Here is a 57,671-nt window from a genome sequence, read left to right on the forward strand (position 1 = left end):
CCGATCACAGGTGAAGAACTCACCGCAGGCCAGCGAGTCGCCGCAGGCGGCATGGCAGCAGCAGGCTACATCCCGATCGTCGGATGGGCGGGCCGTATTTTCAAAGGCGGTAAAGCCGTTTATAAAACGACTCAAGCCACGTCCGCCGCAGTCAGAGCGGTCGACATTTACAAGACATCACAGAAGTCTTTTGACGCCCTGAAAACGTCTCAAAAAGGCTTATATGGCCTCACCGCAACAAACGGCTTCAGCGAAGCGATTACGGGTCGAGACATGTTTGGAAATAAAGTCTCGAAAGAACAGCAAGAAGCCAGTATGAATGCGGCTCTGGGGATGCTTTTGCCGTTTGGGGCGAAAGGGTTTCAAGGGAAGATGGGGATTAAGGGTGCTGAAAAATATAATACCCATACGATGAAACACATTTATCATGGTGAAATTAATAAAAGAGGAAAAGCAGTTGGTTATCATCATGAAAGTATGCAAGGTGGTAAGATTATTCCAGGAAGTGAAAGTTTACCTGATAAAAACGGTATTTATAGAGCTAAAGTTGAAATTGAAGGAGTTGAAAAAGTAGCTAAATCAAGTTTCTTTCCTAAGGAATGGAACCGCATTGATGTGTTAAAAGCTATCGATGAAGCTTACCAAAATAAACAACAGATAGGTCCTAATAAATTTAAAGGTATAACATCATCAGGAATTAAAATAGAAATGTATTTGAAAAAAGATGGATCAATAGCTACAGCATATCCATTATATAAAAAATAATATGAAGGTGATTAACTTATATGAGATATCCATATGAATTTAAGGAAGACCAATTTGGTGATTTAGCAATCATACTACCCGAAGAAATAAGTATTTTCTCAGATTTTATACAAGATATTTCATCGATAGAAGAAGTGGATGAATATATAGGATATATTCAAAATGTTATAGATGGAGTATATGAGAAATTTGAAATTACATTGAATGCTACCAGTGTAAATATTAAAAAAGATGAGACAGTAGTTGAACATCATTATAGGATTGAAGAACCTCTTGAAAATAAAATTGAAACGAAGGAATTCATAGAATTGTTGTTAATTTGGAGAGAGAAAATACCGGAAATATTCGAAGATTAAACATCATTGTCGAGACTGAAAAATAAAAAGCACTTTATTGTTATTCAAGGCAAAAAGTGCTTTTTGTTATGAAAAAGCACTCGATTTATGGGAAATAATTTTAGATGACTCCGTGGAGACAGCTTACTACCATTAATAAAGAATGCTGTGTATATGCCTTGAAAGGAGACATGATGATGTTAAGAGTAACAGAATATAAAGACATTCAGCATATAAATATTGAAAATGATCTTTATACACCGATTAATATAGAGTTCGGTAGTTGGAATATATCAAAAGAGCCAACGATATATTGGAAAACTGAAGATTTTAAGAAATTCCTAATTAAAATAGGCATAATGAAGGGTCTCTGTGCTTAAAGCAAACAGTATATTTTATCAGAACGCTCTAAAATAATAAATATGAAAGTTATAAAATGAAAGGAGTTTACATGATGGATGATATTCTGACAAAAAAAATAATTACAGAAAGTGGTACGGAGTTTGAAAAATCTCTAGAATATGGAGGACCCTACGAGCTAGCAATTGTAGAATTTACTAAAGAAGGAGAAGAAAAACTTTTTACAGGACTAGCCTATGATTTGTATGAAAATGGAAATATTGAAAGTTATTTCTATGCAGAGCAAGGTGTTAAGCAGGGAAAGTATGTTGAATTTTACTCAAATGGAAATGTGAAAAAAATAGGTAATATGAATAAAAGTGCTGCAGACGGATATCAAGTCGAGTTTTTTGAAAATGGAAATAAAAAGTATGAATCTGAATATATAGCTGGTCGGAAAATGACTTATATAAAGTACGATGAAAACGGAAGTATTGTAGAGCAAAAAACAGAGCCTGATGAATCTGATTTAAAATACGTCGAAAAATTCAATGGTTAATAAGGAAAAATAAATTCGAATAATGATTGAAATAATTGGAGTAATATTAATCTGTCTCAAAATAAAGAGAAGGCTTATATATAAAATGTGATAAAATTTATTAATCTTGACTACTGATCCCTGTAAGATATGCAGATATCGAGACACGCATTATTCGAAATGAGCTATTAACAAAAAAGGGGAATAAACCATGCTATGGATTTTCACACAAAACGAACAAAGTTTCGTTAATGTTCACGAAGTCACAGTAACCGGTAAAAAGATTGAAGGGTTTATCGCAGGCAGTGATTCTTGGGTCAAGACGCTCGGCAAGTATGACTCAAGCGATCGAGCGTCAGAGATCCTTCAAGACATTGTGAAAGAAATTGAAAAAAACCCAAATGGTACGATGACCTATCGAATGCCTCAGCACTAAAAAAGAAACCACCTTTCCATCGCGAAAAGGTGGTTTTGTTTATGAAGGTGTTTTAGTAAAGGCCAAGAATAAAGGAATGCCTGTGCCGACAAGTGTTGTGGCGAATAGGAACATACCGCAAATGAATAGAAAATGACTGGCTGAAAAGACGAGTGCCAGAATGAGAAATACGATGCTGAGTCCTGCCATGCTATATGATGGGACAAAGCGGCGTTTGTATGTGGCTTTCTTTGTTAGGAATGAGAAGAAAATGCCAAATAATAAAGGGACAATCCATAAGTAAAATAAAATAATAAGAGACATACATCATACCTCGATTTTTTCCTTCTATTTTATCAGATGCCAATCACAACGGATACTACAAAGCTTCACTTTGTAAAATAGTTCATGCAATCGACACAATTAAGTGGGCTGATTGATCGAATTTGTTTTTTGTTTCATATATTCAGGCTGTAAAAGTGCGTACACACAGTGATCGGCAAAGTGGTCGCCAAGCCATTCACATTGTCTTAATATGCCTTCAAGTGAAAAAGATAAACGCTCTGCGATGCGTCTGCTTTTTTGATTATCAACAGCGGCCCTTATTTCAATGCGGTGCAGACCGCACTCTTCAAATAAATAGTGAATGACCGCTTTGCATGCTTTTGTCATGATGCCTTTTCCTTGATAGCCTTCCCCGAGCCAATAGCCAATGGAAACCGTCCGATTAATCCAATGAATTTGGTGGGTGCCAATGATACCAACGAGTTCTCCATGTGACCAGATGCCAGCCTGAAAACCATTGTTTTGCAAAGCTTGCTGCATGGCACCTTGAATAAACGCCATGCTGTCTTCTTCTGTCTGTGTGGAATCGACCCATAGCATCCATTCACGTAAGTGCTCTCTTGAGCGTTGGATGAGCAGATACAGACTTCTCGCGTCTCTTGGTTCAAGCAGCCGCATGGATAGATCTTGATCCTGATAAAAAAACATGTGATCACATCCTCTCAAGGGAAATTCTACCACAACCCGATATAAAAGACAGCATGATCACTGTCTTTTACATAAACGTATCCACAATTAAAAACAGATTAAGTGCGACAACAAGAGCTGCTATCACCCAAGATATTCCGGTCACCCAGCGAGCATTCGTCAAATCGCCCATAATTCGTTTTTTACTTGTAAACAAAATGAGCGGAATTAAAGCAAACGCAATGCCAAAGGATAAGACCACTTGACTCATCACAAGTGCAGATGTCGGATTGACCCCAGATGCAATGATCGCAATAGGGGGAATGATGGTAATCAGCCGGCGGACATATAGCGGAATTCGGTACTGAATAAAACCCTGCATAATAATATCGCCTGACAGTGTACCGACAGAAGAACTGGAAAGTCCGGCTACAAGCAGACCTACACCAAATAAGATCGCTGATACAGGACCTGCGAGAGTGCCAAAATGCTGAAATGCTACATCTAAATCCTCAACAAAAAGACCATTTTTAAAAAATAAAGCAGCTGCTACAATCAACATGCTGGCATTGATGGCGCCAGCAACTACCATCGCAATGAGGATGTCTAAAAACTCAAAACGAAAAATCAGCTTTTTCTCTTTTTCCGTTCTGCCGACGACTCTTCTTTGCGTTAAGGCTGAATGGAGATAGATCGCATGCGGCATCACCGTAGCGCCTAAAATACCAGCGGCAAGCAGTACGCTGTCTGTCCCTTCAAACCTTGGAATGAACAGTCCACCGGCGACACTTGCAAGATCAGGTTTGGCGACAAAGGTTTGTACAGCGAAAGCAATCACGACAACAAACAGCATGCCGGTAATTCCTGCTTCTAACGCTCGATAACCTCGTCTTTGGAGCTCTAAAATGGCAAAAGAACCGATCGCTGCAATAATCGATGCTTCAAGCAGCGGGATACGAAAGAGTAAGTATAAACCAAGGGCAGCCCCGATAAATTCGGCTAAATCTGTGGCGATAATGACGAGCTCGCCCTGAATCCATAAACCAATCGAGACTGGTTTTGGAAACTCTTCTCGCGCAATTTCAGGTAAATTTTTCCCTGTTGCGATTCCAAGCTTTGCAGACAAAGACTGGATGAGTAAGGCCATGAGATTGGATATGAGAATGACCCATAACAGAAGGTAGCCATATTTCGAGCCAGCCGCAATGTTGGTCGCAAAGTTTCCTGGATCAATATAGGCAATGGCGGCGATAAAAGCAGGTCCGAGAAAAGGAAGGAGCCTTCTAAATCCCTTCACCTTTCCTTCAAGTGCACGCTCCGCTGCCACTGACATGTGGGCTTGTGCCTCGATGTATTTGTTTGTCATATGTCATCACCTAGATTCTACAAAGTTTTGCTTTGGCACAAAAAGTTTCCTCGATGCAATTTTTAATCATCATATGCCCATCTTCATGAAAAGTCAACTATCTGAACTAATAGGTTTGTTTATCATATGTAAGTGAAAAAAATAGATACCTTGTCAATCAAAACATAAAAAACACCGCCTCTGATCTTAGGCGGTGCCAGATTGTTGACAAAGGGCTAAAATGAACTTTATTTTAGCCCTTTGTCTTCTTTTCAGCGTGATAGAAAACCTTTGCAGTCTAGGAAGGACGAGCACTGGCGCGGAGCGAATTTGGCATTCGTGAGCACCAGCGCGCAGGACCGACAACGAATGCGAGGGTTTGTCTACACGCTGACACCGCCTCTGATCTTAGGCGGTGCATCCTCTGCTTCCTCTTCTTTTGTATTGTTTTTTAAGAAACCCTTGATCCAACGCTGCGGAAGATCAGGCTTAAAATAATGACAAAAATGGCTGCTCCTAAGATCGCTGGAATGATCGCAAATCCTGCCAGACTAGGACCCCACGTTCCAAGTAATCCATGACCAATCCAAGCACCTGCAAGCCCGGCAATCATTGAACCGATCCAGCCTCCTGGTACACTGCCTCCAGCGAGTGCACTCCCAATGAGACCAATGACAATCGCCACAACTAATGAAATCAGAAATCCTAACATGTTGATCACTCCTCTTTTGTTTGTTTATTGTTTACTAAGCAATAACCGTTTTAAAAGAGATTAAAACCTTTCGGAACCACTTCAATGTTCGATACGTATGATGGACAAGGATTGTGTATAATAACAGACATATACTTGAACGGCATCTAAGGAGGCAAATCGCATGGAGGAAAGAGAGTGGTTAAAAGCACAATTAAAAGAGATTGAAAAGTGGGAGAAAGACCAGCAAAAGGTATGGTTTTGGGAGAAACTTAGCCGGCTTCCATTTCAAATGCTGGACAAGCTGACCCCTGCCTTTATTCAAAAAAAAATCGGTGTGTTATTAGATGAGATGGGGCACTATATTCAATCAGGCGGTGTCTATTTGACGTCAGAGAAAGGCATTATTCATCAATTTCAAAAGAAATGTGCCGATGAATCGATTCAGCGTATTGAAGATATTGAGGCGGCTCCAATCGAGGTCATGGATGCCATTAGTGATCAGATGGGGAAAAACCGAACAAACCTCGCCACTGTGCAAGGTGCGACAACAGGTGTCGGAGGTATGTTTACATTAGCGGCAGATATTCCGGCTGTCCTCGGTCTCTCTTTAAAAACATTACAGGATATCGCCGTCACCTATGGCTATGATCCGAAAAATAAAGAAGAACGAGTCTTTATCATTAAATGTTTACAGCTGAATTCTGCTGACGTTGTTGGGAAAAAATCAATATTAAAAGAGCTGAAGAGCTATCATGCATCAGAAGGGAAGCACGAAAACATGATCTCTCAAATTCAAGGATGGCGTGAGGTCGTATATAACTACCGTGATTCGTTTGGCTGGAAGAAGCTGTTTCAACTTGTCCCAATTGCGGGGATTTTGTTTGGTGCAGCGTCCAACCGCTCACAGTTAAAAGGAATTGCCGAAACAGGCATCATGCAATATCGAAAGCGCAGAATATTATCAAGATTAGAGGAGCTCGCTCAGCAAGAACAGCGTGACTCCGGCGCATAAAAAAATCCCTCTCTCAAGGGATTTTTTATTTGGTCTCAGCATCTTCTTCAAACGCTTGAATCGGAGAATATTCATAGCGTGCCCGGAGCTCGCGGATTTGTTTGATCAAGGTGGAACCTATGATCCTTTCTGCTTCATCATATAAAGGATCGAGCGCCTTCATCCATTTTTGCCGCTCTGCTGGTGTTAATTCGTGTATCGCAATTGGAGATTCGCGTTTAATATCCTCCAGCTGATCCTTGTTCATCTGTTCGGCATGTTTTTCGTTCCATGCCGTTGTTTCTTCCATCGCTTCGAGTAAAATTCGTTTCGTCTCAGGTGTCTGACGATCAAAAAAGGATTGATCCGTTAAGACGACATACCCTAAATACCCGTGATTACTGATCGTCATATAGTCTTGTATATGATAGAATTTTTTTGAATAAATATTTGAAATTGTATTTTCTTCACCGTCTACTTTTTTTGTTTCTAGCAGCTGAAACGTTGAATTAAACGATTCCTGATAGGGTTTTGCGCCAAGAAGCTTGAATTGTTTTTCAATCATGTCACTTTGCATAATACGGAGAGATTGCTTTTTTAAATCACTAGGCTGCTTGATTGGGCCTTTATTCGAAGTGATTTGCTTAAAGCCATTTGTCCAGTAGGCCATTCCCTTTAGTCCGTCTTTTTGCAGTGTGCCGAACAGTCTCTGTCCAATCGCACCATGTAACCCTTCTTGGACAGCATCGTAGTTAGAAAAGGCAAAGGGCAGATCAAGTGCCAGCCATTCAGGGGACAGCATGCCGAGCTTTGACGTAGACGGAGCAATAAATTGAACTTGATTCTCTTTTAGTGCATTAATTTCTTCGATATCAGAATAAAGACTCCCGTTTGAAAAGATTTGAATGCTGATCCTGCCATCGGATTTTTCGTGAACAAGCTCAGCAAATTTCTTTGCAGCCAGCCCTTTTGGGGTATTATCTGCGACAACATGGCTGAATTTGAACACAAGCTGATCCTTCAGCCCTGTCTGTTCATCGTCGAAGGTCGTCGCTGATTTAGGCATCATATGATAAAAGCCAAAGTATAAAGCGGTTACAAAACCGATGATGAGCAATAGCGTATAGGCGAGTAAATTCTTCATGCGTCAGATCCCCCTTATGTCAAGGATACTTGACAGAGGAAGAATTCGTAAAGATACAGGTGAAAAAATGATGAGAAATCGACTAAAATTACAACAATTATCTATTAGATGGAAGCTCACCATCCTCACATATTTCGTTGTCATTTTTGCCCTTTTAATCGGAGGAATTGTTCTGGTCGGGGGAATTCAGCAAACAGAGGAACGAGAACTACGAAAAAGGCTCATGAACACGGCAAGAACAGTAGCTGAGATGAATGAGGTAAAGCAGGCATTGGATGATCAGACAAAGGAGCGTACGCGATTACAGCATGCCATTGAAGAGATTCGGATTATCCAAGATGCTGACTACATTGTTGTCATGGATATGGAACACGTGCGATTGACACATCCAGTGAAAACAAGGATTGGCCAGCGCTCTGAGGGGACAGATGAAGAACCGGCCTTTGCAGAGCATATCTATTTCTCAGAAGCACAGGGAGAGCTTGGCACAGCCATTAGAGCTTTTTATCCAGTAAAGGATGAAAAATTTAACCAAACAGGGGTTGTACTAGTCGGAAGAACACTGCCGAGTATGGCAGATATATTAGGAGAAATGAAGCGAGATATCCTCATGATCCTTTTGCTGACGCTCAGCTTCGGGCTTGTCGGTTCATTTTTGCTCGCCCGTCATATTAAACAGCAAATGTTTAAGCTGGAGCCGCATGAGATTGTCAGAATGCTAGAGGAGCGCACCGCTACCTTTCATTCCATTAATGAAGGGGTCATTGCCATTGATAACCAGCACATGATCACCATTTTTAATGAAAAAGCAAAGCAAATTTTCAGCGTGACTGGTGATGTAGTGGGCCGAAATATTTGGGATGTGCTGTCAGATACAAGGCTTCCAGAAATCATTGACCGCGCAGAACCTGTCTACAATGAAGAAATTCATATGAGCGGAAAGCGGATCATGAGCAGCCGAATTCCGATTGTGATGAAAAAGAAAATCATCGGAGCGGTTGCGATTTTTCAGGACCGGACAGAGGCGGCCAAATTGGCGGAGGAATTAACCGGGGTGAAGAACTTCGTTGATGGCCTGCGGGTGCAAAATCATGAACATATGAATAAGCTTCATACAATTGCGGGATTAATTCAGCTGGGGAAAGCCGATCAAGCACTCGATTTAGCGTTTCAAACGACCGAAGAACAGGAGCATGTGACGGACTTTCTCCACCGTGTGATACAGCATGACGCAGTTGCTGGTCTATTGATGAGCAAGATAAGAAGGGGCAAGGAGCTTGGCATAAAGGTTGAAGTAGATGAAAATAGCAGTCTGCGCGATTTCCCAGAGCGGCTAGATCAGCATGATATGACGAAGCTACTTGGCAACCTGATCGAGAACGCCTTTGCCGCGTATGATACTGTAGAAAGAGACACAAAACTCATTTCTATTAGTATTGATCAAACAGAGGATGTCCTCGCGATCTTAATTGAAGATTATGGATCTGGAATAGAAGAGGACATGATTCCTCATATTTTCGACAAAGGCTTTACTCACGGTAAGGAAGGCGGAACAGGCTACGGACTGTATATTGTAAAAACGATTATCGACAAAGGAATGGGAAATGTAGAAGTCACATCAAGCATCGGCATTGGTACCACCTTCTCAATCGAATTCCCAATGACAATAGAGGAGAGAGACAGATGACTCAGATTAAGGTGCTATTAATTGAAGATGACCCGATGGTGCAAGAAGTCAATAGAGAGTTCATTAAGAGTGTCCCTGGCTTTCAAGTTGCGGCTGTAGCAGGAAATGGCGAGCAGGGCATCCAGCTGATCAAAGACATTCGCCCAGATCTTGTGGTGCTCGATGTGTATATGCCTAAAAAAGATGGCGTCAAAACACTGCAAGACATCAGAAAGCAAAAGATGCAGGTGGATGTGATTGTGATTTCGGCAGCAAAGGACAAAGAGACGATCGGCACCATGCTTCAAAATGGTGCCCGAGATTATATCATTAAGCCATTTAAGTTTGAACGGATGAAAGAATCTCTTGAAAGCTATAAAGCGTTCAAATCAAAAATTCGTACCGCAACAGAATTTTCTCAAGAGATGCTCGATGATATCATACGAAAGCCTGCAGTTAGGCAGGAAGAGACATGGCTTCCTAAGGGGCTGAATGTGCATACGATGAATGAAATTAAAGCCTATATGCGTCTGCAAGAAGGAGCGCAGTCTGCAGAGGAAGTCGCCAATGCACTTGGGATTGCACGTGTCACAGCACGCCGTTATTTAGACTTCCTTGTAAAAGAAGGCGAGCTGAAATTAGATATGCAATATGGCGGGGTCGGACGCCCTGTGAATAAATATATCGTACATTCTGACTAAGAGACCAAAAAGACCAAAATGTACGATATGTCCATAAGCTTCACAGCCTTTGATGAAATCGCTATCATTTACCTACAGATAACAGTTAAGCGTTTACATCAAAGGGTGAGGGAGTTGATTTTTTATGAAGAGGCTATTGAAGAACCTGACATTTCAGGTCATTGCAGCTGTCATTATCGGGATTATTGTTGGGATGGTTTGGCCAAACGTCGGGAAAGAAATGAAGCCGCTTGGTGACACATTTATTAATGCAGTGAAAATGGTCATTGCACCCATTATTTTCTTAACCATTGTTCTTGGAATTGCCAAGATGGGGGACATGAAAAAAGTTGGAAAAGTTGGGGGAAAAGCTTTTATCTATTTTGAAGTTGTGACGACGCTTGCGCTTGTCATCGGACTGTTTGTGGTCAATATCATGAAGCCAGGAGCGGGTCTTGACTATAGTAAACTTGAAAAAGGGGATGTCTCGCAATATACCCAAAATGGGGGACAGGGTATCGACTGGATGGAGTTTGTCACACACATTGTGCCATCTAACATGGTAGATGCCTTTGCAAAGGGGGATATTTTACAGGTCTTATTCTTCTCTATTTTATTCGGTGTTGCGCTCGCTGCACTTGGCGAGAAGGGGAAAGGCATCATCGAATGGCTTGATAAGCTGTCGCTTGTCTTCTTTAAAATCATTGGTTACATCATGCGTGCCGCGCCATTAGGGGCATTTGGAGCAATGGCTTATACAATCGGACACTTCGGTTTAGCTTCAATTAAACCACTGGCTAGTCTGATGCTTTCCGTTTATATGACGATGTTCCTGTTTATTTTCGTCGTGCTGAACATCATTTGTAAAATGTATGGCTTCAGCCTGTTCGGTTACCTCCGTTTTATCAAAGATGAAATTTTAATTGTTCTTGGCACAAGTTCTTCGGAATCTGTCTTGCCAAGAATGATGGATAAAATGGAACGCTACGGGTGCTCTAAGTCGGTTGTTGGGCTTGTCATTCCGACAGGCTATTCCTTTAACTTAGATGGTACTTCAATCTACTTGTCCATGGCCGTGGTCTTCTTAGCGCAAGTGTTTGGGGTGGACCTATCCATCGGACAGCAAATCACGATTATCCTTGTTCTGATGCTCACATCAAAAGGAGCAGCTGGAGTCACAGGAAGCGGATTTATCGTGCTAGCTTCTACACTTGCTGCACTTCAGGTTATCCCGCTAGAAGGTCTTGCACTGCTATTAGGGGTCGACCGTTTCATGAGTGAAGGAAGAGCGATTACGAACCTGATTGGAAATGGAATTGCTACAATTGTTGTAGCGAAAAGTGAAGGGGAATTTGACGAAGCGAAGAGTAAAACAGCGCTACAGGAAATGCGAAATATCAAGCAGGCTGTTTAGTATAAAAACAACCAAAAACCGAAACCTTATGTTCTACATGGGGTTCGGTTTTTTCTTGTGTAAAAAAAGAAAAAACATAAAAGCTTGATAAATTTAGGATGAATCGTAAGACCTCATTGACCTTTTGTTATATAATTTACAGAAAGATCCGATATAATGAATATGAGATCCAACGAAAAATAGACTTTAGTCCTGGCAGGTGTGTAACGTATGGCGGCATTTTTTAAATTGTTCGAAAAACCTGGTGTCAAGAGGTTTTCAGTATTTGTAGTATTAGCCACAGCATTATATCTATTAAGAGGAATGATGAATTTAATTCTCCTGACCTTCATTTTCACCTTTTTAATGAACCGGTTAGAAGAGGTCATAAGAGGCTTTTTAAATCGCTTCCTGAAAATAGGACAGAAATCAGTCATCACCATTTTGTACATCCTTCTAGCTGGTGGATTGACGTTTGGCGGCTTTGTGTTTGTGCCCATCATCGCTAAACAGGTGGAACAGTTATTTCATTTAGGGAAAAAGATTGCAGATCATCCACAAGATTTACCCTTCTTTGACGTCGTCACCAATGTGTTCGGAGATTTCAAAATATCTTCTTTCTTCGAGAAAGGGTTTAATTTCCTCTATACATACTTAACAGATTTCAGCACGTTCAGTATCCAGGTCATTATGTCCTTAATATTAAGCATGTTCTTCCTGTTCGAAAAGGAACGCCTCATTCAATTCATGAATAAGTTCAAAACGAGTAAAATCTCCGTGTTCTATCATGAAATTGCCTTCTTTGGACGTAAGTTTTCCAGAACATTTGGTAAGGTACTTGAAGCACAGTTCATCATTGCAACAGTTAACTGTGTCTTAACGACAATTGCGCTTGGCATTATGGGCTTCCCGCAATTATTTGGATTAGCGGTCATGGTCTTCTTGTTAGGTTTAATTCCGGTAGCGGGTGTGGTCATCTCCCTCGTTCCACTCAGCATCATTGCGTATACACTTGGAGGCGGAATGTACGTCCTATATATTGTGCTGGTGATCGTGATCATCCATGCCATTGAAGCCTACTTCTTAAATCCGAAGCTCATGTCAGCTAAAACAGAGCTCCCTATTTTCTTCACGTTTATTGTCCTGATCTTCTCTGAACACTATATTGGCATTTGGGGACTGATTATCGGCATCCCAATCTTTGTGTTTATCTTAGATATCTTGGAGGTCACGAATAAGGAAGAAAGTAATTAAAAAGTTCATATGAACCTGTTTACAATTTTCTAAAAATAAGGTATAAATAGTATGAAAATATCATATTACCACACGCTTAATCCTTCTAAAGGAATGGGGGACCCAAGTTTTTGGGGTGAATTTTTCTTATTTTAAGAAAAAAGGACATCTCTTCGTCCTAACCCGTCAGCTAACCTCATCAGCGTGAAGAGAGTAGACAGTGGTACACGTATGGACACGCAGGCCCACGAGAAGACTCTCTCGTGGGCCTTTTTGACGAGGAAGGGGAGATTTTATTGAAGCTTGCGACGAAAATTATTATTGCTTTAATTGTAGGTGCAATCACAGGACTACTGCTCAACATTTTTGCTCCAAACGTATTCAAAGTGTTAGACCCTTATTTATTTACACCTCTAGGTCAAATCTTCTTAAACCTGATTAAAATGTTAGTTGTACCGATTGTCTTCTTTTCGATCACACTTGGTGTAGCAGGCCTTGGCGATCCGAAAAAACTTGGCAGAATCGGCGTAAAAACCATTACTTACTTTCTACTCACTACGACTTTTGCCATCATTATTGGCATTTCATTGGCCTTACTTATTAAGCCAGGCGCATTTGGCAATTTTGATACGAAAGCGGCAGAATACTCCGCTGAGGAAGCCCCATCAATGGCAGACACACTACTCAATATTATTCCAACCAATCCAGTCCAATCTCTAGTTGAAGGAAATATGCTTCAAATTATCGTCTTCTGTGTATTTTTAGGTCTTGGCATTGCCTTGCTCGGTAAAAAAACAGAAGGTTTGCTGAAGCTGTTTGAACAAGGAAATGAATTAATGATGTATCTTGTCGGTGTTGTGATGAAATTCGCACCGTACGGGACATTCGGTTTGATCGCAACGGCGATTGGCAGTCAGGGGCTCGATGCCATGAAAGCCATGGGACTTTACTTCTCAGTCGTCTTAATTGCGCTGATCTTGCATTTCTTCCTGACCTATGGGTCAACCGTTGCCCTATTAGCTAAACGAAATCCAATGGCATTCTTCAAAGGATTTTCTCCAGCGATGATTGTGGCATTTAGTACATCAAGCAGTAACGCAGTACTACCAGTATCAATGGAAACAGCTCAAAAGCGTTTGAAGGTGCCAGAACCTATTTCAAGCTTTGTGCAGCCGCTAGGTGCGACCATTAATATGGATGGTACAGCGATCATGCAAGGGGTTGCGACTATTTTTATCGCACAAGTGTATGGAGTTGAATTAACCCTTGTTCAAATGCTGACAGTTGTCTTAACAGCAGTACTAGCAAGTATTGGCACAGCAGGTGTCCCAGGGGTAGGGCTCATCATGCTAGCCATGGTTTTAAATTCCGTGAATCTTCCTGTTGAGGGCATTGCGCTGATCCTTGGCATAGACCGCTTATTAGACATGGCAAGAACCGTGGTCAATATTACAGGTGACGCAGCATGTGCGGTGATTGTTTCTGAAACCGAGAAGAAGCATGAGAAGGAAGCACCAACACCTAATTTATCACTGTAACAACAAGAAGGGCTGACTGGATCAGCCCTTTTTTTCGTGGAACGGCTTGTCTAGCGTGATATACTTTTTACAGGATGAGCGGCCGTAACTGCCGCCATAGGTTTTACATCAGAAGGAGGAACCACTTTGCAGTCTGCTGTTTTACACATAGAGAACGTCGATAAACAAATTGGTCGGCATCAAATTTTGCAACATATTTCGATAGACATTAGGCAAGGGGAAATTGTCGGTTTACTTGGACCAAATGGGTCTGGAAAAACGACCTTGATTCGATTGATCGTTGGCTTGATGAAAAAAAACAACGGCCGGATCATCATAAATGGATATTCTCAAGATGATGATCATCTAAAGGCGATGTCATCTGTTGGGGCGATCATAGAAAATCCGGAATTTTATTCATATTTAACAGGTTTTGAAAACCTTGAGCTGTATGCGTCTATGCATGATGGAGTTTCAGAAGAGCGCATTCTTGAAGTGGTAAAAAGAGTTCGTCTGGAGCACGCCATTCACCAGAAGGTCAAAACGTATTCACTAGGGATGAAACAAAGGCTCGGGATTGCACAAGCCATTTTGCATAAGCCCAATCTGCTCATTTTAGATGAACCAACAAATGGGCTTGATCCCGCAGGAATGAAGGAGTTTCGAGAGCACTTGCAACTGCTTGTACAAGAAGAAGGTGTCTCTGTGTTATTTGCTACACATCTTTTGCATGAAGTAGAAGAGCTTTGTGACCGCATGATCATCATCCAAAAAGGACAGATCAAAGCCAATACAAACCTTCGCGACATGGAAGGGAAAGAGCAGGTACTGATGAATATTCAGCCAGTAGAAAAGGCAGTTTCATGGCTAGATACGCAAGGATATACATATGAACAAAGGGATCAACATGTGCTGGTTCAACTGAATAAAGACCGTGTGCCGGAGCTGAATAAACAGCTTGTCTTAGCAGAATTTGATGTACTTGAAATGACGCCTCAAAAACAATCAATTGAAGAGGCCTTTATGAAATGGACGGAAGGCGGGACGGCAGATGCTTCAACTCATCAAGAATGAACATAAAAAAATCACGAGACAAAAGATCACATTCATTGCACTTGGACTGATTGTTGTCTTTCAATTGACGATGGCTCTAGCATTGAAACGAGTCATTTCCGGGCTTGGCGGGCAAGATACAGTCGCAAACTATTTTGCTTATTCCACGAATGTTGTGTTTATTTTACAAGTGTTCGCTGTCGTGATTGGCGCCACATTGATCTCAACAGAGTTTCAAAAAAGAACCATCAAGTTCTTGTTGATTCGGCCAAAGACAAGGCTTCATATTTTCTTGTCAAAATACATCACTCTTGTGCTGATGGTCCTTTACCTGTTTGTTTTTTATTATGTGTTCGCTTTTCTTTTTGGCCTTATTTTCTTTGGTACTGATTTTGATGAAAGCACTGGGCGATTATTTCTGCACACATTTGCTGTGATTGGATCACAGTGGGTGGAAGTAGTCATGATGGCAAGCTTTGCTTTTCTGTGCTCAAGTTTGTTTAGAAACAGTCTGATTGCACTTGTGACTTCATTTTTCGTCTTATACGCAGCGAAATCATTAGTGTCGATCATGTCTCTGTTAGAAAATCAGTGGGGGAAAATTCTACTTTTCGCTAATACGGACTTCACACAATACAGTTTTCAAGGTCCGCCGCTCTTTCAGGGCATGAACCCTCTGTTTTCGCTATTCATTGTAGGGGCGCATTTCGTTTTCTTTGTTGGTGCTGCTTGGCTCCTTTTTTGGAAGCGTGATGTAAATGTGTAAAAATTGTGTCAAATAACAAGAAAAATTCGTGACATCTTTGTGAAAACGAGTCTGTATTTCACGATAACCGGCTGATTTTGTCTTATAATAAGACAGAGTCATGGAGGTGGCACTATCGTGAAAAATTTTATTACGGCTTTACCTATTTTGTTGCTGTTGTCGTTTTCGTTTGTGTCTTTTGCCTTCCAGTTTGATCATCTTGTTTATTTCAGACTAGCGCTAGGGATCTTTTCATTAGCGGGTCTTTTCTTTCTGTATACATTTAAAAGAAACATGAAATGGTTCATGGTCTATTTATATGCGAGCTGGATCGTTCTTGCTGCCGTTACGACATTTGAAGAACCCGTGTTTTCACAATTCTTCTTCGGTGGTTTAACGATGACAATGGGTTATCTGACATATATGCTCATCTATTTAGGAATGAAGCAAGACCGTGTAGCGAAATCACATTAAAACAAAAGCCGATAAAATCGAAGAATAGATTTTATCGGCTTTTTTCTTTTCTTTAGGCAAATAAAAAAGCAGCCATCTGTTTGACTGCTCTTCTTGTGTTTATGATTCACGTCCAGCAGCGGCAAGCTGCTTTTGGTGCTTTTTATCGATGGTTTCGTATATACTTTCCATCATTTTAGGGTCTTGCATGATCGCTTCCTTGTTTTCTTCAATCAATTGCTGATACGTTTTGATTTTCTTCTTAGACATGTAACTCAACGCTCCTTTGGTAGAATGGACTCTATAAGATTTCACATAGATGAAATTGATAATCATTTTCAATTAGCAACTCCATTATACAAAGCAGAATGTCATAAGTAAAGATTCAATTCAGAAAATTCACGTAACCGACATATTCCCATCCATATCGACGATGAATTCTTTCCCAGGAAATAATCCGCTGTCAAACCTTGTCATGAAATCAGATCAAACATTCCTGCCTATGTTGAAACGTTTTAGCCGTACATCTCGTCTTATGAAGAGATTTGATTTAAAAGGATATAAAAAAAGACACCAGCATGAGTTGGCTGATGTCCCCATTCAAATGAGTTATGAAACGTGTTCTTGAAGAAACTCCGTTACTTCTTCAGGTGATTTAGCGTTGGCACTGTGTAAATGACCTGTTTTTTCGCCATTTTTGAAAATTAACAGGCTAGGAATTCCCATGACCTGATACGTTTCCGCTAACTCAGGAAAGTCGTCTTTGTTTATTTCAAACCATTCATTCTGAGCATAAGCCTCTAAAATGTCTGGAATGAACATGTCCATTCTAGTGCAATCAGGGCACCATGTCGCAAAGAATTTAACGATGACCTCTTTGTCTGATTGAATGATTTCGTTGAATTGTTCAGTGCTTGTAATTTTTTTCAATTTGTCACAACTCCTTTTCAATGTCATTTTAATATAAAATAAAGGCGAATGACATACAAATGCTCGGGGGGCGCTTACAACCTTTACAAATCATTTCAATTCCGTAACAACAAAAATTAATTAGAGCATTTTTGCTTGAAAGTGATAAGATAGTAAAGATGAATTTTAGTGGGGGGAGTATCCATTGAAAATAAGTTTAGGATTGGTTTACGGCGGAAAGTCAGCCGAACATAATGTATCACTGCAAACAGCCCTTGCAGTTACGAAAGCACTTAACACTGAGAAGTTCGATATACATCCGATTTATATTACAGAAGAGGGCGAATGGCTAAGAGGAGAAAAACTCACTGAACCAGTATCAAACGTCAAAATGCTTCAATTTGAACAAAATGCAAAGACGTTTTTACCAACTTCTTTAAATGAAAGCATGTTTCCACAGCCTGCAGCAGCTGATGAAAAGATTGATGTTGTCTTTCCATTGCTACATGGACCAAATGGTGAAGATGGGACCATGCAAGGGTTACTTGAACTATTGAACATCCCGTATGTCGGTAACGGCGTTCTTGCGTCTGCTGCGGGTATGGATAAAGTCATGATGAAAGATGTGTTTGCTCAAGCTGGGCTTGCGCAGGCAAAGCATCTTTCCTTCAATAAAAAGGATTATGAGAAAGCCATATCAGACAGCCTAGAACAGGTAGAAGCAGTTCTTGGGTATCCTTGTTTTGTGAAACCTGCCAACATGGGATCAAGTGTCGGAATTAGTAAATGCCGCAGCAAAGAAGAGCTTCAAACAGCATTTGAATTGGCTTTCCAATATGATCGTCGTGTTGTTGTGGAAGAAGGCGTTGTAGGACGAGAAATCGAAATTGGTGTATTAGGAAATGACGAGCCGAAATGCTCAGTCGTTGGTGAGATTGCACCTAAAACAGATTTTTATGACTATAAAGCAAAATATGAAGATGGCGATACAGATTTGATCATTCCTGCGAGTGTGTCAGAGGAAGAGTACAAGACGATTCACGATATGGCGATCAAGGCATTTAAAGCCATTGATGGATCTGGCCTCGTACGTGCAGATTTCTTCCTAACAGAAGAAGGCGAAGTGCTGATCAATGAAGTGAATACTATGCCAGGATTCACACCTTTTAGTATGTTCCCGCTTCTTTGGAAACATACTGGTGTAGAGTATCCTGAGTTGATTGAGAAGCTGGTGTCACTTGCAATTGAACGCCATCAAGAAAAACAAACCATTAAAACCACTTTTTAATGTAAGAAGCAAGCAGACACTATCCTACAGGTAGTGTCTCTTTTCCTTCAAACGTGAAATGAGAAAGAGAGGCGAAAAAACATGATCAAACGTACAGTGAAACAAGTCGCCCAAATGGCTGGTGGCACATTATCGAATGAAGCTTTTGGCGAAGAACAGATACACGGAGTGACAACAGATACACGAAAAGTATCAAAAGGCGCACTATTTATCCCGCTTATCGGGGAACATTTTAACGGTCACACTTTTGCTTCAAAAGCAGTGGAGCTTGGAGCGGCAGCTGTTCTTTGGAATGAAACAGAAGCGAACCCACCATCTGGTGTACCTGTCATTCTTGTAGAGGATACTCTGACAGCACTCCAACAGCTTGCGAAATCATACTTAAAAGAGGAAAACCCTCGAGTTGTCGGTATTACTGGAAGTAATGGCAAAACAACGACGAAAGACATGATCCATTCTGTCCTACAAACGACATACAGAGTCCATAAAACAGATGGAAACTTTAATAATCATATTGGACTTCCGCTGACCATCCTTGCAATGCCAGAAGGAACAGAGATTGCTGTATTAGAGATGGGCATGAGTGCAAAAGGAGAAATCGAATTTTTATCTAATCTCGCTGAACCTGATGCAGCTGTCATCACCAATATTGGAGAATCTCATATGCAGGATCTAGGATCAAGAGAAGCCATTGCAGATGCAAAATGTGAGATCACAAAAGGGTTAAAAGAGGATGGGACTTTTTATTATTTAGGAGACGAGCCTTTACTCCGCCAAAGAGCAAATGCCCTGGCACGTAGCGTAAAAACATTTGGGGAATCAGAGGACTGTGATATCAAGGTGATTCACATCCACCAACTCGCTGAAGGCACTGAATTTCAAGTGGAAGGATACGCTCAAGGGTTTCTCATTCCTGTATTAGGGAAACACAATGTAAAGAATGCTCTTGCAGCTATTGCAATCGGCCAGCATTTCAATCTGAATGAAAGGCAAATTGCCCAAGGGCTAATGCAAACGAAATTGACAGGCATGCGTTTAGAACTGTTTAAAACAGATAAGGGCATCACGGTTATCAACGATGCGTATAATGCGAGTCCTACGTCGATGAAAGCAGCGATTGATCTTGTAGGAGATATGGATGGCTTTGCTAACCGCATACTCGTTCTCGGAGATATGCTGGAGATGGGCAGTGAAGAAGAGACCTATCATTTTGAAGTAGGGGAATACATTAAGCCTGAGTTTATTGATCATGTTTTAACGTTTGGCCGTCTTGGCGCATTCATTGCTGAAGGAGCGAAGAAAGCATTTGGAGACGACCGCGTGTCTTCTTATATGGACAAAGAAGAACTGAAGAAAAAACTAGCGGATGTGGCAGGACCTGACGATGTCGTTCTTGTCAAAGCTTCCCGTGGCATGAGATTGGAAGACGTGATTACTGCACTATAAAACAGATCGGCAAAGAAGGTGACAGGGTGATTGGCTGTCTATGTATACACGGTTTTACTGGTGCCCCGTATGAAGTAGAGCCACTTGCAGAATATTTAAAGCAGACGACAGATTGGACGGTACAATCTGTCACGCTTCCGGGGCATGGGGAGGAACTTCAGCTCAAAGGCATTCTCTATCAGGAGTGGATTGCCACCGCTGAATTAGAACTCTTATCCCTTTACCGAACATGTGACACCATTTATTTGGTCGGCTTTTCTATGGGCGGGATGATTGCCTCATATTTAGCAGCGAAGTATCCAGTGTCCCGTCTTGTTCTGTTAAGTGCTGCTGCTAAATATGTTAACCCAAAACAAATGATTCAAGACACAAGGCAGATGGTGAAGGAATCCTTGTCTGGTTTGATTGATACGAACCCATTGTATGATCGATATCGTCATAAGCTGACGAGTACACCGCTATCAGCTGCTGTAGAATTTATGAAATTGGTGAAGCAAACGAAAGGCTCTCTTGAAAAGCTACATCTACCAGTCTTGATCGTTCAAGGTGAAAGTGATGGGATCGTACCCGCTTCTAGTGCAGAATTCATTTATCATAAAATCCCGTCCCGTCAGAAAGAAATGTTCTATTTACCTGATTGTAAACATCACGTTTGTCATGAGCCTTGTGCACAGCAATTGTTTGAGAAAGTCGAACAATTTCTAAAAAAAACAATTTAATCTATAGAAAAGCTAAAATGTGGCTAAACTAATATAAATTGAATCCCACTTGTTAAAATTTGCATCATTTCTGTCGAATGAGTGACAGGCCTATGTTACAATAGGTAAGAAAAGGTGGTCGATTCGGTTGTTTCAATATGACGGAAAAACCTTTGTCCCGCAGTCTAATTCGAGCAATGGGGAAGTATCGGAAGGAACCATTTTTCAATATCGTCAGGACGGGAATATTTTAACGGGCACATATCAAGGCGGCAGTATTCAATCTGGCGTACTTGTAGGAACTGTGTATAAAGACGGAGCACTTCATTTTAGATATCACCATGTAAGCAAGGATGGCAGCATGAGAAGCGGTTCATGTCATTCCACTCCTAAGCAGCTGGATAACGGAAAAATTCAACTGTTTGAAAAGTGGAAATGGATGGACGGAGATCAAAGTGAAGGTGAATCTGTCATTGTGGAGCAGTAGATATATCCATTTCTGTCTTGTTGAAAAACAAATAGTGTAATGGTAAGATATAAGGTAGGGTAATTCGGGCTTTGTATATAATGGACCTGTCCTTTCATACAAAGGGCAGTTTTTAATGATCATTCACGAGATTACTGAAACAGCAATTAGAAGGAGTTTGAATAATTTGACTATAACGTTTCAAGATTTTCAATTAAGCGAAAGTCTCATGAAAGCTATTAACCGCATGGGATTTGAAGAAGCAACACCGATTCAAGCGGAAACAATTCCTCTCGGTCTTCAGAATAAAGATGTCATTGGACAAGCACAAACAGGAACAGGAAAAACTGCAGCGTTTGGTATTCCTCTTGTAGAAAAAATCGACCCAGCGTCTCCAAATATCCAAGCGATTATCATTGCGCCAACAAGAGAATTAGCGATTCAAGTATCTGAAGAGCTATACAAAATTGGCCAAGACAAGCGTGCGCGCGTACTTCCGATTTACGGTGGACAAGATATCGGTCGCCAAATCCGTTCGCTCAAGAAAAATCCTCATATCATCGTAGGGACTCCAGGACGTTTACTCGATCACATTAACCGTCGTACAATGCGTCTTCAAAATGTTGAAACAGTCGTGCTTGATGAAGCAGACGAAATGCTCAACATGGGTTTCATCGAAGACATTGAATCGATCCTTTCAAATGTACCAAGTGAACACCAAACACTTTTATTCTCTGCGACAATGCCTGCACCAATTAAGCGTATTGCAGAACGTTTCATGACAAACCCAGAACACGTAAAAGTAAAAGCGAAAGAAATGACTGTATCTAACATCCAGCAGTTCTACTTGGATATCCATGAACGTAAAAAGTTTGATACATTGACTCGTCTTCTTGACATTCAATCACCTGAGCTTTCAATTGTCTTCGGCCGTACAAAGCGCCGCGTTGACGAATTGACTGAAGCACTGAACCTTAGAGGTTATACAGCTGAAGGAATTCATGGTGACTTGACTCAAGCGAAACGTATGGTTGCGCTTCGTAAATTTAAAGAAGGTTCAATCGATGTGCTTGTAGCAACAGACGTTGCAGCACGTGGACTTGATATCTCAGGTGTTACACATGTGTATAACTTCGACGTACCACAAGATCCAGAAAGCTATGTACACCGTATTGGACGTACTGGACGTGCTGGACGTACAGGTATGGCGATGACATTCATCACACCACGTGAAAAAGATATGCTTCGTGCGATCGAACAAACAACTAAACGTAAAATGGATCGTATGAAAGAACCAACACTAGATGAGGCAATCGAAGGACAACAACAAGTAACCATTGATCGTCTGCGCACAATCATCAGTGAAAACAACTTAAACTTCTACATGACAGCAGCTGCTGAATTATTAGAAGATCATGATTCTGTTACAGTGGTTGCGGCTGCCATCAAAATGATGACAAAAGAGCCGGATGCAACGCCTGTTCGTTTGACAGATGAAGCACCAATGATTTCAAAACGCAATCGTAACAACCGCAGCTCTTCTAAACGCAGAGACGGCGGCGGTGGTGGCGGCTATCGCGGAAAAAGCCGTTCATCTTACGGTGATAAAAAGCGTTCTTCAAATGACCGCAATCGTTCTTCTAACGATCGTCGTCAAAAGAAATCTTATAACAACTAATTCAAAAGCGAATCCTTTGCAGGGTTCGCTTTTTTTAACAGGCCTAATGAAACTTTTTAGGCTTTCTTTCGTAATATATTGATAGAAAAGTAAGAGAATGGGGGAAGAATGTGAGAAAACAGCCGCAACGTCAAATCAGCTTAAATGGATTAAAAGTATGGCGTCTTCAAAATGGAATTATCTCATTGATTTTCTTATTCATCATCATTGGGGTATTTGTAGCTAGTTATTATTTTCAATGGCCATATTGGATTGGAGCCATCCTCATCGGTTTGTGGATTTTACAGGTCATCTTCGGAATCTGGCTCATCCCGAAAATCCGCCATCACATCTGGCGCTATGAAGTATTTGAGAACGAAATTGAAATACAGCACGGATTGATTCGTGTCACACGTGTCATTGTGCCAATGGTACGTGTTCAGCATGTGGATACATCTCAAGGGCCGCTTTTAAGGCGCTACCGGTTGGCATCTGTTCAAATTTCTACGGCTGCGACAGTGCATGATATTCCGGCACTGGAATTAGAAGAGGCAGATGAGCTTCGCGATTACATATCTCGATTAGCAAGGGTGACGGAAGATGATGTCTGAACCAAAACGTGTACATCCAATCTCGATGTTCATTGATTTTATATCAGATGCCGTATCCATGATCAAAAACTTCATTATCCCTTTTTTCGTGCTTATTTTTGTGAACTCGAATTCAAGTATTCGTTTTTATGCGTTCATTATTCTTGGGGTGCTTCTTTTATGGAAAGCTGTTTCAACCGTTTTAGCATGGAGACGATTCACCTACCGAATGGAAGACGATGAATTTCGAGTGGAATCAGGTGTCATCACCAAAAAGAAAAAGTATATCTCGTTAGAAAGAATTCAAACGGTGAATACAAGTGAAGGTATCTTCCAGCGGATCTTTGGTTTGGTTCGGGTGCAAATCGAAACGGCAGGCGGGACGGATGGACCTGAAGTGAGCCTGACGGCCATTACAAAAGCAGAAGCTGAGCAACTAAAGCAATCGATTTTCAACCGGAAGAAAAGCTTGCAACAAGAAGAAATGATTGATGAAAATTTAGATTTCCCTGATTCTCTGACAGCGCAACAGCCTGTAGAAAAAGAAATCAGTGTTTCCTACCGAATGGGTATACCAGAGCTGCTTTTGGCTGCGACCACTTCAAGCGGAATCGGCGTCATTATTTCTGGGTGTCTCGCCATTTACACACAAATAGATGAAATTCTACCTTTGGACGGATTCCTTAAACGGTTTTCTTTTTTAAGTCATGCGAGTGTTGAGATTTATGCGATTCTCATATTTATTGCCGTATTGATTGCGTGGATTCTTAGTGTTGGGGTAACAGCCCTTCAATATGCGAATTTTACCGCAAAACGAAAAGGGAAAGACATCATCATCACAAGAGGACTCATCGAAAGGCATCAAATGACCCTTCCGCTTGCGAGAATTCAAGCAGTGAAAATCAAAGAAAATATTCTGCGTGAACCATTTGGTTTTGCGACGGTCATGCTTGTCAGCGCAGGAGGTTCCATTACAGAAAAAGAGACCTCTTCTGTCTTATTTCCACTCATACGGAAGAAAAAGATCAATGAATTGTTAACGCAATTTACAGATCAATATCAGCTGGCACCAGAAAGTGAATTGAAAAAAGTGCCGAAGCGTTCACTAAAACGTTATCTGATATCTTACGGATTTGTTCCATTACTTGTAGGTATAATCCTTTCTGTACGTTTTCCACCATGGGGGTATTTGGCGCTGATTCCATTACCATTTGCCTTGTTTTTTGGGTATTTAGCCTATAAACAATCAGGATATGTGATCAAAGATCAACTGATTCAATTAACGACAAGAGGTATCGGCAAGACCACCGGAATTGTTTTAAGAAAACGAATGCAAAACTATACGATGACCCAATCCTATTTTCAAAAGAAAGGGCGGGTGGCAAGTATTCACACCTTTGTGAAGTCCTCTGCCTTGCTTGATTCCTTTGGTGTGCATCACCTTGAAGAGGAAGATGCTGAACGTGTATGCGATTGGTATTCCTATGAAACGAATCAATCAACTTAAACAAAAAATGTCGATCAGCTCCCGTTAAACGGAGTGATCGACATTTTTTATGAGCTTAATAGCGTCGTTTTTTTGAATGGAAGAATAGAGTGATCGGTGCTAGGATCATGCCGCCTATCAATCCAAATAAGTGGGCCATGATGTTGATGTTCGAGTTGACGAACGTCATAATAACAGAGACGCCGAGAATCGTTAAGATCACCTGAGAATTACCACGGTCCATCATATGCGGTTTAAATAGGACAAGATAAAGATAGACGCCAAATAAACCAAATATCGCACCAGAAGCCCCGACATGTACGTACTCTAAAGGCTCCACCCAATAGGTTCCGAGATTGCCAATGAATCCAGCACCCAGATAAATCACAAGAAATCGAACCTTTCCAAGCAAATACTCAAGTGCTGGAGCGAATAGGAAGAGCGACATGGAATTGAACAGAATATGTGTCAGACTTCCGTGAAGAAAAATAGGCGTTAAAAGCCGCCACCATTCTCCTGCTGCAACACCATAATTAAAACCAACGAGATGGTCCTGCCCAAGCTGGATCATTGGAATAGGGATCGCAAATAAAAGCCATAGGCCGATTTGCAAAGCAAGGATCGCTGTTACGATTGGATACGATCTAATAAATTGTTGAAAGCTCTCCGTTCGAATAAACATAACAAACCCCTTTTGACTAGATAATGGTAAGTTTATAGTAACACGTTTATGAAGCGAACATCCAAATTAGTACGAGTATCATAGGAGGTACCTCATGATTAAAGGAATCGGTATGGATATTGTAGAGATCGGCCGGCTGTCACGAGTTCTTAGCAGGCAGCACCGTTTACCAGAAAGAATTTTGACTTTACGTGAACAGGAAGTCTTTCACACACTAAGTGAAAAGAGACAGCTGGAGTTTCTGGCAGGGCGTTTTGCGGCGAAAGAAGCATTCGCAAAAGCATACGGTACGGGAATTGGTCAGTATATAAGCTTTCACGACATCGAGATACAAAAAGATGCAAACGGAAAACCCCTCATCAAAAGTGAGAAAACAAAAGAAGACTACGTTCATGTATCCATTACACACACAAAAGAATATGCTGCAGCACAAGTTTTAATTGAAAGGTTGTCAAGCTAGTCTGCATATTGTTTGTCCCCCCTTCATATATTGGGTAGTGCGATAAGGAAGGGCGAGTTGCTAACAGGCTTTGATGGTTCGCGGTACGCAGTTAACTCTTGAGGCGTACTGTTAAAGTCAAACAAGCGGTTTCTTCCTTTTAACACAATTAACGAAGGGGTTGAAAAGGGTGAGAAAAAGCTTTGTTTTGCTTGTAACGGGGATCCTTTTTGTATTGATTCTCTCCGCATGCGGTCAAAAATCTCAACAAGATATCGTTGGAGATTTAAACAAAAAGGCAGAGGAAATGACATCATACAAAGCCAAAGCAAAAATGACCATTGAGACAGGAAATGATCCGCAGGAATACCATGTGGAAATTTGGTACAAGAAGCCGGAGCTTTACCGTGTCTATTTAGAAAATCCGAAGAAGGATCAGAGTCAAGTCATTTTAAGAAATGGCAATGGTGTATTTGTGCTGACACCTTCATTAAACAAAAGCTTCCGCTTCCATAGTGATTGGCCGAACAACAGCAGTCAGGTGTATTTATTTGAATCACTTGTGAAAGACATTAAAAATGACAGTGCAGCTCAGTTCAAAGCAAAAGAGTCGAAGTACGTTTTTGAAACAAAAACCAACTATCAGCACAACCAAATGCTGCCGACCCAAGAGATTACCTTTCATAAAAAAACAATGGCGCCTGCTAGTGTGAAAGTACTGGATAGCGATAAAAAGCCAATGGTGAAAGTAGAATTCTCTCACTTTGAATTCAACAAATCCTTTGACAAAGACGCCTTTGATGAGAAGAAAAATATGACACTTTCTCAAATGGATGTTGCCACAAGCGCAGATCCATCTGACAGCTTTGCTGTGAAAACGCCTGTGGATATGCCAGAGGGCGTGAAGAAAATGGAAGAGAAAGAAATGACAACAGATGCTGGAAAGCGGTATGTGATGACGTATGGCGGAAAGAAATCCTTCACGCTCATTCAGGAAAAAGCGCGGGTAGCAGAAGCGTCTACGCCTGTGACGATGAATGGCGAGCCAGTCGATCTTGGCATGACAGTGGGTGTTCTGACAGACAAATCTCTTTCTTGGACATCTGATGGAGTTGACTACTTAATTTCTTCAAGTGATTTATCGAAAGAAGAACTCTTAATGGTCGCCAAAAGTGTAGAAGGACAGTCAGCGAAATAGGCGAGATTCTTAACATAACAACAAATCAGCCCTGTGCAGGGGCTGATTTTCTTTGAGTTGTTTCACATTATTCTGGATTTTTAGTATCATAATGAAGTATTGAATCATTCAATAGGGAAGTGTGATGAATGGACACAAATGCCTTTTATAGAGACACATGGGCAGAAATTGATTTAACAGCAATCAAGCATAATGTTTCACATATGAAAGACCATATTGGTCAAAGCGTCCAACTAATGGCTGTTGTGAAAGCCAATGCATATGGACATGGAGATATAGAAGTGGCAAGAGCTGCCCTCGAAGCAGGAGCAGACCTGTTAGCCGTCGCTTTTTTAGATGAAGCCATTTCTTTAAGAAATAAAGGCATCAAAGCCCCGATTCTTGTGCTCGGCGCAGTACCGTCAGAGTATGTCAAAGTCGCCGTTAGATACAACGTTATCATGACCGCTTACTCGATCGATTGGCTGAGAGAAGTCGTCAAAGTGATGAAAGGGCAGATGGGACAACCCATTCGTTTCCACTTGAAAATCGACAGCGGCATGAATCGGTTAGGTGTGAAAACAATCGAGCAGGTGAGCGAAGTAAAAGAGCTTGTCCACGATCATTCTTTTTTACAGCTGGAAGGCGTATTTACTCACTTTGCCACAGCGGATGAAAAAGATGAAAACTACTTCGGTATGCAGGTTGATACGTTTAAAACATTGCTTCAACCGCTTCATACGGACAAACTGCTCATTCATTGCGCCAACAGTGCAGCAGGTCTAAGGTTTAAAGACACTTTATTCAATATGGTTCGTTTTGGCATCAGTATGTACGGGCTGTCGCCGTCGGAAGAAATCAAAGATGAATTGCCGTTTCAACTGGAAGAAGCATTATCTCTTCATACAAAACTTGCACATGTAAAGCCCATTCAAAAGGGTGAGAGCGTGAGCTATGGTGCAACTTATACAGCGAATCAAGATACATGGATTGGTACGATTCCAATCGGGTATGCAGACGGCTGGATCAGGAAGCTTGCCGGAACAGAAGTGCTCGTTGGCGGAAAACGCCGAAAGATTGCTGGACGGGTGTGTATGGATCAATTCATGGTTGATTTGAAAAAGGATATTCCGGCAGGGGAGCCAGTCGTGCTCATCGGCACACAAGGCGAAGACAGGATATCTGTCGATGAAATAGCCAAACGGCTTGAAACCATTAACTACGAAATCACTTGTTCTGTTGGCTACCGCGTCCCAAGAGTCTATATAGAGGACGGCGAAAGGGTTCATGTACGTAATCCGCTGCTTCAAGGCGGGCCAAGCTTTTTATAAACAGCATCCACGGGAACGATGTTCAAACTGACATCGTTCTCTTTTATTCTACAAAGGCATCATAAACATTCTCCCTTTTTTAGAGATTTTGGAAATACCGTATGATTTTCGGAAAAAAGCGTATAATGGGAAAGAGGAACTCCATTATCATCTTGATTTACGGGTGGCGAGCCGCTTCATGTTCTAATAAGAAATCATGAAAAAACAGCTTTGCTTGTGCATTGAATAATGGTATGATTAGTCTTGGAATGGATCGAAACGGTATCCGTAAGTTTTGTGGAGGTGTATGTTTTTTGTCTGAATCCAGCGCAACAAATGAAATGAAGATTCGACTGCCGGAGGCTTTAATGTCTGAGATCGAACGAGTAGCAGAGCAGGATAAGGTAACAAGAAATGAATTGATCTACCGAGCGACAAAAACGTATATTCGTGAACGTAATATTCGACAAAATCGTGAATCGATGAGACGCGGCTACATGGAGATGGCGAAAATTAATCTGAATATCTCTTCAGAGGCACAATACGCAGAATTTGAGGCTGAGAATACAGTTGAGCGATTAGTCAGCGGGGGTTAAACATTTGATTGTTAAACGCGGTGATGTTTACTTTGCTGATTTATCTCCTGTTGTTGGCTCCGAGCAGGGCGGGGTTCGCCCGGTATTGGTGATTCAAAATGACATTGGAAATCGCTTCAGCCCGACTGCTATCGTTGCAGCCATAACAGCCCAAATACAAAAAGCGAAATTACCGACTCACGTCGAAATTAATGCAAAGCGCTACGGCTTTGAACGAGATTCTGTCATTCTTTTGGAACAGATTCGTACGATCGATAAACAAAGATTGACAGATAAAATCACACATCTTGATGATGAGATGATGGAGAAGGTTGATGAAGCCTTACAAGTTAGTTTGGCTCTTATTGATTTTTAATATGGTGATACTTGGTTGCTCTACTGGGAGCAACTTTTTTTGTGTTCAATTTTTTTTAACGTTATAATGAAGAAAGACTAGAGAAGAGCTTTAAATGTAAGTAGGGGGTAAAACATGTCGAATCATATCGTGTTAGCTTTTGCAAGAAAGCACCAAAAGGAATTAGAAAAAGAGTGGACGGACATTTTAAAACGACTCGGAGAAAAAGAAACGGACATGATGCTGAACGACAAAATGTATGAAACCATCTGTTCGGAATATGTTCAACTCATCATTACATCTCTTTCAGAGGGGGATCATGAGGATTTTGAAGAAAAAGTGCAAAATTTTGCTTTAAAAATTGTTCAAATGGGTATATCACTTAAGTTACTGGCAAACGGTCTAACAGAAATCCGTACACATTTATATGAAAAAATGAACGATGACAAAGATACAACACAAGAAAGTCATGACCTCATCTGGCAAATCGATCGATTCATCACACCCATCCATAATGAGATCTTAAACCAGTATTCCATCTCATGGGAAAAAACCGTCAGCCTTCAAAAAATTGCGCTGCAGGAACTTTCTGCCCCGCTAATCCCTGTATTTGAGCACATCACCGTCATGCCACTTGTTGGAACAATTGATACAGATCGTGCGAAAAAAATTATGGAGAACCTGCTTAATGGTGTCGTCAAACATCGCTCACAGGTCGTCTTGATTGATATCACGGGTGTACCTGTCGTGGACACAATGGTGGCCCACCATATCATTCAAGCGTCAGAGGCTGTGAGATTAGTAGGAGCGAAGTGTTTACTTGTCGGTATTCGCCCAGAAATAGCCCAAACGATCGTTAACCTTGGAATTGATTTATCTCAGGTTACAACAAAGAATACCCTTCAAAAAGGAATTCAAACTGCTTTGGAAATGACAAATCGAAAAATTGTTTCATTGGAGGGATAACCAATTGAGAAATCACCCGAAGATTCCAATCTTAAAATTATATAATTGTCTTCTGATTTCAATACAGTGGGAGCTTGATGATCAAACAGCTCTTCACTTTCAAGAAGACTTGCTGAATAAAATTCATGAAACAGGAGCAAACGGTGTGGTCATTGACTTAACATCCGTCGATATGATTGATTCATTTATCGCCAAGGTATTAGGTGATGTGATCACCATGTCCAAGCTCATGGGGGCAAAAGTTGTATTAACAGGAATACAACCGGCAGTCGCTGTGACGCTTATTGAACTTGGCATTTCACTGGAAGAAATTCAGACAGCACTAGATCTTGAACAAGGGCTTGAGACACTGAAGCGGGAATTGGGGGAATAGATATGAAAGACCAATCCTGTGTAAAAATATTGACGGAATGGGACATAGTCGCAGCAAGACAATTGGGGCGCAATGTTGCAAAAGAACTTGGTTTTGGAACAGTTGACCAAGCAAGAATTACGACGGCCATTTCAGAATTAGCTCGTAACATCTATTTATACGCTGGTAAAGGTCAGATTTGTATAGAAGAAGTAATGGAGCGCGGAAAGCGTGGACTCAAAGTCATCGCAGCCGATGAGGGTCCTGGCATTATGGATATACGTAAAGTAATGGAAGACGGATTTTCTACATCAGGCGGACTCGGAGCAGGCTTGCCGGGCGTCAGAAGACTGATGGATGAATTTAAATTAGATTCCGCACCAGAACAAGGAACTGAGATACAAGCTGTCAAGTGGCTTCGCTAGGAGGGAAACCATGGATTTTAAGGAGGTAATGGAGCAGCGGTATCATCAGCTGCTCAGTCGTTATATCAGTGATTTAACTGAAACATCGCTTTATCAAGCTCAAAAATTTAGCCGTAAAACCATTGAGCATCAAATACCTCCTGAAGAAATAGTGAGTGTTCACCGAAAAGTGATTCAGGAGCTTTACCCTGATTTGCCGGAAGATGTCTTTCATTCACTAGACTTCTTAATTGAAGTCATGATTGGATACGGACTTGCCTACCAGGAGCATTTAACACTAAGAGGCATCCAGCAAGAAATTAAGTCGGAAATTGAAATTGCTGCAAATGTTCAGCAAACCCTTCTGGAAACGAAAATTCCAGAAGGAGACACATTTGATATCGGAGCCATCAGTGTGCCGGCAAAACAGATGAGTGGGGATTATTACCATTTCGTAACAGATCACGATACAATCAATATCGCGATTGCAGACGTCATTGGGAAAGGCATTCCAGCTGCGCTCTGTATGTCGATGATTAAGTATGCGATGGATTCCTTGCCAGAGTCAGGCAGCGGTCCAACGAAAGTGCTCAAAACCCTTAATCGTGTGGTCGAGCAAAACGTAGACCCAAGCATGTTTATCACCATGTTTTATGGCAGCTATAATAAAGAAACACATGAATTTAAGTACGCATCGGCTGGACATGAGCCGGGCTTTTTCTATTGCAAAAAAGAGAATCAATTTTACGATTTAGATGCAAAAGGTCTTGTCCTTGGAATCGCACCAGACTTTGATTACAGGGAGTATGAGCAGCATTTGGACGTAGGAGATATGGTGATCTTATTTTCAGATGGGGTCACCGAATCCAAGTCAGAGGACGGCTTCTTAGAGCGCGAAGATATCAAAGCGCTCATAGCAGAGCATCTTTCCTATTCAGCACAGGAAATGGTCGACGCTATCTATGCAAGCTTACTCAAATTACAAGATTTTCAGCTTCACGATGACTTTACTTTACTTGTCCTTAAAAGAAAGGTTTAGAAAGTGAATATGCGGGTATATAAAACTTTAGGAAACAAGAATTTCGAGGTGAATGCATAATGAATATGTCTGTAAAAGAGCATCAAATAGATCATAAGACGAAAATTAGTGTCAGCGGAGAAATCGATGTGTACTCTGCTCCTGAGCTGAGAGAAACCCTTATGCCCAAAGCAGAGAAAGGAGAGCATCTTGACATTTGTCTGAAAGATGTTACTTACATGGATAGTACAGGTTTAGGTGTGTTTGTTGGGCTGTTCAAAGCGGCTCAAAAAGCAGGAGGATCATTAAAGCTTGAGAACTTGTCGGATCGGCTTGTCAGATTGTTTGAAATCACTGGACTAAAGGACATCATTGACATTTCTGCAAAGTCAGAGGGTGGGGTACAATGAACGAATCAGTAGATCTAATCGAGATGAAAATACCGGCGAAACCAGAATACGTAGGCATCATTCGTCTGACTCTTTCAGGCGTTGCAAGCCGAATGGGCTATGCCTACGAAGAGATTGAGGACTTGAAAATTGCCGTCAGTGAGGCATGTACTAATGCAGTTCAGCATGCCTATAAAGGTGCAGATGGCGAAGATGGAGAGGTAGCTGTTCGCTTTCTTGTCTATGAAGATCGTCTAGAAATCATTGTCGCTGATAAAGGCGGTAGCTTTGACTTTAAGCAAAAGCAGGAAGACCTAGGGCCGTACACATCTGCTCATACGGTGGATCAATTGGCAGAAGGAGGTCTTGGTTTATACTTAATGCAAACATTGATGGATGAAGTCGAGGTGCAAGCAAACTCCGGAGTTACCGTGGCGATGACAAAGTTTTTAAACAGGGAGCGAGTTGACCATGACACAACCATCCAAAACTATGAAACTAACTAAAGATGAAGTGGATCGCCTCATTCAAAGCTATCAATCCAACCAAGACGAGCAGGCGCAGCTGACACTAGTTGAGTGTTATACAAATCTTGTGGATATGCTCGCGAAGAAATACTCCAAAGGAAAAAGCTTTCATGAGGATTTAAGACAAGTTGGAATGATTGGTCTACTCGGCGCAATTAAGCGTTATGATCCACTTGTCGGTAAGTCATTTGAGGCATTTGCCATTCCAACCATTATCGGGGAAATCAAACGCTTTTTACGTGATAAAACATGGAGTGTCCATGTACCAAGACGAATTAAAGAGCTTGGACCAAGAATCAAGATGGCAGTTGATCACCTGACAACGGAAACGCAAAAGTCACCTAAAGTACAAGAAATCGCAGAATATCTAGATGTAACAGAAGAAGAAGTTCTTGAAACAATGGAGATGGGCAAAAGCTATCAAGCGCTGTCTGTTGACCAAGGCGTAGAGGCAGATTCTGAAGGAAGCACTGTGACGATTTTAGACGTCGTCGGCTCACAAGAAGAAGGGTACGAACGTGTAAACCAAAAAATGATGCTTGAAAGTGTGCTTCACGTTCTGACAGATAGAGAAAAAGAAATTATCAATCTCACGTATTTGCAAAATAAAAGCCAGAAAGAAACAGGCGATTTACTCGGCATATCTCAAATGCATGTATCAAGGCTGCAGCGGAAGGCAGTTAAAAAGCTACGAGATGCATTGTCAGAAGATGCGTCTATGGAGCTAGGGTAATGAAGCAGATCGAACAGCATGAGCATGTAAACGCCATTATCTATCAATCGAACAAAGAAGGAAAATCATGCTGCGGGGACAGTTTTTTTATTAAAGCAGATGATGAAGAACTAATTTGTGCTGTAGCAGACGGATTAGGCAGCGGCCAGTTCGCCAATGAATCATCTTCTTTAGTCAGCGAAATTGTCGAAGAATATGGACATGAGGATGTAATAACCCTCATTGATAGATGCAATCAGGCCATGAAAAATAAACGCGGAGCCACTGTGGCCATATTGAAGGTGAATTTTTCCCAGCAGCAGTTTACCTATTGTTCGGTTGGTAACATTCGATTTATCTTGAATGCACCTTCTGGCGACTATATTTATCCACTTCCGACATCAGGATATCTATCAGGTAAACCTAGAAAATACAAAACATACACCTATTCCTACGAAAAAGGATCGACATTCATTATGTATTCAGACGGACTGAATGTGCCAAACATGCGAATGTGTTTAAAGCATAGCCATTCAGTTGCAGACATCGCCAAACAACTTGAAACATACACACAAGACAAGAAAGACGATCTCACCTATGTACTTGGTCAGCTTACATGAAATAGCTGACCTTTTTTCTGTTTTGCCAGTTTTTTTGATACACTAAAAGAGAAGACACAGTGAGAGGATGCAAAGTATGAAGACATCTGACTTTTTATTGAAACAAATTGCGACAGAATTAAAGCTTTCAACAAAACAAATTGGAAGTGTGATCCAGCTATTAGAGGATGGCAACACCGTCCCGTTTATTGCACGTTACCGGAAAGAGCAGACAGGCTCACTAGACGAGGTGCAAATTCAAACCATTTCTGAACGCTATACATATATCCAAAATGTGACGAATCGAAAAGAAGAAGTGATTCGCTTAATCGCTGAACAAGACAAATTAACAGATGAATTAAAACAGAAGATCGAACAGGCGCATAAGCTGCAAGAGGTCGAAGATTTATATCGACCATTTAAACAAAAGCGAAAAACAAAGGCAAATGTAGCCAAAGCAAAAGGACTTGAGCCGCTTGCGGAGTATTTACTGAAGCTGCCAAACGATGAGATCGAAAAGAAAGCATCGGCTTTTATCAATGAAGAAAAAGAAGTCACAACAGCAGAAGAAGCACTGGAGGGCGCCCAGCACATCATTGCTGAACAGCTTGCGGATGATCCTGATATGCGGAAATGGATTCGCAGCGAGACGTACCAAAAGGGAAGTCTTGTCACATCAGGAAAAGACGTTGAAAACGACGAGAAAAACGTCTATGAAATGTATTACGACTATCAAGAGCCGATTAAAAAAATTGTGCCTCATCGTGTACTTGCGGTCAACCGAGGCGAGAAAGAAGGGATTTTGAAAGCAGCCATCGAACCGCCTGCTGAAAATATTCGTTTCTACCTCGATAAACAAGTCTTAAAAGGCAAGCAAACGACGGCGAGGCCTTACATTGAAGCGGCCATTGATGATGCATACAAGCGCTTGATTCAGCCTTCAATTGAACGGGAAATACGAAAAGAGCTGACAGAAAAAGCAGAGGAACAAGCCATTCATATTTTCGCTGAAAACTTAAGAAAGCTCCTACTTCAACCGCCGATGAAAGGAAAACGTGTACTTGGGGTAGACCCTGCGTTTCGGACAGGCTGTAAATTAGCTGTCGTGGATGATACAGGAAAAGTCCATCATATTGGCGTCATTTATCCGCACCCGCCTGTGCAGAAAAAAGCGGAAGCCAAACAAAAAGTGAAAGAAATCGTTCAAACATCCAACATTGAAGTCATTGCGATCGGAAACGGAACAGCCTCAAGAGAGACCGAACAATTCATCGCAGACTTGATCCAAGAGCTGGACCAGCCAGTTTCATATTTGATCGTGAATGAAGCAGGGGCAAGTGTATACTCTGCATCTGCGCTGGCAAGAGAAGAGTTTCCAGACTTGCAAGTCGAAGAACGAAGCGCTATATCCATTGCTCGAAGATTACAAGATCCATTAGCAGAGCTCGTAAAAATAGATCCAAAATCTGTCGGTGTAGGACAATACCAGCACGATGTGAGTCAAAAGCAATTAAACAGCTCGTTAACCTTTGTGGTAGAAACGGTTGTTAACCAAGTCGGTGTGAACGTTAATACAGCCTCACAGGCGCTGCTGCAATATGTGTCAGGTCTTTCAAAAGCCGTCGCAGGAAACATCGTCAAGCGCCGTGAAGAGATTGGGAGATTCACAAGCAGAAAAGAGCTGAAGGATATCCCGAGGCTTGGTGCAAAGACTTATGAGCAGTGTATCGGCTTCCTGCGCATCACAGATGGACAAGATCCACTTGACCGCACGGGTATTCACCCTGAAAGCTATAAAGAAACAAAACAGTTCTTACGCATGATCAACATGACGCCAGACGATCTTGGAACAGAACAGTTAAAAGAGAAAATTGCAGGGGTGAAGCTGGACGAAGCAGCAGAACAGCTTGAAATTGGCTCAATCACTCTTCAAGATATCATTGATCAGCTCACAAGACCTGAGCGTGATCCGCGCGATGAAGTACCAAAGCCGCTTTTGAAAACAGACGTGTTGAAATTGGAGGACTTGAAGCAAGGGATGGAGCTACAAGGAACGGTGAGAAACGTCGTAGACTTCGGCGCATTCGTTGATATTGGCGTCAAGCAGGATGGACTTGTCCACATTTCCAAGCTAAGCAATCGATTTGTGAAACATCCGCTCGACGTGGTATCAGTTGGTGACATTGTGACCGTATGGGTAGACTCCGTTGACCAGGCAAAAGGCCGGGTAGCTCTATCGATGCTAAAACCAGAGTAAACAAAAAACGAGGCGCACCTTAGGATGGGGTGTGCCTTGATGTGACTGAATGTTTTTTTCTATAGAAGTACCAGCATTGATTGAGCAATTTGATTTGATAATGATTTTTCTCATAAAATGCTTTCTGCATCTGATTTTTCAGCCAGTTGGGCATCGCCCATTCCTCCTTTGATCAAAACAGTGGGTGTACCTTCAATGTATGCAAAGAGGAAATTGTCCTGTTCGAGGTTTTTATAGAAAGGAACGATTTTGATTGAAGGAGAGCGAGTTACAACAGTTAACAGAACATATTTCTGAGCAGTACTTTGGTAAGGCATTCCGCCATCAAGCTGTTTTTAATGACCGTCTCAAAACGACAGGCGGGCGGTATTTACTTGGAACACACAATATCGAATTGAACCGCCGATACCTAGAAGAACATGGACGAGAAGAATTAATTGGGATCATCAAGCATGAGCTGTGTCATTATCATCTGCATCTTGAGGGAAAAGGCTATCAGCATCGTGACCGTTCCTTTAAAGAGTTATTAAAACAAGTAGGAGCCCCGCGTTTTTGTACAGCGCTAAAGACCGTACAAAATAAACGACGTGGACAGAAGCGACAAGAATATGTTTGCACAGGATGCGGTCAGTATTTTATGAGGAAAAGGCGAGTTGATACCTCTCGTTATGTGTGCGGCGTCTGCAAAGGAAAATTAAAATGGCAGCGTACAATCGGTTCAGAGTGATATGCATTCCTTTATGGGATGCTTTTTTTTGTGAGATGAAGTAGACATATTGAGACAAATAGAGACGCGAGTCTCATTTTGTCTCTTTTTTGATCGATGGGAATCGCTCAAATCCTAAGCTTTCAAGCGCCATGATGTTGGCACGCTTTTTGCTTGTATAGAAGTGCAAGCAAAAAAGATAGGAGGTTTTATCATGGAAAAGGCACTTACAAAAGAAAAAGCCGTTTGGATGTATCAAAAAATGCAGGAAATTCGCCAATTTGAAGATCAAGTACACATGCTTTTTACAAAAGGGATCTTGCCAGGTTTTGTCCATCTTTATGCTGGTGAAGAAGCTGTAGCTGTAGGAGTCTGTGCTCATCTGAATGAACAAGACAGTATTACAAGTACACACCGCGGCCACGGTCATTGTATCGCCAAGGGCTGTGATCTAAAAGGAATGATGGCAGAAATCTATGGAAAAGCCACAGGTCTTTGTAAAGGTAAAGGTGGATCTATGCACATTGCAGATTTTGATAAAGGAATGCTTGGTGCCAACGGAATTGTTGGAGGCGGCTTTCCACTTGCGTGCGGGGCAGCACTCACGGCTAAATATAAAAAGAAAGATAATGTAAGCGTTTGCTTTTTTGGGGATGGTGCTAACAATCAAGGGACTTTTCACGAAGGAATCAATCTCGCCGCCATCTGGAAACTGCCAGTCATTTTCATCGCAGAAAACAATGGGTACGGGGAAGCGACGCCATTTTCGTATGCTTCAAGCTGCAAATCAATTGTGGATCGAGCGGCCGGTTATGACATTCCTGGGATTCAAGTAGACGGAAAAGATGTGACAGCCGTTTATCAAGCAGCAGAACAAGCGATAGAACGAGCAAAAAATGGAGAAGGTCCGACATTGATTGAATGCATGACATATCGAAATTATGGTCATTTTGAAGGAGACGCTCAGCGCTACAAAACCAATCAAGAAAAAACCGAACATCAAGAAGAGAAAGATGCCATCACTCTTTTTAAAAATGAATTATTAAAGCAGCAGCTGCTAACAGATCAAGAAATATCAAGTATTGAAGCGTCTGTAGCAGAAGCGATAGAGGAAGCCGTGAGATTTAGTGAAGAAAGTGAATATCCAGATCATACTGAATTGCTAACTGATGTGTATGTTTCGTATCAATAAATCTGAAAGGAGAGAGGGAAATGACAAGAGAAATCAGCATGTCTAGTGCTTTGAATGAAGCGATTAAACTGGCAATGAGAAGAGACGAAGATGTCATTTTAATGGGGGAAGATGTTGCGGGAGGTGCTCATGTAGATCACTTACAGGATGATGAAGCATGGGGCGGTGTTCTTGGTGTAACAAAAGGGATTGTTCAGGAATTTGGGCGTGAACGTGTCCTTGATACACCGATTAGTGAAGCTGGCTATATAGGTGCGGCCATGGCAGCTGCTTCAACAGGATTAAGACCAATTGCGGAGCTTATGTTTAATGATTTTATCGGTACTTGTTTGGACCAAGTGCTGAATCAAGGCGCAAAATTTCGATACATGTTTGGTGGAAAAGCAGAGGTGCCTATCACGATTAGAACGACACATGGGGCGGGTTTTAGAGCAGCTGCCCAGCATTCACAAAGTTTGTATGCGCTATTTACAAGCATCCCTGGTTTGAAAGTAGTTGTACCTTCTTCACCATATGATGCCAAAGGGCTGCTGCTGGCAGCCATCGAGGATCAGGACCCTGTCATCTTTTTTGAAGACAAGACGCTTTACAATATCACAGGAGATGTGCCGGAGAGGTATTACACATTGCCGCTTGGTCAAGCAGATGTGAAGAGGGAAGGTTCTGATGTAACCATCTTTGCGGTGGGCAAACAAGTGCATACAGCACTCGAAGCGGCAGAGCAATTGTCTGCTCAAGGTATTGAAGCGGAAGTGATTGATCCAAGAAGCTTGTCGCCGCTCGATGAGGAGGCCATTCTGACTTCAGTAGAAAAAACAAATCGACTTGTCATTGTCGATGAAGCAAATCCAAGGTGCGGAATTGCCGCAGATATCTCTTCTTTGATTGCAGATAAAGGATTTGATTTACTGGACGCACCAATCAAAAAAGTGACGGCTCCTCATACACCGGTGCCATTTTCACCGCCTCTTGAAGATATATATTTGCCAACACCCGATAAAGTTGTGAACACCGTATTAGAGATGATTGGCAAGAGGCATGACAAGATCTTGAACTAGAGAAAGGAGAGAGGGAGATGGCTGTCGAAGTTGTGATGCCTAAATTGGGCATGTCGATGAAAGAAGGAACGGTATCTGTCTGGAATAAAGAGGTCGGTGAGACCGTAAATAAAGGAGAAAGCATTGCAAGCATCAACTCCGAAAAAATTGAAATGGAGATCGAATCACCTGCTGAAGGAACCATATTGGATATAAAAGTACCTGAGGGAGAAGGTGTACCGCCCGGCACGGTCATCTGCTATATCGGTGAAGGAAATGAACAGGTGGAGAGAAAGAAAGAAAAAGAAATCCAGTCAAAACCAAAGAAAGAGAGAAAAAAAATCTCCCCTGTTGCCCGTAAAATGGCGAATAGCGCAAACCTAGACATTGATACGCTAGTGGGGACAGGACCAGGTGGAAGAATTACGAAAGAGGATGTGCTTCGTGCACTTCCTGAACGGAAAGAGAAGAAACAAAACGAGACAGTGCAACAGCCTATTAACATGATGCGGAAAACAATTGCCTCAAGAATGATGGAAAGCCTGCAAACAAGTGCACAATTAACCATTACGATGAAAGCGGACGTGACAAAACTGAAAAACCTACAACAACAGCTGAATGAAACAGCCATCGCACGTTACGAGACAAAGTTGACCATCACCGATTTTGTAGCCAAAGCAGCGATCCTATCGTTGCTAGAACATCCTGCGATGAACAGTCAATATCATAACGGAGTTGTCGAAACTTTTGAGAATGTTCATCTTGGGATTGCTGCTGCGTTAGATAACGGATTGGCTGTACCGGTCATTCAGCATGCGGAGCGGTTAACGCTGATAGAGCTGGCGAAGGGCATTAAATTGTATGGTAAAAAAGCACGTGAAGGAAAGCTTCTACATGACGAAATCAAAGGTTCTACCTTTACCATCACCAATCTTGGAGCGTATGGTGTAGAGCATTTCACACCAATTTTGAATCCGCCGGAAGCGGGGATCCTTGGTGTCGGAACAATGTATGACACCCCTGTTTATCGAGAAGATGAATTGTGCAAAGGGACCATCCTACCACTCAGTCTTACGTTTGATCACCGCGTGCTGGACGGGGCGCCTGCCTCTGCATTTTTATCAACGGTCAAAGCACACTTAGAAGAACCATTATCCATTCTTTTATAGAAAGAAGGTGAATGTACCATGACACTGGTCATTATAGGAGGCGGACCAGCAGGTTATGTGGCGGCCATAACAGCCGCCCGTTTTGGCAGAGAGGTTGTGTTAATTGATCAAGGTCAGCTGGGAGGTACCTGCCTCAATGACGGCTGTATCCCGACCAAAGCACTTTTGCAAAGCGCCGATATGTATGAGCATGTGAAATCGGCTGGACATTTTGGAATTGAGCTTCCAGAACATGAGCCTATCATTCAATGGAATGCTGTCCAAAAGCGGAAACAGTCTGTCGTCAAGCAGCTCACTGATGGTGTTCGTTACTTGATGAATAAAAACAAAATTACCGTGGTAAATGGGAAGGCTTCATTTCTATCAGCACATGAGCTATTCATAGAAAGTGAAGGAAAGTCTGAAATCATTCAAGCAAAACAAATCATTATTGCAACAGGGGCTGTGCCTGCGGCTTTACCGTTTGCACCTTTTGATGGCGAATGGATCATTCACAGCAAGGACGCCATGTCACTTTCTTCGATCCCAGATTCACTTTGTATCATTGGGGGCGGGGTGATTGGCTGTGAGTTTGCGAGCATCTTTAGCAGAATGGGATCAAAGGTTGTCATGGTTGAACGGGCAGTGCACATTTTACCAGAAGAAGATCGTGATACAGCACAATGTCTTCACGAGCAGCTCGAAGAAACGGGTGTAAACATTTTGACGTCCGCCACAGTCAAACAGCTTGATTCCACTTCAAGAAAAGTAGTGGTGGAGAATAATCAAGGAGAACGTTGTGACATCCAGTCGGATCTTTGCTTAATGGCGATTGGCAGAACTCCGCAACTTGGAGAGTTGAATCTTGATCAGATTGGAATTGAATTTGATAGAAACGGAATCTACGTCAATGAACATATGCAAACCAATCTCCCGCATATTTATGCGTGCGGTGATGTGACAGGTGGTGTCCAGCTTGCTCATACTGCCTTTCATGAAGGGACGGTTGCGGCTTCCCATGCATCAGGTGAACATCTAAAGGTCAATGAACAAGTGATTCCGAGGTGCATCTACACCTCTCCAGAAATCGCGAGTGTTGGTTTAAATGAAGAGAGTGCTAGAAAACAATATGAGGAGATTAGGATAGGGACATGTGCATTTTCTGCAAATGGAAAAGCATTAATCTTAAATCAACCAGCCGGTCACGTAAAAGTCATTGTAGAGCCGCAATATCAAGAAATATTAGGCGTTTCAATCATTGGACCGAATGCAACAGAAATGATTGGACAAGCGGCGGTGATGATGCATGCAGAGTTGACCGCTGATACATTAGAGCAGTTTATTGCGGCACATCCGACACTTTCAGAGGCAATACACGAAGCCGTTCTGCAAACCATTGGAAGAGCGGTGCACTGCTGAAAGAGACTCCTTTTCTATCCAATTGACTTCTTGGGTTAGCCAATTGTAATTGAAAGCGCTTTTATGTTTATCTATAATGAATAAAAAGCCCCCAGAGGAGAGGATGGAATGAATCCGACGCCTTGTTATTTAAATACGTGGAAACGTTTTGTTCGTGAAGGTTTGCTTGATCAGTCTCGTCTGAATAAGAGAGTGGCAGAATCATGGCACAGGTGTAAACAGGCAAATGTGAATCCGTATTTAGGTAAAGGACAGTCGTTGTTAGAAAAGGAACGATTCAGTGCCCAAAAAAAGAAATATTCATTATTCCTAAATGCGGCTCTTCCTTACTTAAATAAAATCAATCAGCAATTAAAAGATTCTGATATGCTGGCCTTACTCATCGATGCAGATGGTTATGTGCTAAGTCTGACAGGAAGCGAAAGAACGATGGTGGAAGCCAGAAGAATTAATTTTATGGAGGGTTCACGCTGGACTGAAACAGATGTAGGGACAAATGCGATCGGAACGGCACTCGTCATCGGAGAAGCGGTGACGATCAACGGAACGGAGCATTTTTCTATCGCCTCTCATCATTGGAGTTGTTCAGCTGCTCCAATTCACGATGCGGACGGTACAATCATAGGGGTGATTGACATCTCCTGTATGACGGATAACAAGCACCCTTTTATGCTTGGAATGGCTTCAACGGTTGCTTATGCCATAGAGAGAGAAATTCAAGTCCAGCAAAAAAGGAGAGAGCTGGAGCTGATCACTCATTGTCTCCAGCAGGTGGAAGCAGATGAACCGTATGTGGTCTGTAATGAAAAAAAGCAAATTGTGTCTGCCAGCAGGTCGATTAGAGATCGATTTTCAGACTGGCATGGAATGGATGTTGAGCGGCTTAAGGATCATCCATTTGTTATCCGGGGAAAGCAGATCATTCAATCAGAGCAAGACGGGAAGGTGCTAGGCATATCCCTTTCTCTTGAAGAAGCAGCGAAAAGCAGCATGACCGTTTCTTTTGCTCAATTTCCCGGGGAATCAGGAACAAGTAAGGTATTTCAACAGACGCTTAGTGAGATGAAGAGAGCGGCACAAACAGATGCTCATGTGTATATTTGGGGAGAAACAGGGACAGGGAAGGAACTCGCCGCTAGAGCCATTCACTCCGCCAGTGAAAGGCATAAAGGGCCGTTCATTGCTGTTAATTGCGGAGCCATTCCTGAAAGCCTGTTAGAAAGTGAGCTGTTTGGCTATGCTGAAGGTGCTTTTACAGGAGCAAAACGTCACGGAGCTAAAGGGAAATTTGAACAAGCCCATAAAGGAACACTCTTTCTAGATGAAATAGGCGAAATCCCATATGCGATGCAAGTAGCGCTTCTTAGGGTGTTAGAAGAAAGGGCAGTCGTACCGCTCGGCGGGACACACGAAATCCCTTTGGATATTCGAATCATTACAGCGACTCACCGTAATATGAACGAACTGCTGAAGGAAGGAAAAATACGAGAAGACTTGTATTACCGTCTTCATGTCTATCCGATCAATATCCCGCCGCTTAGAGAAAGAAAAGAAGACATTCATGATTTGTATCGTTATTACCAAAAGAAGCATCACTGGAATGCAGCGTTTCCTGAATCATTTTTTCAGAAATTGCAGAAGTATCACTGGCCAGGGAATATACGAGAGCTTTTTAACCTGTTTGAACATCTAAGGGTCCTCTTTCCGAAAGGTGGATGGATTGGTGAATCGCAATATGCTTCAGTATTAGAGGCGATTGATCAGAAAAAACAGAAGCTGCATCCAGCAGAGCAACCGGAGACTTCAAAAGAACTCACATTCAGGGAACGCATTCAAAAGCAAACAGTGATAGACGCACTGCATAAAACAAAAGGTCATGTGTCAGAAGCAGCGAGGTTAGCAGGAGTGCCAAGAAGTACTTTTTATAAGTGGATGCGAAAGTTTCATTTGTCTTAATCTCATGTGGAAGGCTGCATCAAGGCCCTTGGTCTACGTGGAGGTCGGGGGCTTTCTGCCAAGTTAAACAAATGGCATGGAAAAAGGCTTGACTGTTATATTAGTATATGTTAAATTATAAAAGCCGTCGCTAATGAGACAGGAATGAAACACTTAAAAATTCTTGACACATTTTTCTGGCATAGATATAATGAAACATGTCTCATTATTCCGCAGTAGCTCAGTGGTAGAGCTATCGGCTGTTAACCGATCGGTCGTAGGTTCGAGTCCTACCTGCGGAGCCATAATGGAGAAGTACTCAAGTGGCTGAAGAGGCGCCCCTGCTAAGGGTGTAGGTCGCGTAAGCGGCGCGAGGGTTCAAATCCCTCCTTCTCCGCCATTATCATATGGCCCGTTGGTCAAGCGGTTAAGACACCGCCCTTTCACGGCGGTAACACGGGTTCGAATCCCGTACGGGTCATGTTTTCTTTTTATGTTGATTCGTTGGGCTATAGCCAAGCGGTAAGGCAACGGACTTTGACTCCGTCATGCGTTGGTTCGAATCCAGCTAGCCCAGCCATTTTTTATATATGTTTTTCTGCATAGCAGATGAGCCATTAGCTCAGTTGGTAGAGCATCTGACTTTTAATCAGAGGGTCGAAGGTTCGAGTCCTTCATGGCTCACCATTTTCATGCGGGTGTGGCGGAATTGGCAGACGCGCTAGACTTAGGATCTAGTGTCTTTATGACGTGGGGGTTCAAGTCCCTTCACCCGCATTGTTTTTTCAAACAGTGCACTTATGAATATATGAGCACATCATACACGCGGTCGTGGCGGAATGGCAGACGCGCTAGGTTGAGGGCCTAGTGGGTGAATAACCCGTGGAGGTTCAAGTCCTCTCGGCCGCATCTAAGAAACCAAAGGTTGTAGACCTTTGGTTTTTTTGTATTATCTAAATGTAGCTGGCAGGATAGGCTCAAGCTTCACCAAAAGCAAAAAATAGAGTATCAAATGAATGAGGGTATATTAGGTGCGTTCTTACATTAATGCTAAGTTCTCCATCTCACAATCAACAAAGGATGCTTTACATGATGATGACAAAGGAAACTTTGGTGTCGCATTTGCATTTGACGAACCAAGTGAAAGGGAAGATGTCTTTAAATGGATGAATCTTGAACCAAGTGAAGAAAATTAAAAGATGCTTGGATCAATGTTTCAAGGCCAATGCTTGTTTAAAGATATTTACGGACGTACCTCTAAAATATCAATTGAATGTCTATTTGAAGAGTGGATGGGGGCTTTTGAGACCAATAAAAGTGAAGTGGTCAATGTTGAAGAGATGTATTTGTGATTTTTTGTTTTGTTGATGTATTTATTTTTGCGTTATTTGTAATTTGTATTTTAATAATGCTATAATGAACTTGTATTAAACAAAAGAATTGCAATTTAAGCACAGCAAATAATTGCTCCTACACTTCCAATGAGGTCTGCTTTAAGTAGACTGAGGAAATAAAGAAAGACCCGAAAATCGGGTCTAGTTGAATAATGAACTTTATGCTTTTTTGTGTCTTAGTATGATGTATGTAGACATTGCAATATATGCAATTGATGCTACGGAATTAATCATACTTAAATACTCATTAACCAGTTCCAGCATTAAAGTTCACCTCCCTCTTTTGGGACGTGGGAATACATGCTATTGCAGTAGCTTGTATTCCTTTTCTTATTGTACCTTTTTTCAGCTTTAGTTGAAACCAAAAAAATGTCTGTGTGGTTAGCAGAATGTTATAGCCGTAATTTGGTTTAACGAAATGCAAATTTAGTTAAGGGAAAATTGGAGATTGATAGCTCAAACAAATGATGTTTCCTTTCTCACAGATAAACATTATATTCCTTAACTAGAATTGACCAATTTGTAATCAATAAGCTTGATCAGTGAAAATTAACATGCTACAATTCATATAATTAGATTATAAGAATTAAAAAGCCCAATTTAACTTGGCGGAGTTAAACTATGCAAGTCTTACAGTTAAATCATTTTTTAAATGAAATATTGACGTTTATTGTTTTAATGTTTATTTTAATCAACAAAAGAATTACGATCCATATAATAGACATATTGAACTCACCATTTCCTTTCCGAGACTATTCATGATAGTCTCTTTTTTTGATACTATGTAATTGTTACACTGTATATAGTATAATGGAATCTAACAAAACACAACATATAGATGATCGAAACGAAAAAAATCAACCAACGAACACAACGGGCACGGGTTTCAAAATTAATATCATAAAAAGAAGAGATTTGAAAATTAGTCGTTCATATTTGAGCGGCTTTTTTTATTGGGGATTTAGGAGGATGAAATGAAGAAAAAAAGCTTAATAATAACTTTCTTATGGTGATGTTGGTTTCTTCTGTAACTTTGGTCTTTGCGGATTATAAAGAAGGAGACAAAACGGTTAAACCAAAAATTGAAAAGGTTGGTGGGGTTGATCTTGAAATAAGTCGTTTTCCGTTGGAGCATTACCAAGCTCACAATCAAGCAGAAGACGGAATGATAAAAGGTACCATTGTTTCTATATCCAATGTAATGCTAGGTACGACACAAATAATTGTTCTTGTCGTTGATAAGGCAATGGACATGTTTATGAGTGCTGAACCGATAAATAACTTTAGCGACGCTATTACGAGCGTCTCTAAGGATATGTACAATGTTTTGAAGAAAAGTTTTGGAGAAATAATTTTTGTGTTTCTGATAGCCTTCCTAGTCTATCTATTCTTTATAAGAGGGAATTTTAAGGAGGGTATGAGACGTTTCGCTTTGTTTTTTCTTGTCATAATTGTGGCAGGCTTATGGGTAAATAAGGCTGGATATTGGATTGAATCTCTTAATGCCTTGTCAATTGAGGGGTAAGGTAAACTTGTAAATGTTGGAAACAAATTGGTTGATTTCTTTTCTGGGAAAATCGATTCTTCTTTGAGGCGGGAGCGTAGCTATATCGGGTGAGCTAAACAAAAATGAAAATGCTAATTCTGACAGCTCATTTAGAGAAGAATTGCAAATATTAGCTGAGCGTGTAGGGAGTTAACAAACTAAGAACAGTCGAGACATGTGTCTAGACTGTTTTTAATTTGTGAAAAAGATACTTGGAATAGTTGAGTAATTATTAACGTGTACCAAAGGAATTAATGTAGAGTTTTTAAGTATATGTATACAAATAACTAAGACTTTATTTGATTTATTCTCGATGAATTCAATATTAACTGAAGACTAAAGAATGTCCATAAAATAACTATTTAATATAATTGAGACAAAATTCAACAATTTTATCCAAAAAATAGTATAATTATATTATAAATTAATTAGGGGGAATTAAAATGTCAAATCCTAGAGCTTTTATAAGTTTTGATTTTGATCATAATGAACCGCAAAAAAATTATTTTGTAGGGCAATGTAAAAATTCAAGGGTGCCTTTTTCTGTCTCTGATTGGTCCGCAAAAGAAGCTATGCCACAAAGTAAGTGGGAACAAATAGTAGAAGAAAAGATGAAAAAAACTAATATGTGTATTGTTTTAGTTGGAAAATCAATGAGTTCAGCTATTGGCGTAAAAAAAGAAATAGAGATGGCTAAAAAGAACAATGTTCCTGTTTTTGGTGTTTATGTAGACGGCGCAAATTCTTCTACAACGTTACCTGAAGGACTCCCAAGAAGTAAAACAATTAAATGGACTTGGGAAGGTGTTGTGGAAATGATTGAATGGGCTAAAAATGAAGGGAAAAATAAATTTGTGAGATTTTCTGGTGGAGTTAAATGAGACGGGCACTTTTGATTGGTATAAATGATTATGATAATTCGCCTCTTAATGGTTGTGTCAATGATGCGGAAAAGATGGCAAATATCTTAGCTACTCATGAAAATGAGGAGAGGAACTTTGATTGTCAGCTATACGTAAGTGACCATGATGATGATGAACGTATTAATAAAAGAGAGCTAAAAACAAAAATTTGCGAATTATTCGAACAACCAGCTGATGTTGCTCTGCTTTACTTTTCTGGACATGGGAGTTTAGACAGTCTTGGAGCTGGGGGGTATCTAGTTTCTCAAGAACTTGATGGAATTCCGATGTTAGAGGTGTTGAAGATTGCAAACGATGCTAAAACTAAAATAAATGAGATAGTCATTATATTAGATTGCTGTCATAGTGGTTCAATGGGGGCTAATATGTTATCAAACAGTGAACAAGCAATAATTAGTGAGGGAGTATCTATACTAACAGCAAGCAGAACTTCCCAATACGCTATGGAAGCTGCTGGTTCCGGTGTGTTTACATCATTAATTCATGATGCTTTAGATGGGGGAGCAGCAGATGCGTTAGGAAATGTCACTGCTGCAAGTATATATGCATATGCTGATCAGGCTTTAGGAGCTTGGGACCAAAGGCCGTTATTTAAATCTCATGTTTCAAAGCTACTTCCAATCAGGAAATGTAAACCGAAAGCTTCTTTAGCAACAATTCGAAAGTTAAATATATATTTTCCTGATCCTCATGAGCATTTTCAACTTGACCCCTCTTTCGAGCCAGATGAAGGTCATGGTGATAAAGAAAAAGAAGAAATTTTTAAGAATCTCCAACGGTTGCGTTCTGCAGGACTGGTTGAGCCAATAGGAGAAGAGCATATGTATTATGCAGCTGTAAATAGCAAAAAATGCAAGTTAACAGCTTTAGGGCGTTTTTACTGGTCTCTTGCAAATCAAGGTAGACTATGAATGTAGGCATAACAGGACATCAAAATTTAGGCTCAAGTCAGCAGTATAACGATATAGCTGTAAAGCTTAAACAAATTATAACTGAACATGATGTTACTTGTGGTTATACTTGTTTAGCCAAAGGAGCAGATCAACTTTTTGCTGAGATCCTTAAGAAAGTTGGAATCCCATATCATGCAATTATTCCTTCAGAGAATTATGATAGAACATTTGATGAATCGATATCTCTATTAAAGTACCAAGATTTATTAAATCATGCTGTCATTAAGAAAGTTTTATCTTTTCCTGAACCAGAGGAAAAAGCTTTCTATGAGGCTGGAAAATACGTAGTTGAGTCAACAGAGCTCTTAATCGCTATATGGGATGGTCAATCAGCTAGAGGGCTTGGTGGAACAGGTGACATAGTAAAATATTGCTTAAGTTTAAACAAGAACGTAATACATTTAAACACTAATGATTTGTCTATTAATATTCTGTCCTCATCAGATTGTTAGAGTCGTCAATTTTAAATGTATATTATGGTGAAATAATGGTGCTGATAAATTGAAGTTGTCCTTAAATTGCCCAAAATTGAGAGGGAAGAACGGTTGTATATATAACTATCCTACTCCATTTGTAATAACCGTGGAGGTTCAAGTCCTCTCGGCCGCATCTAAGAAACCAAAGGTTTTAGACCTTTGGTTTTTTATGTTTTCGAAGTGATAGAACCATTATCTATGGCAGTTTACGATAATATCAAGTTCAGTGAACCGAAGAATATTACTCAAATTGTGATAAAATTTTGAAGGTTAGGAAAGGAGGAAAATACATGTCAATTTACCATAAAGTCATTGGAGAAGGATTTCCGATCGTGATATTGCATGGTTGGACACTTGACCATCAAGTAATGTTACATGCATTGGAACCGGTATTTGAAAAACAAAGCGGTTGGAAAAGAATATACATAGACTTACCGGGGATGGGACGTTCCAAGCCACATCCGTCTATTCAGAACTCAGATAATATGTTAGAAGCGGTATTGCGTCTTTTGGACGAGATGATCCCTGATGAACAGTTTATTGTTTGTGGTTATTCGTATGGAGGGTACATAGCTAGAGGTATTGTTCATTCACGTCGGGAAATCGTTCGTGGATTACTGCTTGTGGCCCCAATGACTATACCTGTATTCGATAAAAGAGTCGTGCCAGAGAAGACCGTTCTAAAAAGTGACAGTCACTTAATTTCACATCTGACTTCAGAAGAGGCGGATGAATTTTGCTCCATGGCCGTTGTGCAAGGAAAGATGGAGTGGGAAAGGTTCCGCGATGAAATTTACCTTCCTTCTAAACAAACAAATCATGAATTCATCAACAATATTCTTCAAAATGGATATGGCTATACTTTCGATATTACTTCTGAATTTCAGTATCCTACGCTCATTATCACAGGACGTCAAGACCATGTCGTCGGATATCACGATGCGTGGCGGCTGATCGAAGACTATCCAAGGGCCACTTTTGCTGTGCTTGATATGGCTGGTCACAACCTGCAGATTGAACAACCCGATGTGTTTCATTCATTAGTTCATAACTGGTTAAATAGACTGGAGTCTGAAAATGTGTAGTATTTATCAATAAGAGTTTACTGGAGTGAGACGGAACTAGATTATTCTTTTTACCATCAATTCACCTCTCTTATTTGAGTCACTATGTCATGTGTGATATGCTTTTAAATCAACAAATTGCAATTATTTCCGATTCATGCTATAATAAAAAGTAATTATTTTTGTTCGGCGTAAAGGATAGTATGAAGATTGACTTTTCGTCTTGAGGGTACTTTGGGCAAGGATAGTATAATACATTGTGTGGTAAACGCACGAGGAGGCAACAATCATGGAACAAGGTACAGTAAAATGGTTTAACGCAGAAAAAGGTTTTGGATTTATCGAACGTGAAGAAGGCGACGATGTATTCGTACATTTCTCAGCTATCCAAGGTGACGGATTCAAATCTTTAGACGAAGGTCAAAAAGTAACATTTGACGTAGAGCAAGGTTCTCGTGGAGCTCAAGCTGCTAACGTTCAAAAAACTGCTTAATCTTCCTTTTTCAAAACAGGTTCTCTACAGAGGGCCTGTTTTTTTTGCATGAAAAAACCCTACTCAGCGTACAAGTAGGGAGATGGTGCAAGGTATTCGTAAAAAATTTCATGCTTCAAAGGTTAGTGTATAGTATAACATACTAGATTGACAAAATGCGGAATTTCCATAAATTATTTTATTTTCTTTTTTACTCAAACTTTCTTTAACAAGAATTGAATTAGTTAAAATTTATATTGTATTTCTTCAAAAAATACTCTATATTAAATGTGTAAGCAGTTTCATAATAGGATTGTGACCGTTAAGGGCGATACCTAAATTGATACGTGTACAATAATGTTTGTTATTGTATTGGTTTCAGTTTAGGTTTTTTTATACCTTTTTTCAGCAAATCTTCATGACAATGACATATATGAAAAGGGATTGTGACTGTTCGGCAGGCGAAACCTGAATTGATGTGAGTTAATTGCATTGCGATGCAATTAACCGGCCTCAATTCAGGTTTTTTTATTTCAACATAGAAAGATAACATGTTTATTGTTTTGAAGGGGGGAACTCGTAAAAAAGTTTGGTTTAAACTATTTTTCTGGAGGCGATGAAAGTGGATAAAGTGACGTTAGCAAAAGATATTTTAAAATTGGTGGGTGGCAGTGAGAATGTTCAAGGTGTCACTCATTGTGCGACAAGGCTGCGTTTTAGGGTGAGCCAAAGTGATAAAGTGAAAAAAGGTGAACTGGAGCAACATCCAGACATTTTAAAGGTAGTTGAAAGTAGCGGGCAATTGCAAGTGGTCATTGGAAGTCATGTATCTGATGTCTATCAAGAAATTGAACGTCAAGGGCAATTTAATGATGACCATTCCGTCGGGAAATCAGAGCAAAAACAAACCATTTTATCAAAAGTGTTTGCTTTAATCTCAGGAAGTTTAACGCCATTAATTCCTGCTTTTGCAGGGGCAGGTTTGATGAAAGCACTGTTAATCGTTTTAGAAAATCTTCATATATTAACGCCAGAAAGTGGTACGTACGCCGTTCTTGCGGCAGCTGGTAATGCAGTATTTTATTTCTTACCCATTTTATTAGGAGTCACGATTGCTAGAGTATTAGGTGCAAACCCATATGTAGCAGGTGCTATTGGTGCAGCACTGCTAGAGCCTAACTTCACTGCTCTGCGTGAGGCAGGAAACGTTGTCTCCTTTATAGGAATCCCAGTTCCTTTATTAGATTACGCATCATCAATATTTCCTATATTTATTGCCGTCAGTCTATTTGCATTCATTGAAAGAAATTTAAAGAAAGTCATTCACAAAAATATTCAAATATTTGCTGTTCCGTTTTTATCTATCTTGATCACTGTACCTTTAACAACCATGCTCGTTGGACCATTTGGTGTTTATTTAGGGACATGGTTAGGCGACTTGGTCAATTATTTGATCAATAGCAGTCATATTGTATCGGGTATTATCATTGGAGGGTCTTGGTCTTTCTTAGTTTTGTTTGGACTGCACTGGGCAATGGTGCCTATCATTTTAGAAAATCTTAAAAGTGGATCTGATTTAATTGTGCCATTGGCAGCAGCATCTGTTGCAGCACAAATGGGGATTGCTTTAGGGGTCTTCTTGAAAACAAAAGACAAAGATATGAAAGCCTTAAGTGGTTCGACATTTCTATCAGCCATTTTATCTGGAATTACGGAACCCATTTTATATGGGATTATCCTTCGACATAGAAAAACAATGATCTATATGGTTGTAGCAGGAGCCATTGGAGGAGCGCTGATTGCGATCTTTAACGTAAAATTAGTTGTCTTTAATTTCTTCCTTAACGTATTTACGTTCCCGGCTCAAAGTCCGATGATTCTCTATATCCTAGGTATTGTGATAACGATTGTTATTGCAGCAGTTCTTCCCATCATATTTGGATATGAATTGAAGCATCAACAGAAAAAAGAAGACAACGCTACGAATAAAGAGCTTGAAACAAACGAGTCAATCATGAGCCCTCTCTCTGGACAAGTGAAAGCACTTCAACAAGTGGGTGATGTTGTTTTTTCTTCAGAAGCGATGGGGAAAGGAATTGCGATAGAACCGAGCCAAGGGGAAGTCGTTGCCCCGGTAGATGGCGTCATATCGGTTACAATGGAAAGTGGACATGCAGTTGGCATGATTTCTAAAAAGGGAGCCGAAATATTAATCCATGTAGGAATAGATACGGTGAAACTGGATGGAAAGTATTTCACTTGTTTGGTGAATCAAGGGGATGATGTGAAACAAGGCCAGCCTCTCATCAAATTTGAATTAGATAAAATCATTGAAGCTGGTTTTCAGACGACAACACCAATTGTCATCACAAATTCCGACCAATATGAGCACATAGATGCGGTTGTTCCAGTTGAAGAGCAAATTCAAAAGAACGAAGATTTACTGAATCTAAAGAAAAAATCTTAATATGAACACCAGGTATTCTTTACCTGGTGTTTGTCTCTAAATATCAGGAAAAGGAGTGTGCTTCCGTGAGGTTAATTATCAATGCAGATGACTTTGGTTTAACAGAGTCAGTGAGTAAAGGCATTTTGAAAGGGATGCAAGAAGGGATCATTACAGATACCACGATGTTGACGAATACAAGACATTTTGATCGATCTATAGAATTAGCAAAAGAAGCAGGAATTGAAGCAATGGGAGTCCACTTAAACCTTACATTATTGAAACCTATACTTGAAAGTGGGAAGGTTCAGTCGATTGTAGATGGCAAAGGGAATTTCTATCGAAAGCCATCATTGATTCCAAGTACGTTTCATAAAGGAGAAGTCCGTGCAGAGCTCAGAGCCCAAATCGAAAAGTTCCTTTCTTCGGGATTAACACTGACACATATTGACACACATCATGGTTTTAGTGTTATGCATGCAGAGATGTTTCAGATCATCCTTGAATTGGCCAAAGAATATCGTGTTCCTATGAGAAAAGATGATGTTTTAACGGATGATCCTTTCATTAAATCTCAATTAGCCGAATCGGGTGTGAAAACGACAGATGTATTATGCGCAGATTTCTCAGTTCCCATTATGCAGGAATCTGTCCTCATCAATACGATAGCAAAATATAAACAGACAAACGCAACGATTGAAATACCGTGCCATCCTGGATTTGTTGATGATGAGTTGCGAACAATTTCTTCATTAAATGATGAGCGAGAAGAGGATCTACAGTTATTGTTAAAGCAGGAGTGGTTAGGTTACATGAAAGAACAAGGCATCGAACTGATCTCATTTAGTCAGCTTTAACATTTTAAAATGATAAAAGTATTTTTTTAATAAAGTATGATAGATTAAAATGAGAACGTTAAATTTTCTCTGGATTTTCTTCTTTAGGATTGTAGGAAAGTGGGTGATCTAAATGAAAATCAAAAAAATCTTTAATAACAATGTCATCTTATTAAGTGATGAGATGGATCATGAAATGATTGTGATGGGGAAAGGGATCGGTTTTAATAAGCATAACAGTGAAGAGGTAGACTTTTCGAAAGTGGATAAAAAGTTTGTCATTGACAAAGGTCAAACCAACAAGCTGACTGAACTCATTGAACATATTAACATCGAATATTTAGAACTAACAAAAGACATGATTGAATATGCTGAAAATAAATTAGCCGTAAGTTTCAACCAAAATATTTACCTAACCTTGACGGACCATATTAGTTTTGCCATAACACGATATCAAGAAGGCATCGATATCAGAAACCCGCTTTTATGGGAAATTCAAAAATTTCATAAAGAGGAATATCATGTGGCTTTAGAGGCACTAAAAATCGTTGAAGAGCGGCTTCAAATTGCACTGCCAACTGAAGAAGCTGCGTCCATTGCGCTTCATTTTGTAAATGCTCAACAGAGCGGGAGTGATATGAAGCAAACCATTGAAGTGACCAAGATTGTGAATGATCTAATCAATATTGTGAAATACCACTATGGCATTAAACTAGACGAAAATTCAATAAATTATAGTAGGTTTATGACACATTTAAGATATTTTGCCTATCGAATTCTCTCTAAAGAGGGAATACCGGATGAAAATGATTCTCTTTTTGAACAAATAAAAAATCGTTATCCAAAAGCATATAGCTGTGCACAAAAAATGGTCACATACCTAGAGAAAAATGATAGGATCACTCCTACCGATGAAGAGCTTGTCTATTTAATCATTCATATACATCGAGTAACCAATAGGAGTACAAATCGTTCATAATATGCTCTTTCGCAAAATATAAACCGATCTTTTGAGCTACTATTCATATAGTAGCCTTTTTTATTTTGATTGAAACAACAAAAGACCAGCCAAACAGGCTAGTCTTTGAACATGATTTTTTGATCATAATGTTGAAATATCAATCACAAACCGATAACGCACATCACTATTGAGCACACGTTCATATGCTTCATCGACTTGGTTTGCGTTGATCATTTCAATTTGTGGTGCGATATTGTGAGCAGCTGCGAAATCGAGCATTTCTTGTGTTTCTTGGATGCCGCCAACGAGTGAGCCGGCGATGCTGCGACGTCCAGTAATTAATGAAAACACATGGAAGTTGTCTGGCTTTGGTGGTGCACCGACGTTCACTAATGTTCCGTCAACACGAAGTAAGGACAAATAGGCATCCACGTTGATATTGGCAGAGACGGTATTGAGAATGAGATCATATTGACCGGCTAGTGTCTTAAACGTATCAGGGTCACTTGTAGCAAAATAGTCTTTTGCACCAAATGACAGGGCCTCTTCTTTTTTATTCAAAGAGCGGCTTAATACAGTCACTTCTGCGCCAAGTGCGCGTGCAAATTGAATGGCGACATGACCTAGACCGCCCATTCCGACAATCGCCACTTTTTTGCCAGGCCCAGCCTTCCAGTGTTTTAACGGAGAATACGTTGTGATGCCGGCACAGAGAAGAGGACTGGCGACATCGAGGGAAAGCTGGTCAGGAATATTGACAACAAATCGTTCTGTCACAACAATTTTCTGACTGTAGCCGCCGTAAGTTGGTTCTCCATCATAATCCAGGTTATTATAAGTTTGAACGACTCCTTTCTTGCAATATTGTTCATCTCCATTTTGGCAATATTCACATGTACCGCAAGAATCGACAAAACAACCGACGCCTACACGATCACCAATGTTGAATTTCGTGACAGCATCCCCAACAGCTGAAACAACTCCAGTAATCTCATGACCCGGAACCATTGGGAAAATACCGCCGCCCCATTCATCAAAGGCACTGTGGATATCTGAATGACAGATCCCGCTAAACTGAATATCAATTAAAATATCATGTGGACGAAGGGCTCTTCGTTCAATGGTTGTCCGTTCAAAGTTTGCTTTTGCATGGGAAACACTTAAAACGTTTGATTGGTGCGTCTGACACATTCTTGATCATCCTTTCAAAAGTAAGATTCGGTCCTTCCTCTATACTGTACGTCTTAAAGTGAACTTTAAGTCAACATAGAACCCTCTGATCGCCTCAATTCAGGCTTTAGCATCAACCTTGAATCAAGATTTGAGCCAAAAGTATCTTGTCTTCTCGATTAAAATGGAGATGATGGGAAAAGGGAGATCGTCAAGTAAGAGAAAGAAGAGAAGGGTGAAAATAATGAAAATAGCACAAGCCGCCAAGCAGCTCGATTTATCTACTGCTACGCTCAGGTATTATGAGAATATAGGTTTAATTAGACCGATCAGGCGTGATGAAAATGGTGTTCGTGAATATACAGAAGAAGATATTCAGTGGATAGAATTTATTAAATGTATGAGAAATGCGGGTCTGTCAATTGATGCTCTTAGAGAATATACGGCTTTATTTATCGAGGGAGAGGATCGTACATTGTCCTCAAGGAAGAGTATTTTGGTCAATGAGAGAGAAAGACTCGTAGACAAACAAAAGGAAATCGAAGAAACGATTAAACGGTTAGATTACAAGATCGAAAGTTATGAAGATATTATCCACAGTTATGAACAAAAACTAGTTCATCAATTAAAAACGAGCTCTATTTAAATGAAGAAAAACCTGTGACTTGTCACAGGTTTTGTGATGTGGTTATCTTTTTGTGTAACGCACCCAATTGTAATGAGCGTAAAGTGGGGTAACACCGTTGTAGGAGCCGAGCCATTCATCGACACCTGCACCATTCCATAAGTTCATCATAATCTTTCCCGGTGTTTGAGGGATTTGAGTAGTAGCCGTGTGTTTTAATTGACCGTCCACATACCATTTAATTGAGTTAGGCTGCCAGTCGAACGCATATGTGTGATAAGAGTTTGCTGCATCAAAACCAAGGTTGACGATCTTTTCATGATTTCCGACACCATTGGTATAGTAGTTAAACTGAACCTTTGTCGTATCTTTTCCTAGAAATTCGATGTCGATTTCATCCCAAGGCGTACCATCAGTCGGTCCCGTATAAGTAAAGAACGAAGACACGATCCCAACATTTTTTGCTGGTTTCATGCTGACTTCATAAAGTCCATAGCCATATGTTTGAGTGGAACGATTTTCCCCGCAGTCAAACTTATTATAGGAAGGACTTGTGAGCGATAACCGCATTTCCCCTAACGACGTCATGGAGACATTGTTTGCACGCCACGTACAGTTAAACATGTTTCCATTAGAGTACCCATCAGCTTTTTGCCATAACCCGGTATTGTAATTGTTAAAGGGTTCATAGAATGATCCACCAGTTTGTGCCGAGGCACCAGCTGTAAATGTGGACAAGCTCAAGCATAACCCAGCGACAAGCAGCATCAGCATCCGTTTTACACGAT

General features: G+C 40.8%; 62 protein-coding genes, 7 tRNA genes, 1 pseudogene and 1 riboswitch (1 of these 71 running past the window's edge). Of the genes and pseudogenes, 59 read left to right on the forward strand and 11 right to left on the reverse strand.

The features are described from left to right. The 5 genes from ACRRMM_RS17300 to ACRRMM_RS17320 all read left to right on the forward strand — a co-directional run. Positions 1–765 (forward strand): EndoU domain-containing protein (locus tag ACRRMM_RS17300; protein ID WP_282900631.1); only part of this gene is annotated, 765 nt, incomplete at its 5' end. 20 nt (positions 766–785) lie between these two features. Next, entirely contained in the window at positions 786–1,121 is a 336-nt protein-coding gene (locus ACRRMM_RS17305; protein ID WP_017366649.1) for a hypothetical protein, read from the forward strand. 176 nt (positions 1,122–1,297) lie between these two features. Further along, positions 1,298–1,480: a hypothetical protein gene (locus tag ACRRMM_RS17310; protein ID WP_249670502.1), complete on the forward strand. Its 183-nt coding sequence runs from the start codon at positions 1,298–1,300 to the stop codon at positions 1,478–1,480. 71 nt (positions 1,481–1,551) lie between these two features. Further along, positions 1,552–1,998 (forward strand): toxin-antitoxin system YwqK family antitoxin, encoded by a 447-nt coding sequence (locus ACRRMM_RS17315; protein WP_249670503.1) that lies wholly within the window; start codon positions 1,552–1,554, stop codon positions 1,996–1,998. A gap of 190 nt (positions 1,999–2,188) precedes the next feature. After that, positions 2,189–2,413 carry a hypothetical protein gene (locus tag ACRRMM_RS17320; RefSeq protein WP_249670504.1) on the forward strand — a complete coding sequence of 75 codons (225 nt, stop codon included), beginning with the start codon at positions 2,189–2,191 and terminating at the stop codon, positions 2,411–2,413. 39 nt (positions 2,414–2,452) lie between these two features. Here the strand turns inward: ACRRMM_RS17320 and ACRRMM_RS17325 are convergent, their stop codons facing one another. The 4 genes from ACRRMM_RS17325 to ACRRMM_RS17340 form a co-directional block, all read right to left on the reverse strand. Then, complete coding sequence (locus ACRRMM_RS17325; RefSeq protein ID WP_008346966.1) at positions 2,453–2,716, reverse strand: hypothetical protein; 264 nt, start codon at positions 2,714–2,716, stop codon at positions 2,453–2,455. Positions 2,717–2,815: 99 nt separating this feature from the next. Beyond that, positions 2,816–3,385, reverse strand: a complete 570-nt coding sequence (locus ACRRMM_RS17330) for a GNAT family N-acetyltransferase (protein ID WP_008346964.1) — start codon at positions 3,383–3,385, stop codon at positions 2,816–2,818. A 67-nt stretch (positions 3,386–3,452) separates the two neighbouring features. Then, positions 3,453–4,730 carry an Nramp family divalent metal transporter gene (locus ACRRMM_RS17335; protein WP_008346963.1) on the reverse strand — a complete coding sequence of 426 codons (1,278 nt, stop codon included), beginning with the start codon at positions 4,728–4,730 and terminating at the stop codon, positions 3,453–3,455. A 430-nt stretch (positions 4,731–5,160) separates the two neighbouring features. Then, complete coding sequence (locus tag ACRRMM_RS17340; protein WP_003214275.1) at positions 5,161–5,421, reverse strand: GlsB/YeaQ/YmgE family stress response membrane protein; 261 nt, start codon at positions 5,419–5,421, stop codon at positions 5,161–5,163. A 163-nt stretch (positions 5,422–5,584) separates the two neighbouring features. Here ACRRMM_RS17340 and ACRRMM_RS17345 point away from each other — a divergent pair, with 163 nt between their 5' ends. Then, entirely contained in the window at positions 5,585–6,415 is an 831-nt protein-coding gene (locus ACRRMM_RS17345; RefSeq protein WP_007496524.1) for an EcsC family protein, read from the forward strand. 25 nt (positions 6,416–6,440) lie between these two features. Here the strand turns inward: ACRRMM_RS17345 and ACRRMM_RS17350 are convergent, their stop codons facing one another. Beyond that, positions 6,441–7,538, reverse strand: a complete 1,098-nt coding sequence (locus tag ACRRMM_RS17350; RefSeq protein ID WP_025206786.1) for a TRAP transporter substrate-binding protein — start codon at positions 7,536–7,538, stop codon at positions 6,441–6,443. A gap of 67 nt (positions 7,539–7,605) precedes the next feature. On the opposite strand from ACRRMM_RS17350, the gene ACRRMM_RS17355 reads away from it, so the two are divergent. The 8 genes from ACRRMM_RS17355 to ACRRMM_RS17390 all read left to right on the forward strand — a co-directional run bounded on the left by ACRRMM_RS17355 (position 7,606) and on the right by ACRRMM_RS17390 (position 16,299). Further along, positions 7,606–9,225, forward strand: a complete 1,620-nt coding sequence (locus ACRRMM_RS17355; protein WP_060781620.1) for an ATP-binding protein — start codon at positions 7,606–7,608, stop codon at positions 9,223–9,225. Beyond that, entirely contained in the window at positions 9,222–9,905 is a 684-nt protein-coding gene (locus tag ACRRMM_RS17360) for a response regulator (protein ID WP_428828785.1), read from the forward strand. The genes ACRRMM_RS17355 and ACRRMM_RS17360 overlap by 4 nt, the downstream gene beginning before the upstream one ends. A gap of 124 nt (positions 9,906–10,029) precedes the next feature. Beyond that, a complete protein-coding gene (dctP, locus tag ACRRMM_RS17365; RefSeq protein WP_007496516.1) occupies positions 10,030–11,298 on the forward strand; it encodes a C4-dicarboxylate transporter DctP in 1,269 nt (422 codons plus the stop codon). 210 nt (positions 11,299–11,508) lie between these two features. Next, complete coding sequence (locus ACRRMM_RS17370) at positions 11,509–12,531, forward strand: AI-2E family transporter (protein WP_007496515.1); 1,023 nt, start codon at positions 11,509–11,511, stop codon at positions 12,529–12,531. 63 nt (positions 12,532–12,594) lie between these two features. Further along, a riboswitch (cyclic di-AMP (ydaO/yuaA leader) is annotated at positions 12,595–12,729 on the forward strand. Positions 12,730–12,806: 77 nt separating this feature from the next. Next, positions 12,807–14,048 (forward strand): dicarboxylate/amino acid:cation symporter, encoded by a 1,242-nt coding sequence (locus tag ACRRMM_RS17375; RefSeq protein WP_167764456.1) that lies wholly within the window; start codon positions 12,807–12,809, stop codon positions 14,046–14,048. Positions 14,049–14,174: 126 nt separating this feature from the next. Next, positions 14,175–15,101 carry an ABC transporter ATP-binding protein gene (locus ACRRMM_RS17380; RefSeq protein WP_428828786.1) on the forward strand — a complete coding sequence of 309 codons (927 nt, stop codon included), beginning with the start codon at positions 14,175–14,177 and terminating at the stop codon, positions 15,099–15,101. Continuing rightward, complete coding sequence (locus ACRRMM_RS17385; protein ID WP_148943814.1) at positions 15,079–15,846, forward strand: ABC transporter permease; 768 nt, start codon at positions 15,079–15,081, stop codon at positions 15,844–15,846. The genes ACRRMM_RS17380 and ACRRMM_RS17385 overlap by 23 nt, the downstream gene beginning before the upstream one ends. Before the next feature lie 117 nt (positions 15,847–15,963). Further along, positions 15,964–16,299 carry a hypothetical protein gene (locus ACRRMM_RS17390; RefSeq protein WP_008346939.1) on the forward strand — a complete coding sequence of 112 codons (336 nt, stop codon included), beginning with the start codon at positions 15,964–15,966 and terminating at the stop codon, positions 16,297–16,299. A gap of 99 nt (positions 16,300–16,398) precedes the next feature. Here ACRRMM_RS17390 and fbpB read toward each other — a convergent pair whose 3' ends face one another. Both fbpB and ACRRMM_RS17400 read right to left on the reverse strand, forming a co-directional pair. Then, positions 16,399–16,548 (reverse strand): Fur-regulated basic protein FbpB, encoded by a 150-nt coding sequence (gene fbpB, locus ACRRMM_RS17395; RefSeq protein ID WP_065461547.1) that lies wholly within the window; start codon positions 16,546–16,548, stop codon positions 16,399–16,401. Positions 16,549–16,887: 339 nt separating this feature from the next. Continuing rightward, positions 16,888–17,208, reverse strand: a complete 321-nt coding sequence (locus tag ACRRMM_RS17400) for a thioredoxin family protein (RefSeq protein ID WP_008346934.1) — start codon at positions 17,206–17,208, stop codon at positions 16,888–16,890. A gap of 184 nt (positions 17,209–17,392) precedes the next feature. Here ACRRMM_RS17400 and ACRRMM_RS17405 point away from each other — a divergent pair, with 184 nt between their 5' ends. The 7 genes from ACRRMM_RS17405 (at position 17,393) to ACRRMM_RS17435 (ending at position 24,839) form a co-directional block, all read left to right on the forward strand. Further along, positions 17,393–18,475, forward strand: coding sequence for a D-alanine--D-alanine ligase (locus ACRRMM_RS17405; RefSeq protein ID WP_052320365.1), 1,083 nt, complete (start codon positions 17,393–17,395; stop codon positions 18,473–18,475). 81 nt (positions 18,476–18,556) lie between these two features. Next, the gene (locus ACRRMM_RS17410) at positions 18,557–19,921 is read left to right on the forward strand and encodes a UDP-N-acetylmuramoyl-tripeptide--D-alanyl-D-alanine ligase (RefSeq protein WP_017366659.1); all 1,365 of its coding nucleotides are present in this window, start codon (positions 18,557–18,559) and stop codon (positions 19,919–19,921) included. A gap of 26 nt (positions 19,922–19,947) precedes the next feature. After that, positions 19,948–20,640, forward strand: a complete 693-nt coding sequence (locus ACRRMM_RS17415) for an alpha/beta hydrolase (RefSeq protein ID WP_428828787.1) — start codon at positions 19,948–19,950, stop codon at positions 20,638–20,640. A 127-nt stretch (positions 20,641–20,767) separates the two neighbouring features. Then, positions 20,768–21,106, forward strand: coding sequence for a hypothetical protein (locus ACRRMM_RS17420; protein WP_008346926.1), 339 nt, complete (start codon positions 20,768–20,770; stop codon positions 21,104–21,106). 166 nt (positions 21,107–21,272) lie between these two features. Then, a complete protein-coding gene (gene cshA, locus ACRRMM_RS17425; protein ID WP_058214406.1) occupies positions 21,273–22,763 on the forward strand; it encodes a degradosome RNA helicase CshA in 1,491 nt (496 codons plus the stop codon). A 110-nt stretch (positions 22,764–22,873) separates the two neighbouring features. Continuing rightward, complete coding sequence (locus ACRRMM_RS17430; protein ID WP_008346922.1) at positions 22,874–23,353, forward strand: PH domain-containing protein; 480 nt, start codon at positions 22,874–22,876, stop codon at positions 23,351–23,353. After that, positions 23,343–24,839, forward strand: coding sequence for a PH domain-containing protein (locus ACRRMM_RS17435; protein ID WP_007496492.1), 1,497 nt, complete (start codon positions 23,343–23,345; stop codon positions 24,837–24,839). The genes ACRRMM_RS17430 and ACRRMM_RS17435 overlap by 11 nt, the downstream gene beginning before the upstream one ends. Positions 24,840–24,894: 55 nt before the next feature. Here the strand turns inward: ACRRMM_RS17435 and ACRRMM_RS17440 are convergent, their stop codons facing one another. After that, positions 24,895–25,500 carry a rhomboid family intramembrane serine protease gene (locus tag ACRRMM_RS17440; RefSeq protein WP_007496491.1) on the reverse strand — a complete coding sequence of 202 codons (606 nt, stop codon included), beginning with the start codon at positions 25,498–25,500 and terminating at the stop codon, positions 24,895–24,897. Positions 25,501–25,594: 94 nt separating this feature from the next. Between ACRRMM_RS17440 and acpS the strand changes: the two genes are divergently transcribed. From acpS to ACRRMM_RS17510, 14 genes are all read left to right on the forward strand, one after another. Further along, positions 25,595–25,960 (forward strand): holo-ACP synthase, encoded by a 366-nt coding sequence (gene acpS / locus ACRRMM_RS17445; protein WP_428828789.1) that lies wholly within the window; start codon positions 25,595–25,597, stop codon positions 25,958–25,960. A 160-nt stretch (positions 25,961–26,120) separates the two neighbouring features. Continuing rightward, positions 26,121–27,137 (forward strand): outer membrane lipoprotein-sorting protein, encoded by a 1,017-nt coding sequence (locus ACRRMM_RS17450; protein ID WP_007496489.1) that lies wholly within the window; start codon positions 26,121–26,123, stop codon positions 27,135–27,137. Between the two features lie 128 nt (positions 27,138–27,265). Beyond that, on the forward strand, positions 27,266–28,447 hold the full coding sequence (alr, locus tag ACRRMM_RS17455; protein WP_144741116.1) for an alanine racemase: 1,182 nt from the start codon (positions 27,266–27,268) through the stop codon (positions 28,445–28,447). A 293-nt stretch (positions 28,448–28,740) separates the two neighbouring features. Further along, entirely contained in the window at positions 28,741–29,022 is a 282-nt protein-coding gene (locus ACRRMM_RS17460; protein WP_003214273.1) for a hypothetical protein, read from the forward strand. Between the two features lie 4 nt (positions 29,023–29,026). After that, on the forward strand, positions 29,027–29,377 hold the full coding sequence (gene ndoA, locus ACRRMM_RS17465; RefSeq protein ID WP_003214169.1) for a type II toxin-antitoxin system endoribonuclease NdoA: 351 nt from the start codon (positions 29,027–29,029) through the stop codon (positions 29,375–29,377). Between the two features lie 114 nt (positions 29,378–29,491). Next, complete coding sequence (locus ACRRMM_RS17470) at positions 29,492–30,322, forward strand: RsbT co-antagonist protein RsbRA (RefSeq protein WP_007496484.1); 831 nt, start codon at positions 29,492–29,494, stop codon at positions 30,320–30,322. Between the two features lie 4 nt (positions 30,323–30,326). Further along, positions 30,327–30,695 (forward strand): RsbT antagonist protein RsbS, encoded by a 369-nt coding sequence (gene rsbS, locus ACRRMM_RS17475; RefSeq protein WP_003214235.1) that lies wholly within the window; start codon positions 30,327–30,329, stop codon positions 30,693–30,695. Positions 30,696–30,697: 2 nt separating this feature from the next. Then, positions 30,698–31,099: an anti-sigma regulatory factor gene (locus ACRRMM_RS17480; RefSeq protein ID WP_003214085.1), complete on the forward strand. Its 402-nt coding sequence runs from the start codon at positions 30,698–30,700 to the stop codon at positions 31,097–31,099. Between the two features lie 10 nt (positions 31,100–31,109). Further along, complete coding sequence (locus ACRRMM_RS17485) at positions 31,110–32,117, forward strand: PP2C family protein-serine/threonine phosphatase (protein ID WP_008346904.1); 1,008 nt, start codon at positions 31,110–31,112, stop codon at positions 32,115–32,117. 59 nt (positions 32,118–32,176) lie between these two features. Further along, on the forward strand, positions 32,177–32,506 hold the full coding sequence (locus ACRRMM_RS17490; RefSeq protein ID WP_008346902.1) for an anti-sigma factor antagonist: 330 nt from the start codon (positions 32,177–32,179) through the stop codon (positions 32,504–32,506). After that, a complete protein-coding gene (rsbW, locus tag ACRRMM_RS17495; protein ID WP_007496471.1) occupies positions 32,503–32,991 on the forward strand; it encodes an anti-sigma B factor RsbW in 489 nt (162 codons plus the stop codon). Before ACRRMM_RS17490 ends, rsbW begins: the two co-directional genes overlap by 4 nt. After that, positions 32,957–33,745, forward strand: coding sequence for an RNA polymerase sigma factor SigB (sigB, locus tag ACRRMM_RS17500; RefSeq protein ID WP_012009000.1), 789 nt, complete (start codon positions 32,957–32,959; stop codon positions 33,743–33,745). Before rsbW ends, sigB begins: the two co-directional genes overlap by 35 nt. Next, positions 33,745–34,344 (forward strand): PP2C family serine/threonine-protein phosphatase, encoded by a 600-nt coding sequence (locus ACRRMM_RS17505; RefSeq protein WP_046527092.1) that lies wholly within the window; start codon positions 33,745–33,747, stop codon positions 34,342–34,344. Before sigB ends, ACRRMM_RS17505 begins: the two co-directional genes overlap by 1 nt. Positions 34,345–34,420: 76 nt before the next feature. Then, positions 34,421–36,580 carry a Tex family protein gene (locus ACRRMM_RS17510; RefSeq protein ID WP_046527093.1) on the forward strand — a complete coding sequence of 720 codons (2,160 nt, stop codon included), beginning with the start codon at positions 34,421–34,423 and terminating at the stop codon, positions 36,578–36,580. A 19-nt stretch (positions 36,581–36,599) separates the two neighbouring features. Here the strand turns inward: ACRRMM_RS17510 and cmpA are convergent, their stop codons facing one another. Continuing rightward, on the reverse strand, positions 36,600–36,734 hold the full coding sequence (cmpA, locus tag ACRRMM_RS17515; RefSeq protein WP_008346893.1) for a cortex morphogenetic protein CmpA: 135 nt from the start codon (positions 36,732–36,734) through the stop codon (positions 36,600–36,602). Positions 36,735–36,833: 99 nt separating this feature from the next. Here cmpA and ACRRMM_RS17520 point away from each other — a divergent pair, with 99 nt between their 5' ends. The 23 genes and pseudogenes from ACRRMM_RS17520 to licT all read left to right on the forward strand — a co-directional run bounded on the left by ACRRMM_RS17520 (position 36,834) and on the right by licT (position 55,106). Then, entirely contained in the window at positions 36,834–37,307 is a 474-nt protein-coding gene (locus tag ACRRMM_RS17520; RefSeq protein WP_426995412.1) for a SprT family protein, read from the forward strand. Between the two features lie 193 nt (positions 37,308–37,500). Continuing rightward, entirely contained in the window at positions 37,501–38,478 is a 978-nt protein-coding gene (locus ACRRMM_RS17525) for a thiamine pyrophosphate-dependent dehydrogenase E1 component subunit alpha (protein ID WP_048001248.1), read from the forward strand. Positions 38,479–38,498: 20 nt separating this feature from the next. Continuing rightward, on the forward strand, positions 38,499–39,536 hold the full coding sequence (locus ACRRMM_RS17530) for an alpha-ketoacid dehydrogenase subunit beta (RefSeq protein ID WP_144610498.1): 1,038 nt from the start codon (positions 38,499–38,501) through the stop codon (positions 39,534–39,536). A 17-nt stretch (positions 39,537–39,553) separates the two neighbouring features. Continuing rightward, complete coding sequence (locus tag ACRRMM_RS17535) at positions 39,554–40,684, forward strand: dihydrolipoamide acetyltransferase family protein (protein ID WP_024719197.1); 1,131 nt, start codon at positions 39,554–39,556, stop codon at positions 40,682–40,684. 18 nt (positions 40,685–40,702) lie between these two features. Further along, positions 40,703–42,082, forward strand: a complete 1,380-nt coding sequence (gene lpdA / locus ACRRMM_RS17540) for a dihydrolipoyl dehydrogenase (protein ID WP_144610500.1) — start codon at positions 40,703–40,705, stop codon at positions 42,080–42,082. Between the two features lie 108 nt (positions 42,083–42,190). Beyond that, complete coding sequence (locus tag ACRRMM_RS17545; RefSeq protein ID WP_048001244.1) at positions 42,191–44,038, forward strand: sigma-54-dependent Fis family transcriptional regulator; 1,848 nt, start codon at positions 42,191–42,193, stop codon at positions 44,036–44,038. Positions 44,039–44,247: 209 nt separating this feature from the next. Continuing rightward, positions 44,248–44,322 (forward strand) — tRNA-Asn (locus ACRRMM_RS17550). 4 nt (positions 44,323–44,326) lie between these two features. Beyond that, a tRNA-Ser gene (locus ACRRMM_RS17555) sits at positions 44,327–44,417 on the forward strand. Between the two features lie 9 nt (positions 44,418–44,426). Continuing rightward, positions 44,427–44,498: transfer RNA gene (locus ACRRMM_RS17560), tRNA-Glu, on the forward strand. Positions 44,499–44,522: 24 nt separating this feature from the next. Further along, positions 44,523–44,597: transfer RNA gene (locus tag ACRRMM_RS17565), tRNA-Gln, on the forward strand. Positions 44,598–44,628: 31 nt separating this feature from the next. Further along, positions 44,629–44,704, forward strand: a tRNA-Lys gene (locus ACRRMM_RS17570). A 7-nt stretch (positions 44,705–44,711) separates the two neighbouring features. Then, positions 44,712–44,794 (forward strand) — tRNA-Leu (locus tag ACRRMM_RS17575). Between the two features lie 48 nt (positions 44,795–44,842). Next, positions 44,843–44,926: transfer RNA gene (locus ACRRMM_RS17580), tRNA-Leu, on the forward strand. Positions 44,927–45,051: 125 nt separating this feature from the next. After that, positions 45,052–45,369, forward strand: a pseudogene (locus tag ACRRMM_RS17585) (ATP-binding protein); the annotation flags it as partial. 1,048 nt (positions 45,370–46,417) lie between these two features. Then, positions 46,418–46,936, forward strand: a complete 519-nt coding sequence (locus ACRRMM_RS17590; RefSeq protein ID WP_236797887.1) for a hypothetical protein — start codon at positions 46,418–46,420, stop codon at positions 46,934–46,936. Between the two features lie 464 nt (positions 46,937–47,400). After that, the gene (locus tag ACRRMM_RS17595) at positions 47,401–47,838 is read left to right on the forward strand and encodes a TIR domain-containing protein (protein ID WP_182489431.1); all 438 of its coding nucleotides are present in this window, start codon (positions 47,401–47,403) and stop codon (positions 47,836–47,838) included. Next, the gene (locus ACRRMM_RS17600; RefSeq protein ID WP_073415680.1) at positions 47,835–48,791 is read left to right on the forward strand and encodes a caspase family protein; all 957 of its coding nucleotides are present in this window, start codon (positions 47,835–47,837) and stop codon (positions 48,789–48,791) included. Before ACRRMM_RS17595 ends, ACRRMM_RS17600 begins: the two co-directional genes overlap by 4 nt. Continuing rightward, the gene (locus ACRRMM_RS17605; RefSeq protein WP_182489429.1) at positions 48,788–49,285 is read left to right on the forward strand and encodes a hypothetical protein; all 498 of its coding nucleotides are present in this window, start codon (positions 48,788–48,790) and stop codon (positions 49,283–49,285) included. The genes ACRRMM_RS17600 and ACRRMM_RS17605 overlap by 4 nt, the downstream gene beginning before the upstream one ends. A 314-nt stretch (positions 49,286–49,599) precedes the next feature. After that, positions 49,600–50,394, forward strand: a complete 795-nt coding sequence (locus ACRRMM_RS17610; RefSeq protein WP_182489427.1) for an alpha/beta fold hydrolase — start codon at positions 49,600–49,602, stop codon at positions 50,392–50,394. A gap of 268 nt (positions 50,395–50,662) precedes the next feature. Continuing rightward, positions 50,663–50,866 (forward strand): cold-shock protein, encoded by a 204-nt coding sequence (locus ACRRMM_RS17615; protein WP_003214229.1) that lies wholly within the window; start codon positions 50,663–50,665, stop codon positions 50,864–50,866. 601 nt (positions 50,867–51,467) lie between these two features. Then, the gene (locus ACRRMM_RS17620) at positions 51,468–53,312 is read left to right on the forward strand and encodes a beta-glucoside-specific PTS transporter subunit IIABC (protein ID WP_035390358.1); all 1,845 of its coding nucleotides are present in this window, start codon (positions 51,468–51,470) and stop codon (positions 53,310–53,312) included. Between the two features lie 65 nt (positions 53,313–53,377). Then, the gene (locus tag ACRRMM_RS17625; RefSeq protein WP_017366671.1) at positions 53,378–54,148 is read left to right on the forward strand and encodes a carbohydrate deacetylase; all 771 of its coding nucleotides are present in this window, start codon (positions 53,378–53,380) and stop codon (positions 54,146–54,148) included. A 112-nt stretch (positions 54,149–54,260) separates the two neighbouring features. Further along, a complete protein-coding gene (licT, locus tag ACRRMM_RS17630) occupies positions 54,261–55,106 on the forward strand; it encodes a BglG family transcription antiterminator LicT (protein ID WP_017358459.1) in 846 nt (281 codons plus the stop codon). A gap of 123 nt (positions 55,107–55,229) precedes the next feature. Here licT and ACRRMM_RS17635 read toward each other — a convergent pair whose 3' ends face one another. After that, positions 55,230–56,279 (reverse strand): NAD(P)-dependent alcohol dehydrogenase, encoded by a 1,050-nt coding sequence (locus ACRRMM_RS17635; protein WP_081114926.1) that lies wholly within the window; start codon positions 56,277–56,279, stop codon positions 55,230–55,232. A 223-nt stretch (positions 56,280–56,502) separates the two neighbouring features. Here ACRRMM_RS17635 and ACRRMM_RS17640 point away from each other — a divergent pair, with 223 nt between their 5' ends. Further along, positions 56,503–56,904: a MerR family transcriptional regulator gene (locus ACRRMM_RS17640; protein WP_017358457.1), complete on the forward strand. Its 402-nt coding sequence runs from the start codon at positions 56,503–56,505 to the stop codon at positions 56,902–56,904. A 42-nt stretch (positions 56,905–56,946) separates the two neighbouring features. Here ACRRMM_RS17640 and bglS read toward each other — a convergent pair whose 3' ends face one another. Next, positions 56,947–57,671: the 3' portion of a beta-glucanase gene (gene bglS, locus ACRRMM_RS17645; RefSeq protein WP_017358456.1), read on the reverse strand. 7 nt of this gene lie beyond the right edge of the window; the window shows 725 of its 732 coding nt (coding positions 8–732); its start codon lies beyond the right edge, outside the window — the gene reads right to left on this strand; it ends in the stop codon at positions 56,947–56,949.

It is taken from the genome of Bacillus sp. XT-4 (assembly GCF_050864245.1).
Classification (GTDB): domain Bacteria; phylum Bacillota; class Bacilli; order Bacillales; family Bacillaceae; genus Bacillus; species Bacillus altitudinis.

Excerpts from the sequence above, each read along its gene's own strand:
- ACRRMM_RS17305 (WP_017366649.1), top strand. The coding sequence starts at position 786 with ATGAGATATCCATATGAATTTAAGGAAGACCAATTTGGTGATTTAGCA.
- ACRRMM_RS17310 (WP_249670502.1), top strand. The coding sequence starts at position 1,298 with ATGTTAAGAGTAACAGAATATAAAGACATTCAGCATATAAATATTGAA.
- ACRRMM_RS17315 (WP_249670503.1), top strand. The coding sequence starts at position 1,552 with ATGATGGATGATATTCTGACAAAAAAAATAATTACAGAAAGTGGTACG.
- ACRRMM_RS17320 (WP_249670504.1), top strand. The coding sequence starts at position 2,189 with ATGCTATGGATTTTCACACAAAACGAACAAAGTTTCGTTAATGTTCAC.
- ACRRMM_RS17325 (WP_008346966.1), bottom strand. The coding sequence starts at position 2,716 with ATGTCTCTTATTATTTTATTTTACTTATGGATTGTCCCTTTATTATTT.
- ACRRMM_RS17330 (WP_008346964.1), bottom strand. The coding sequence starts at position 3,385 with ATGTTTTTTTATCAGGATCAAGATCTATCCATGCGGCTGCTTGAACCA.
- ACRRMM_RS17335 (WP_008346963.1), bottom strand. The coding sequence starts at position 4,730 with ATGACAAACAAATACATCGAGGCACAAGCCCACATGTCAGTGGCAGCG.
- ACRRMM_RS17340 (WP_003214275.1), bottom strand. The coding sequence starts at position 5,421 with ATGTTAGGATTTCTGATTTCATTAGTTGTGGCGATTGTCATTGGTCTC.
- ACRRMM_RS17345 (WP_007496524.1), top strand. The coding sequence starts at position 5,585 with ATGGAGGAAAGAGAGTGGTTAAAAGCACAATTAAAAGAGATTGAAAAG.
- ACRRMM_RS17350 (WP_025206786.1), bottom strand. The coding sequence starts at position 7,538 with ATGAAGAATTTACTCGCCTATACGCTATTGCTCATCATCGGTTTTGTA.
- ACRRMM_RS17355 (WP_060781620.1), top strand. The coding sequence starts at position 7,606 with ATGATGAGAAATCGACTAAAATTACAACAATTATCTATTAGATGGAAG.
- ACRRMM_RS17360 (WP_428828785.1), top strand. The coding sequence starts at position 9,222 with ATGACTCAGATTAAGGTGCTATTAATTGAAGATGACCCGATGGTGCAA.
- dctP (WP_007496516.1), top strand. The coding sequence starts at position 10,030 with ATGAAGAGGCTATTGAAGAACCTGACATTTCAGGTCATTGCAGCTGTC.
- ACRRMM_RS17370 (WP_007496515.1), top strand. The coding sequence starts at position 11,509 with ATGGCGGCATTTTTTAAATTGTTCGAAAAACCTGGTGTCAAGAGGTTT.
- ACRRMM_RS17385 (WP_148943814.1), top strand. The coding sequence starts at position 15,079 with ATGCTTCAACTCATCAAGAATGAACATAAAAAAATCACGAGACAAAAG.
- fbpB (WP_065461547.1), bottom strand. The coding sequence starts at position 16,548 with ATGTCTAAGAAGAAAATCAAAACGTATCAGCAATTGATTGAAGAAAAC.
- ACRRMM_RS17410 (WP_017366659.1), top strand. The coding sequence starts at position 18,557 with ATGATCAAACGTACAGTGAAACAAGTCGCCCAAATGGCTGGTGGCACA.
- ACRRMM_RS17435 (WP_007496492.1), top strand. The coding sequence starts at position 23,343 with ATGATGTCTGAACCAAAACGTGTACATCCAATCTCGATGTTCATTGAT.
- ACRRMM_RS17440 (WP_007496491.1), bottom strand. The coding sequence starts at position 25,500 with ATGTTTATTCGAACGGAGAGCTTTCAACAATTTATTAGATCGTATCCA.
- acpS (WP_428828789.1), top strand. The coding sequence starts at position 25,595 with ATGATTAAAGGAATCGGTATGGATATTGTAGAGATCGGCCGGCTGTCA.
- alr (WP_144741116.1), top strand. The coding sequence starts at position 27,266 with ATGGACACAAATGCCTTTTATAGAGACACATGGGCAGAAATTGATTTA.
- ACRRMM_RS17470 (WP_007496484.1), top strand. The coding sequence starts at position 29,492 with ATGTCGAATCATATCGTGTTAGCTTTTGCAAGAAAGCACCAAAAGGAA.
- ACRRMM_RS17480 (WP_003214085.1), top strand. The coding sequence starts at position 30,698 with ATGAAAGACCAATCCTGTGTAAAAATATTGACGGAATGGGACATAGTC.
- ACRRMM_RS17485 (WP_008346904.1), top strand. The coding sequence starts at position 31,110 with ATGGATTTTAAGGAGGTAATGGAGCAGCGGTATCATCAGCTGCTCAGT.
- ACRRMM_RS17490 (WP_008346902.1), top strand. The coding sequence starts at position 32,177 with ATGAATATGTCTGTAAAAGAGCATCAAATAGATCATAAGACGAAAATT.
- rsbW (WP_007496471.1), top strand. The coding sequence starts at position 32,503 with ATGAACGAATCAGTAGATCTAATCGAGATGAAAATACCGGCGAAACCA.
- sigB (WP_012009000.1), top strand. The coding sequence starts at position 32,957 with ATGACACAACCATCCAAAACTATGAAACTAACTAAAGATGAAGTGGAT.
- ACRRMM_RS17505 (WP_046527092.1), top strand. The coding sequence starts at position 33,745 with ATGAAGCAGATCGAACAGCATGAGCATGTAAACGCCATTATCTATCAA.
- ACRRMM_RS17510 (WP_046527093.1), top strand. The coding sequence starts at position 34,421 with ATGAAGACATCTGACTTTTTATTGAAACAAATTGCGACAGAATTAAAG.
- cmpA (WP_008346893.1), bottom strand. The coding sequence starts at position 36,734 with ATGCCCAACTGGCTGAAAAATCAGATGCAGAAAGCATTTTATGAGAAA.
- ACRRMM_RS17525 (WP_048001248.1), top strand. The coding sequence starts at position 37,501 with ATGGAAAAGGCACTTACAAAAGAAAAAGCCGTTTGGATGTATCAAAAA.
- ACRRMM_RS17530 (WP_144610498.1), top strand. The coding sequence starts at position 38,499 with ATGACAAGAGAAATCAGCATGTCTAGTGCTTTGAATGAAGCGATTAAA.
- ACRRMM_RS17535 (WP_024719197.1), top strand. The coding sequence starts at position 39,554 with ATGGCTGTCGAAGTTGTGATGCCTAAATTGGGCATGTCGATGAAAGAA.
- lpdA (WP_144610500.1), top strand. The coding sequence starts at position 40,703 with ATGACACTGGTCATTATAGGAGGCGGACCAGCAGGTTATGTGGCGGCC.
- ACRRMM_RS17545 (WP_048001244.1), top strand. The coding sequence starts at position 42,191 with ATGAATCCGACGCCTTGTTATTTAAATACGTGGAAACGTTTTGTTCGT.
- ACRRMM_RS17590 (WP_236797887.1), top strand. The coding sequence starts at position 46,418 with ATGGTGATGTTGGTTTCTTCTGTAACTTTGGTCTTTGCGGATTATAAA.
- ACRRMM_RS17595 (WP_182489431.1), top strand. The coding sequence starts at position 47,401 with ATGTCAAATCCTAGAGCTTTTATAAGTTTTGATTTTGATCATAATGAA.
- ACRRMM_RS17600 (WP_073415680.1), top strand. The coding sequence starts at position 47,835 with ATGAGACGGGCACTTTTGATTGGTATAAATGATTATGATAATTCGCCT.
- ACRRMM_RS17605 (WP_182489429.1), top strand. The coding sequence starts at position 48,788 with ATGAATGTAGGCATAACAGGACATCAAAATTTAGGCTCAAGTCAGCAG.
- ACRRMM_RS17610 (WP_182489427.1), top strand. The coding sequence starts at position 49,600 with ATGTCAATTTACCATAAAGTCATTGGAGAAGGATTTCCGATCGTGATA.
- ACRRMM_RS17615 (WP_003214229.1), top strand. The coding sequence starts at position 50,663 with ATGGAACAAGGTACAGTAAAATGGTTTAACGCAGAAAAAGGTTTTGGA.
- licT (WP_017358459.1), top strand. The coding sequence starts at position 54,261 with ATGAAAATCAAAAAAATCTTTAATAACAATGTCATCTTATTAAGTGAT.
- ACRRMM_RS17635 (WP_081114926.1), bottom strand. The coding sequence starts at position 56,279 with ATGTGTCAGACGCACCAATCAAACGTTTTAAGTGTTTCCCATGCAAAA.
- ACRRMM_RS17640 (WP_017358457.1), top strand. The coding sequence starts at position 56,503 with ATGAAAATAGCACAAGCCGCCAAGCAGCTCGATTTATCTACTGCTACG.